We start from the raw sequence: 57,671 nt of genomic DNA, 5'->3' as shown, positions 1-57,671 counted from the left end.
TCTGTACCCTTAGGCACAGTTGGATAATTGATTGGCTGAACATAAATGCCAAAATCATGAAGCAAAGTATCGGATAAAGCCTTACAACGCTCAGGATCTGCCACCAACAAAGGAACGATATGTGTTTCTGATTCCATCAATGGCAGTTTTGCATCTTTAAATTTTTGCTTGAGCATGGCCGCAGCCGCTTGGTGACGATTGCGTAAATTACGACCTTCTTCAGAACGTAGTTTACGAATTGAAGTAAGCGCACCAGCAGCAAGCACTGGACATGTAGATGTTGTAAAAATGAACCCTGGAGCCATTGAACGAATAGCATCAATCACCGCAGTTTTGCCGGTGATATAGCCACCCATCACGCCAAACCCTTTGGCTAGCGTACCTTCAATAATATCAATACGGCTGGCTAGGTCATCACGTTCAGAAACACCGCCGCCCTGCTCGCCATATAAGCCAACTGCGTGAACTTCATCGATATATGTCAGAGCTTCGAACTCATCGGCAATATCACAAATTTCTTCTATCGGTGCGATATCACCATCCATTGAATAGACGCTCTCAAAAGCAATAAGCTTTGGTGCATCTGCGGGGTCATTCGCCATCAATGCACGCAAATGATCCATGTCATTATGACGAAAAACACGACGCGCACAGGATGAGCGACGAATACCTTCAATCATGGAAGCATGGTTTAGTGCATCTGAATAAATAATAACGTCCGGTAAAATCTTGGCGATGGTTGATAATGTCGCTTCATTGGACACATAACCAGATGTAAAGAGTAAAGCGCCTTCTTTACCGTGCAAATCGGCTAGCTCTTTTTCAAGATCAACATGATAACGCGTTGTTCCAGATATATTGCGTGTTCCACCAGAACCTGCACCAAAGCTATCAATCGCTTCATGCATCCCATCTAGAACATCGGAATCTTGTCCCATGCCTAGATAGTCATTTGAACACCAAACAATGACATCCTGCTCGCGGCCATCTTCATAACGTGCAGATGCGCGGGGAAATTCACCACGGTGACGTTTCAAATCGATAAAGACCCGGTAGCGGCCTTCAGATCTGATTGAATTTAGCGCATCCTCAAAGGCTTGCAGGTGTCTCATTTTTCTGCGCTCCCAGCTTGGTGCAGCATATTCAAAGGACGCACTTTCATCCAGAGCGAATTCATCCGGGTGCGTTGTTATAGTGAAGGATTAATCCGATTTATAAAAAAAGGAAACTGCGCAATCGTCGCAGCCCAACAATATATCCATATAGATATGCCAATATCTCTTCGCAAGGATTAACAAATAGATACGGCGACGTGTCAAAGACAATCACCAGCATACCATATAAGAAAAGCGCAATACCTAATGATATTGCGCTCTTCTTTACAGGTGCCCCTCAAAACCAGTTAAACAACTGATTTAACGCCCGTTTTAACTTTAATTTTGTCTAAATATTAGAGACGGTAGCGGATCTGATCAGACCAGAAACGCTCTAGACGTGAAATTGTTTTGTTCATGTGCTGCAAATCATCGTTGCGAACAGATGCTGTTGGCTCAAGTGCTTGTGCTTGACGATCAAACAATGAAGCAACTTTACTGCGAACATCCAGACCACTTTCGGTCAATTTCAACAAGACTGTGCGACGGTCATCGTCAGAACGTGTCTGAACAAGATATCCACCTTCTTGCAATTTCTTCACATTATAGGACATTGATGTACCTGCGAATGCACCACGAGCACGCAATGTGCTTGCAGGTGTTTCACCTTCACCAATTTCATAAAGAAGAAGCGCTTGCACGCCTGTCAAATAGCGCTCACCAGAACGCTCTAAATTGTCTTTCACGACATCATGTAAACGTCTGTGCGCTTGCTCTAAAAGAGACAAAGAACTCAAGAAAGAATATTCAATCGTATCATTCGCATCCATTTTAGATGCGCTAGCTTCAATCATCATCACCATCACCACTATACATTTTGTTATTATTGGCTGGTTTTGAAGCTAAACGAATGATTCTAACAAAATGCTAATGCTAAAGAACGAATCGAAACTTTCTAGCAATTTTTGTCAAATTAATTCCATAAAAATCGCAGAATATTTTATAGAAACATGTGATTTATTGAAAACCATCACATTCTTAAAACCTTATATGAAGGTTAGATCCCCACTTTTCAAAGGCGCAAACATTTCATCAAGTTCAATCTCATCAACATCAGCAAGTGTTGCAGGATTCCATTGAGGCGCATTGTCTTTATCAATAACGACCGCCCTTACACCTTCTGCAAAATCAGCCCGGCGCACAGCACGATTTGCTAACCGGAATTCCATCAGCATAGTTTCGCGGAAACTAGCCAGTTTTTCACCTTCGATCATCTGGCGTAAAGTCACCTTCAATGAGAAAGGGCATTTTGTCTTCATAATGGATAATTGTTTGAGTGCCCATTCGCTGCCATCTTCTTCCAACGCTGCAAACACGTCTTCAACAGTTTCTTTGTCAAAACACTTTGTGATGGTTTCTAGCTGTTTGACAAAAGATCCATAAGCTTCCCACTCCATCGCCTCGAGTGTTTCAATATCACCCAACATCACCATGTCTTTGACTGCTGCAAGCACTTTTTCTTCAACATAGTGTGTGGCAATGCCTGCAGCGGCAACATCAGCACCTTTTAAACGTGCTCCCGTCAATCCGAGCCACTGACCTAATCCGCCCCCTAAACGCGGCAAGAACCAGCCGCCGCCCACGTCTGGAAACAAACCAATACCTGTTTCTGGCATAGCAAAAACTGTGTTTTCAGTTGCAATAGAATGACTGCCATGAACGCTTAAGCCAACACCGCCACCCATTGTTATGCCGTCGATAAAGGTGACAATGGGTTTTGGATATTCAAATAACTGCACATTCATCCGATATTCCGTTTCGAAGAACACCCGAACATCCACGCCGTCCCCTTGGCCAGACTCGGCCATCGGCTTAATATCGCCGCCAGCACAAAAGCCACGCGTACCTTCTGCATGATCAATAACAATGAGCTTAACCTCATTGTTTATTTTCCAATCTGAAAGCGCGTTTGAAATCTGAGCGCACATCATCGTATTTAAAGCATGCAATGCTTGAGGACGGTTCAGGGTAATGTGGCCAACAGGTCCGCTCTGACGAATAATGACATCTTGATTGTTCATATTCTCTCGCTAACTGGTCAGTTCAAGCATCTTGAACAGCCTGTACAAATTATGTTTCCAGCTGTTGTAAAGATTAATTTGCTCTAATCGTCAAATATGGATCGACGTGCAGGCCGAAGCAAGATGAATGCGGAACAGCCCACAAAAATGAAAAACATCGCGTCAAATGCACTTATCCAAACCGGCACAACATACTCAGAAACTGACAATGAATACATCTCGGTTATAAACTGAAGCAAATAGAGACCAACAATCCATTGAGATCTTTTGGTGAGCATAAAGCCACCTGCAATCACGCAGAATAAAAATGACACCAAGCGAATAGCATCAAATACAATTTGCGTTTGTCCTGTATCACCCGGAAGAACACCAGAACCTAGTGCAGTAGAAACGAAGACCGCGCCCCCCGAAAAGGCGAGAAGTATGCCGTATAAAAGAAAGCCACGAAGTTGACGGGACAATAACAACATCAAGGCCGAAATTACCATTGCGACCAATACACCAATCAAACCACCGAAAATCATAAGTGAATCAGTGTTATCAAAACCTATTTTAAATTCAATAAGCACCTGACTACTCAACTTTCCAATCACGCGACTTCAACCACTCACATACACAGCTTTTCAAGGGATGGGAGTCTCAAGTCATTACGCAAAAGCCAATTTACTATACTTTTTAGACCGGATGCCTAATATCATGTCATCTCGCCTACATTTCTCATACAGAAAAGCAAATACTTTTCAACTCTTACAGCCAAACCTTAATGTTGATAATGCCTACTCAAACACTAAAATTCATAGCTTGATAATAATTTTATATCCTTCTTTCGTACATGAAAAACTCCTCACTTCCTTCACAAAGCATTTACCGCATTCGATATGCACGATCTGACGAAGTCACAGACCTTCAACAGATAGACTTGAAATCATGTGAATTATTTGAAGGAACCGGCCTGATAGACTTTGGACCTAATATCAAGCGCGCCCCACTTATCCCGGAGGAAAACTTGAGAAGAGGGCTTGGAGACAGACTGCTTTGGGTAGCAACTGACATCAAAGACACACCTATTGGATTTGCGTTGTGTTCACACAAACCTGGTTCCTTATATTTGGATCAAGTATCAGTTCTTCCTCAATACGGGCAGCGAGGCATTGGTCGGGAACTTGTAAACAAGACAATTCAGGCAGCCAGAGAGCACAATTATAAATCACTCTCCCTCTCAACATTTAGGGACGTTGCGTGGAATGGAAAATTCTACAGAGGCCTGGGCTTTAAAGAAATTCCACGCAAAAAACTAACCCCATGGCAATTGGAACTTGAACAGCTACAAACTGCCACAATGGACATTTCCAAACGTTGCTTCATGCATAAGTCTGTGAAACGACTATTTTTCTAAGTTTCATGCCGTAAAATCTGTCTCATACCTGAAAAGAAAAGGTCCCATTCATGGCCTTCCCAGCTACACGTCTTCGCCGCACCCGCCAAGCTGATTGGGTACGCCGCCTCACCAGAGAAACCCGCCCAACAGTGGATGATCTTGTCTGGTCGATGATTGTTCATGACGGAGATACACCTCGCATTCCTATCACTGCAATGCCCGGCGTAGAGAGACTAAATATTGAGGAAGCCGCAAAGGCTGCACGACGTGCACAAGATCTTGGTATTCCTGCAATTGCTATGTTCCCCAATATTGATCCTAGCAAAAAAGACGAAACAGGCAGCGAAGCGCTAAACCCAAAAGGCTTAATACCTGAAGCAATACGCGCGATGAAAGCAGCTGCGCCAGACGTTGGTATTATCTGTGATGTCGCGCTGGATCCTTTTACATCGCACGGTCATGACGGCCTGATAGATGAAACTGGCTATGTCTTAAATGACGAAACAACAGAACTTCTGGTCAAACAAGCCATCGTTCAGGCCGAAGCAGGTGCAGATGTGGTTGCCCCGTCTGACATGATGGATGGGCGCATTGGTGCTATCCGCAAAGGTCTGGAAGCTGCAGGGCACACAAACACACTTATTCTATCTTATGCTGCCAAATATGCATCTGCTTTTTATGGTCCCTATCGAGAAGCTGTGGGTTCAGCGACTGTTTTAAAGAGCGATAAAAAAACATATCAGATGGATTTTGGTAATTCCGATGAAGCCATTCGTGAAGTCGCGATGGATATTGAGGAAGGCGCTGATATGGTCATGGTCAAACCCGGCCTACCTTATCTTGATATCGTTCAGCGTATTTCCAAAGAACTACATGTACCTACGCTTGTTTTCCATGTGTCTGGAGAATACGCAGCCATTCAAGCATCGGCGCAGCGCGGTTGGATAGATGAAGATCGCGCAATTGTTGAAATTACGTCAGCATTCAAACGTGCAGGTGCATCTGGAATAATCACATACAACGCTGATAAACTAGCACAAATGCTTAAATAAGCTTTCATCCCCAAAAGCGACACCCAGATAATTGGTACATTTGTAAAAATATTTCAACGACTGATCAGAGGTTTCTGATCGGTCATTTTTACACTTACCGCAGATAATTTTTATTCATACTAATCAATACATTACATACATATACACAAAATCAAAACAGCAGATTGCTTTCAAAAATCATACTGTCTTGGCGGCCAAAATTGGATTTTTCACCTCAAAACCTAACCTCGCGACACGCTGTTTAATGCTTGCAGACATGCTATTAGGCACCTAACTCTGTTTTATACCTAAAACCTATGAGGACTGCCTGTGTTTACCATCCACCATCTAAATAATTCCAGATCACAGCGCGTCTTGTGGCTGATGGAAGAACTTCAATTTACATATCAGATCAAATTCTATCAGCGCGATGAAATAACTATGCTGGCACCGGCAGACCTAAAATCGGTCCACCCTCTCGGCAAATCACCCATTCTTGAACATGAAGGTCGCAAAATCGCAGAAACAGGCGCGATTTTTGACTATCTATTACACATATATGGCAAAGGCCCATTAAACCCGAGCATGGACACATCCGAAGGGCGTTCGATGAATCATTGGATTCATTATGCCGAAGGCTCTGCCATGCCGCCTTTGCTGATGAAGCTTGTATTTGACCGCCTACCCTTAAACGTAAATCCACTTATGAGACCGCTTGTGCGCATGGTCAGCAATAAAGCCATAAAAAGCTATGTGACACCGCAAATTGCAAATCATGTCGGATACTGGTCGCAGGCCCTGACCAAAAACCAATGGTTTGCTGGCTCTGAGTTTACAGCTGCCGACATCATGATGAGTTTCCCACTCGAAGCGCTGACTTCACGCTCACCGCAAGCTATTCCACAAGTTATACAAGACTTCGTCGCGAAAATTCACGCGCGCCCTGCCTACCAAGCCGCACTCAAAAAAGGCGGCGAGTACGCCTACGCAAAAGCACAATAAATATAATAGCACCCGATGAGGTGCAGCAATCAAGCCAAACATGGGGAGTAATCATGTCACTACCATCTAACTATCTTCAAATGCGTTCAACAGTTACAGCTGACGGCGAGCTTAAGATGAACCTCGTTGAAAAAGAAATGCCGACCCCAAAAGATAATCAGGTCGTTATTCGCATTGAAGCCACACCGATCAACCCTTCTGATATAGCAGTGATGCTTGGCCTGTCTGATAGTTCAAAAGCAAGTTCAACGGGCGATGGAGCAGACCGCGTGCTAACAGCACCAATCGCGCCGCAAATCATGCCAGCTCTCAAAGCCCGTATTGATCAGGCGCTGCCAATCGGAAATGAAGGCGCGGGCGTTGTCGTCGCTGCGGGAGCAAGCGATTATGCGCAAAGCCTGATGGGCAAGACAGTCGCCGCAATGGGCGGCGGCATGTATGCGCAATATCAAATCGTTGACGCCATGAACTGCTTACCCCTTCTTGAAGGCAATACAGCCAAAGAAGGCGCATCAAGCTTTGTAAATCCGCTCACCGCCCTGTCCATGGTTGAGACCATGCGTATGGAAGGCCACACAGCTTTGGTTCACACAGCCGCCGCATCAAACCTTGGGCAAATGCTAAACCGCATCTGTCAGGCGGATGGTGTCGAACTCGTCAATATTGTGCGCAAGGATGAGCAAGAGCAAATCCTGCGTGATCTAGGCGCAAAATACATCATCAATTCCAGCAAAGATACTTTCATGAAAGATCTTGTGGATGCGATTCACGAAACGGGCGCAACACTGGCTTTTGATGCGACAGGCGGCGGACATCTTGCCTCCAACATCCTATCAGCAATGGAAGCTGCCGCCGCCCGCACACCGGGCGCTTACAGCATTTACGGGTCAGTAAAGCATAAGCAAGTTTACCTTTATGGCGGCCTAGACACATCCCAAACCACATTATCACGCGGATACGGCATGGCATGGGGCGTGGGCGGCTGGTTATTGCCAAACTTCCTTGCTAAAGCCGGCATGGAGGTTGCTGTACGTTTACGTTCTCGCGTGGCCAAAGAACTGACAACTACATTTGCAAGTTCATATACGGATGAACTCTCGCTGACAGATATGCTAGATGCCGACACTGTGCGCCGCTATGACGCCAAAAAAACAGGCGAGAAATTCCTCGTTTGCCCGCAAATGCCAATCTAGCTTCAGCGCTAAAGCGTAACAATTTAAGGCCGCTGCACATATGTGTTGCGGCCTTTTCTTTGGCTACAAAAATATCCCCGCCATGCGCTGCATGCGAAGGTATAAAGGATTGCTTTGCCGATAACGGCGCGAGGCGCACATTCTGGCAGCTAAAGTGTGCTGACCCAAGCTGGTCAGCTGATAATGCGGCCCGAAAGCACGCCTCGTAGAGTGATTTTCGTCTATTCCAAGACTGCTAGGAGAGGCAGGCATAGCCTCGTGGACTTCATGGTCCTCTCTCCGGCCCCGCCACCTATATCTTTACACCCCTGCAAAGACTGGTTTGGCAAGTTCACTCCTCCACCCCGACACTAGGTCGCGCGCCGCCCTCATGAGATGGATAGCAAGGATTATGAAGGGCTTTGTGTGGGATGGGATAAGATTGAAAAGAAACCGCTTTTAAACAGTTCGGTTTACTCTTGCCTTTTCCGTGTGATCTGGAGTTGTCACCCCGCATTTATTGCGGGGCCTATCCATCAACATTCCTATTGCTGAAACATGGGTTCCGGTCTTCTCGACAAGTCTCGAAACCGGAATGACAGTGGAGAAGCTTGCAAGCTAAACAAGCACTATACTGGCAGGAACAAAAAGCAAAACCATATCCGTGGAAGGTCCGCTCAGGAATGCCCAATAGAGTCAAACAAATCCTGCCAATGGGGATTATTGCGTTCGATCAAATTAATTTTCCAATCACGCTTCCACTTTTTCATGCGTTTTTCCTGTGCGATGGCTGTTTCGATGTTATCGAACATTTCAAACCACACGAAAGTTTTGATATTGTGTTTGGCCGTGAACGTGCAGCCAATGCCTTGTTTATGTTCCCAAATACGCCGCTGCAAAGAATTGGTAACACCAATATAGAGCGTTCCATATGGCTTAGATGCCATAATATACAGCGCGTATGTCATACTTCCCCCCTATGCATACTCCCTTAGCAGAGGAGCGCCACTCTCTACCCCATCGCATCTTCTGGTTCTAACTCATACATTTCCATGATTTTGCCGTCGGGGTCGACTTCTTTGAGGGAGACGGGATAGCCCCAGAGGTTGGCGAGGTGTCGCAAGACGCGCCATGTGTCATTCTCATCCAAGAGGACGCCTTCAGAGACATAATGGGTGAGGTTTAGACAGCGATCGCCGGCGAGGTCTACGTCTGAGACTTGGATATTGGCGTCTGATCGCGAGACATCATAATCACGCGAGAGCGCCCTGCGCACTTTTAGATAGCCGCGCTCATCATGGATGGCCGCAACTTCAATTTCCTCTTCATCACTATCATCGACGATATGAAATAGGCCCATTTTTCGGATAAGGTGGGGCGATAAAAATTGCAGCACAAAGCTTTCATCGCGGAAATTGGCCCAGATATCTTTGAGCACATCCATATGATTGCCCTTGCCGGCAATATCGGGAAACCATTCCAAATCTTCTTGGCTTGGTTCATTACATATGCGCTCAATATCCTCACACATGGCAAAGCCCAGCGCATAAGGATTGATGCCGTTAAAGCGGCGATCGTCAAAGTCGGGCTGCATCACCACGCCGGAATGCGAATGCAGAAATTCCATAAACTGACCGTCTGAGATTTGCCCTTTTTCGTGAAGGCGCGTCATGATGCGATGATGGGTATAGGTGGCGCAGCCCTCATTCATCATTTTGGTCTGGCGTTGGGGATAGAAATACTGCGCGATGAGGCGAACAATGCGGATGATTTCGCGCTGCCAAGGGGCAAGTTTGGGCGCTGTTTTTTCCAAGAAATACAATATGTTTTCTTCGGGTAAGCCAAGGATTTCACGCTGTTTGGCGAGCATTGCCTCATCGGGGCTGACCTTCTTTTCTTCGCCTTCGGGGACTGTGCGCCATAAATCATTGAACAGGGCTTCGCCATGCTCGCGGCGCACGCGCTCACGGTCGGCTTCTTCGGCCAGGCTAGCTTGGCGTTTTTTGGGATAGCGATGAATGCCATGTGATTGCAGGGCATGGGCGGCATCAATCATCCGCTCGACGGCATCAGGTCCGTATTTATCTTCGCATTTGGCAATATAGGCTTTGGCAAAGGCCAGATAATCAATAATGCCGCTTGCATCCGTCCATTGCTGGAAGACATAATTATTCTTGAAGAAATGCGAATGCCCAAAGGCTGCGTGCGCGATCACCAATGTCTGCATGGTGGCGGAGTTTTCTTCCATAATATAGCACACACACGGATCGGAATTGATCACGATTTCATAAGCTAAGCCCTGAAAACCTTTGCGATACATGCTCTCATTATAGGCGTATTGCTTGCCAAAGCTCCAATGATGATAAAATAACGGCATGCCTGTGGAGGCATAGGCATCGAGCATTTGCTCAGATGTGATGACTTCGATCTGGCTGGGATAGGGATCAAGCTTCATCTCGCCAATCGCGATGTCTTCGATGGCATTATAAACTTTATCGATCAGCGGGGCATCCCAGTCTGCACCCGTAAACAGCAGGTTTTCACCCGCGATAGGTTGGGGTTTTTGTTTCTTCTTTTTTGTCTTTGTTTGTGTGGTCATGTCATGCCTCACACTTTCTGGTTTTCATTAATTTACGCGGATGCTTTGGCCGTTTCACGTTTTTTAAATAGCTCGGCGAATACAGGGAAAATCTCCCGCCTATGCTTTACTTTTCGCATCTCGACCGCGCCGCCCGATTCAACGAGATGATGATATGCGCGCCATAAGCCCGTCTCATCATCACCCGACATACGAAAGCGTTGTTGATCCTCATTGCCAACTTCCAGATAGGCGTAATATTGGCAGAGCGGCAGAATTGTATCTTGCAACATGGTGATTGTTTTCAGGTTATCCGACGGCAGATTATCACCATCAGATGCCTGTGCTGCATAGATATTCCATTGATCGGCAGGATAGCGCTCACGGATGATGTCAAACATCTGATCTAAAGCTGTAGAGACGATCGTGCCGCCGCTTTCTCGGCTATAGAAGAATGTCTGCTCGTCGACTTCTTTTGCTTCATGCGTATGACGGATAAACACCACTTCCACGCGGCTATAGCGTGTTTTCAGGAATAGATAGAGCAGGCTGTAAAAACGCTTGGCTAAATCTTTCATGTGGTCATCCATAGACCCAGACACATCCATCAAACAGAACATCACAGCGCGCGCGACAGGCTGAGGAACCCCTTCAAACCTGCGATATTTCACATCCAAAGGATCAATGAAGGGAATAAATTTACGGCGCCGATTTAGCGTGGCGAGTTTTTCCTCAGCTGTTTTGATTTTAGCGGCGGGCGCTTCATCAGTGATCAGTTTTGCAATTGCTGATTGGGCAGCCTCGATCTCCTCATCACGTGGGCGGCGCAACGCCACCCGCCGCGACATGGAATTGCGCATTGTCCGGCCAATCGCAATGGCTGAAGGTGAGCCAGCAGATTGAAATCCAGCGCGTTCAGGGATCACATCTTCAACACCCATTACCTGACGCTTTGCCAAATCTGGCAATTCAAGGTCTTCTAGGAAAAGCTCCATAAATTCTTCGCTGGACAGGTTGAATGTGTAGTCATCCTCGCCCTCACCTGAATCAGATGCTTTATTGCCCCGTCCTTGCCCATCTTCAGGGCGTTCAATGCGGTCACCTTCGAGAAATTCCTTATTTCCCGGCATGACACGTTCGCGCCGACCGCCTTCTCGTCCTTTGCGCAAAGACGGTTCGTGGACGCCGTCAGCGGGGATAATAATATCCCCGCCCTTGCCTGCATCTTTGATAGAGCGCCCACTGGAGGCATCTTTTACTGCTTTTTTTACAAGCGCTTTTGAACGCTTTAAAAACCGTTGTCGGTTGGTAAGGCTTTTGCCCCCTTCACGTCGTCGGTCAATAATGTGCATGTGCGACTACCCCGCCTGTCTGACGCGCATATACCATTCGACAAGTCGTCTAACCTGACGTCCTGTATATCCGCGCTCGATCATGCGATCGACAAACTCGTCGTGCTTTTTCTCGCTGTCAGAGTCTTTTTTGGAACCAAAAGAAATAACCGGAAGCAATTCTTCAACCTGCGCAAACATACGCCGCTCGATCACTTCTCGGATTTTCTCATAGGAGGTCCAGCTTGGGTTCTCGCCTGAATTATTCGCACGTGTCCGCAATGAGAATTTCACCACTTCATTTCTGAAGTCTTTCGGGTTGGCAATTCCGGCTGGTTTCTCAATTTTAGAAAGCTCTTGGTTGAGTGATTCGCGATCTAATAATTGACCGGTATCAGGGTCTTTAAAGTCCTGATCTTCAATCCATGCATCTGCGTAATCGACATAGCGATCAAACAGGTTTTGCCCATAATCATGATAGCTTTCAAGATAGGCTTTTTGGATTTCATGGCCGATAAATTCGGCATAACGCGGCGCTAGCTCACCTTTGATATAGCTTAGATATGCGCTCTCGACTTCTTCGGGAAATTGCTCTCGTTTTATGGATTGTTCCAGCACATACATAAGGTGGACGGGATCAGCCGCCACTTCTTCTGTGTCATGGTTGAAGGTCGCTGATAGAGCCTTGAAAGCAAACCGTGTGGAGATGCCATTCATCCCCTCGTCAACACCGGCAACATCCTTATATTCTTGCATGGTGCGCGCTTTAGGGTCGACATCTTTTAAGCTATCGCCGTCATAAACGCGCATTTTTGCATATGGCGTTGAATTTTCGTGAGATTTCAAACGCGAAAGCACGGAACACTGCGCCAGCATTTCAAGCGTTCCGGGTGCACATGGCGCTTCGGAAAGTTCGGAACTGGCCACAAGTTTTTCGTAGATTTTCACCTCTTCTTCAACGCGCAAACAATAAGGCACTTTGATCACATAGATACGGTCGATAAAGGCTTCATTGGTTTTGTTGTTTTTAAAGGATTTCCACTCGCTTTCATTGGAGTGCGCCATCACAATACCGGTATAGGGTATCGCGCCGATATTTTCAGACCCCACATAATTGCTTTCTTGGGTGGCAGTCAGCAAAGGGTGCAGCATTTTGATGGGTGCTTTAAACATCTCAACAAATTCAAGCACACCTTGATTGGCGCGGTTCAAACCACCTGAATATGAATATGCATCTGGGTCATCTTGTGAGTGGAACTCCAGCTGGCGAATATCCACCTTTCCGACCAAGGAAGACACATCTTGGTTGTTTTCATCACCCGGCTCAGTTTTAGCGATCGCCACCTGACGCAAACGCGATGGCATTAGCTTAGCGACTTTAAATTTGGTGATATCACCGCCAAATTCATCGAGGCGTTTTAAAGCCCAAGGGCTCATCAAGCCATTTAAACGACGTTTGGGAATATTGTATTCTTTTTCAAGCTGTTCGCCATAGGTATCGGCTTCGAAAAGTCCAAGCGGACTTTCAAAAATCGGTGACACATCATCGCCTGCTTTCAACACGTAAACTGGATTTTCTTCCATCAATGATTTTACGCGTTCAGCCAATGAGGATTTACCACCCCCCACAGGGCCAAGGAGATAAAGGATCTGTTTGCGTTCTTCTAAACCCTGCGCACCTTGGCGGAAAAACGCCACAATGCGTTCAATGGTTTCTTCCATGCCGTAAAATTCTTTAAAGGCTGGGTAAACGCGGATAGTTCTATTCATAAATATTCGACCCAAACGCGGGTCTTTGGAAGTATCCACCATTTCTGGCTCACCAATGGCCGCCAGTAATCTCTCATGTGGTCCGGCATACATTAATGGGTCGCTTTTGCAGCCCTCCAGATAGTCTTGGAGGCTCATAACTGTTTCGCGACGGGCTTCAAAGGCGCGTGTGTAAGAGTCAAAAAGTTCGCTCATGCTGTTCGCTCCGTCATTAGAGTTAGATTTTGAATTTGGGTTGTATGGTAACGAGACCGTCGCCCTCTAAGGCGGGTAATGTTTCGACCAGACCCAAAAGGCCCGGAAGTTCCAACCTGAAGCACTTTCGGCATGACGCCTCCTGTTCAGACAAAACTCGTTACGTCTGAATCATGAGGGCAAAATGCAAATTTCCAAAGCGAAAAAAGCATATGTTACAAGGTTGTGATCAGGGGGATAGGTCGCGATAGACGTGCGAAATCGTCCGGACACTAGAGCCAGATTTTAAGACAAAACTTCCACCACACTGTATGAAAGTGTGGGATAGTTTCGTTAAATATGGAATAAATTAATGCAGTTTTGATGCCAAATTTGCGGCAAATGCGTGATAAATGACACGCATCTGCTCGCTATTTGGTCATTGGAACTAAGCAGCCCAAAGCACGATGAGGCGGTCACCAGCAGCTTTTTGTAGGGTTTTTATCGGAAGGGATTGATCATCACTTTCAAAGACTTCGCGTTTATCAGCGCCTGTCATCATCAAAATAACGGTGCTGGATTGCGCGATGGCTTTATAGGTCAGTGTCATGCGTTCTAGCTCATCACCCGTCACTTTTGAGCGATTGGCCATAACAGCAGCAATAAGCGATTCATTATCTGGATCTGTCGCCTCAGCAAGACCGTCTGCATTGGGAAACCAAGACAATGAATGACCATCTGGCCCCATCCCCAAGATAACCACATCCAATGGCAGCGAGATTGTCGCAAATTCTTCACCGCGCTGGTCTACGGCCTCTTTTGCGCTTTTACCTTCAACATACATAGGAAAAAAACGCGCCGCAGCCCCTGCATTCTTCAATAGCGTATTGCGAAGCAATTTCTCATTGGAACGATCATGATCTGGCGCAACCCATCGATCATCCACGAGACCAACATTGATGTTTGACCAATCCAAGTCTGAGCTTGAAAGCTGCTCATACAATGGACCGGGTGTAGATCCGCCCGAACACATCAAACTTGCGCTTCCATTCTGAGCGAGACCGACATCAAGTGCTTCATAAACGATTTCATAAGCACGTTCGACAAGGTCTATTTTGTTTTCAAAAATTTCGAAGCTCATTATTTGTCCTTTATGATATCGCTATCAGTATTGAGACGCGTCAATAGACTGGAGCTATCCCAACGTCCACCACCCTTTTTCTGCACATCAGAATAAAATTGATCAATCACAGCCGTGACAGGCAAGCTCGCACCCGATTTACGAGCAGCATCCAACGCAATACGAAGATCTTTGCGCAACCAATCCACGGCGAATCCAAATTCATATTCGCCGGCAACCATTGTCTTGCCGCGATTTTCCATCTGCCAAGACTGAGCTGATCCACCTGAAACCGCTTTAAGAACTTGATCTGTATCAAGGTCATGCTTCATGGCAAAGTGCAGCCCTTCGGCCAAGCCTTGCAGCACACCTGCAATACAAATCTGATTGACTGATTTTGCTAGCTGACCAGTGCCAACCTCGCCAATGCGCGTAATCGTAGCGGCATAGGCTTGCATCACTGGAACGACTTTTTCAAACACAGCTTGATCAGCGCCTGCCATAACCGTCAGCTTTCCATTCACCGCGCCTGCTTCACCGCCAGAAACTGGACCATCAATAAAATGAGCGCCTTTAGCTGAACATTTATCGGATATCCTCTTTGCAAGGTCTGCGGATGTTGTTGTGTGATCAATCACAATCATGCCCGGCTTGATGCCGGTTTCGATTTGCTCAAACACCGCGTCCACATCAGGGTCATCTCCCAGACACATCATGACAAACTCTGCATCCTGAATTGCATCTAGCGGTGTTGCACAAGCAAGGCCTTTATATTTTAACGCCCACGCATCTGCTTTGGTGATGGATCTATTCCAGACGGTCACAGAATGACCTTTTGTGGCGAGCCATCCCGCCATAGGTCCACCCATGACGCCTAACCCCAAAAATGCACACTTTGTCATCACATAACCTCCAATAAATCAGCACTATTTCGACAGTATATCATGACAAGTTCAGCATTTTTACCAGAGCTAGGCTCAATGGAGTCGATAGTATTTTGATACTATTTCTCACTATTTTTTGTCTATTCCACCTAATTCATGCACTTCGCCTTAACCATAATTGCCTAATTTCCCTAAATACACGCATTTTGACGAGGTGAGAGACAAAACGCATGGCTGACAACAGACCCATCGTTATCAAGAAGGTCAAAAAAGTTTCAGGTGGCGGCCATCATGGTGGTGCCTGGAAAGTGGCCTATGCTGACTTCGTGACAGCGATGATGGCGTTTTTCCTGCTCATGTGGCTGATCAACACCACATCACCGGACCAGAAACGCGGTATTGCTGACTATTTCGCGCCTGCAAGCGTTTCAAAATCACGGCAAGGATCTGACGGTATGCTGGGCGGGACAAGCTTTCAGGATGATGGAGCGCGTTCGGGTGGAACCAATCGTCCAATGCCAGAGAGCAAGCAAACAGCTTCCAAACGCCGAACCTCGACAAAAAATGCTGGAACACCGTCAAACGAAACAAATAAAAGCAAAGAAGTTTCTCAAAGTGCGATGAGCAAAGCCATTGCCATGCGTGAACAAGCAGAATTTGAGCGCGCCGAACAGAGCTTAAGACAAGCTATGCAAGACATGCCTGACCTTGCTGCGCTTTCCAAACACCTCGTGATTGACCAAACACCTGAAGGCATGCGCATTCAGATCGTCGATCAAGAAGGCCGCGCCATGTTTGCTGCTGCATCAGCAAAACCACTGCCCCGCGCAGAAAAAATTCTGGCAGCCGTGTCTCAAGTGATTATGAAATTGCCAAATCGTGTATCAATTTCTGGTCACACAGGCGACCTTCCCACAGGCGTAGAGGGTTATTCTAATTGGCAATTATCTTCTGATCGCGCCAATTCAGCCCGCAGTATTCTAGAAAGTTCAGGTCTAGATGCTGATCGCATTTATCAAGTCTCGGGAAAGGCTGGCTCAGAGCCTCTTTATCCAGACGACCCTGACTTGCCAGGAAATCGTCGAATTTCAATCGTCCTATTGAGAGAATCTCCTGTGCTTCCAAGCAACCATTCTCTATAATAAGCCTCACGACTTACTAGACATTTATTTTGTAGAGGCTTTTAGTGTCCTGCGAGCTATTGATCTGCTCGAGAGGCAATTGGGATAAATATGCTCCTAACTCAGATTACATCTGCCTTAACCATGTGGATAAGCCTTGGTGTCGTGGTTCTAGCCATAGGTTTCTATATGTATGAACGCATTTCGATGGAGCTTGTCTCTGTTGGAATCGTCACGGGTTTGCTCTTTTTGTTTGCAATGCCATTTGCCGTTGGAGCAGATGGGAAACCAATCCCACCTGAATTGCTCCTAAATGGATTTGGAAATGCTGCTCTTGTAACAATCATGGCTTTGCTAGTTGTCGGGCAAGGTATGTTTCAGACCGGGGCCTTAGATGGCCCCTCGCAACGATTGTTAAAATCATATGCCGTTGCCCCCAGATTAACGCTGGTCGCGGCATTTATGGCTGTTTTTGTTACATCCGCTTTCGTCAACAACACGCCCGTCGTTGTGATGTTTCTGCCGATTATGAGCGCCATTGCTGGACGCACTGGAGCAGCCCCTTCCAAACTTCTCATTCCATTAAGCTTTGTCTCCGTTCTTGCAGGTATGACCACACTTATTGGATCTTCGACCAACCTCCTTGCAGCCGAGAGCCTATTACGTCTGGAAGGACGCGAATTAGGCTTTTTTGAACTCACCCCTGTCGGGCTAATGTTGGCGGCTGTTGGTCTTACCTACATAATAATTTTCGCCCCTATTTTGCTCCCGAGTAGAGAAGCAGAGGGAGAAAGCTCCAACAAAGGTACGGGTAAGCAATTTATCGCGCAGATAGAAGTTACTCATGATCACCCGATGGAAGGCAAACAATCTGTCGCCGGCATGTTCCCAGATCTGCCCAATATGACAGTGCGCATGGTCCAACGCGGTCAAGACACTATTCTACCCCCTTTTGAGGACCTTACGTTAAAGCCAGGGGATTTGATCATTGTCGCAGCGACTCGCAAATCTCTAACAGAGGTTTTATCAAGAAGACCCAAACTTCTACGGTCTATATGGCGCAGTGGTTTTGAGAAATATGATGAAGCCTCAGGTAATCCACCGCCGCTTTCATTGTCAGAAGCTGTCGTATCACCAGGGTCTCGTCTGATATCCAGAACAATTGATCAAATGGGATATGCTAATCGCAGCGATGCTGTGGTTATGGGTGTTCAACGTCGTTCAAGAATGATTCGCGCACGCCTTGGTGAAATTAGACTGGAGTCGGGTGACACATTATTACTATGTGGCACGCGACAAGCCTTTGACGAAATGCGTACGGACCGCGATCTACTCCTTTTGGATTGGTCTCGCACAGACCTTCCAGACCTGACAAAAGCTATTTATGCGCGTTTAATCGCTCTTGCCGTCGTTATCTTTGCAGCAACAGGTCTTCTCAACATATTGCACGCCTCATTATTGGGAGCTGTCGCAATGATAAGTTTTGGTTGTTTAAATGTTCGCCAAGCTGCGCGGGCTTTAGATTTACGCATATTCCTACTTATTGGAGCAGCTCTCGCTATGGGTGCCTCTCTAGAGGCCACTGGAGCAGCCGATTTCGTTGCTCAAAAAGCAGTAGACATTGCAGCGCCGTACGGCCCCCTCGCCATATTATCGATTTTGTTCATTACTATCGCGCTCGTCACGAACCTACTCTCAAATTCAGCGACCGCGATTATCTTTACGCCGATAGCCATTGCAACAGCACGCCAGCTCAATCTCGATCCGACACCTTTTGTGCTCACCGTTATTTATGCATCCAATTGTGCATTTGCGACTCCGATTGCCTATCAGACAAATTTATTGGTGATGGGACCGGGCCATTATCGCTTTGGAGATTATGTCAAGTTCGGAACGCCGCTTGTTTTATTAATTTGGATTGTATTTACCTTTATTGCGGGCTGGCAATTTGACTTAAGCGGAGCATAATGGGCTCCAAATGAAAGAACACGATAACACCTTTTTTATTCCGCCAGACGTGGCGCGCAGCGTGCGATTTCATATTACGACTTCGCAGCCTTGCCCGTATCTGCCTGACAGAAAAGAACGGAAGATTTTTGCTAATTTAACTGGGACAAATTCAGTTGAATTGAATGACTCTCTAACGCGTGTTGGTTTTCGTCGATCTCAGATTATCGCCTATCGACCAGCTTGTGTGGCCTGTCAGCAGTGTAAATCTGTACGTATTGATGTGCGTCAATTTAAATGGTCCAAACGCTGGCGGCGTGTCTTATCAAAAAATGATGACCTTGCCAGAACGCCATGTCCCAAAACAGCAAGTAATGAGCAATTTAGGTTGATGAAAAGATATCTAAATTCGCGTCATGACAATGGCGGCATGAATGATATGAGCATGCGTGACTATATCGGAATGGTCGATGCCAGCCCTGTCAGAACTGTTGTTTTTGAATACAGACAGCCCGCTATGTATGCTTCCGATGATGGCATTCTAACAGGGACATCCCTTTCTGATGTTCTTAGAGACGGCCTTTCCATGGTTTACTCTTTTTATTCCCCAGATGAAAAAGCACGTGGACTTGGTACATTTATGGTGCTCGACCATATTCGCCTCGCCCAAGAACTGGATTTACCATATGTCTATCTGGGGTATTGGGTCAAAAACTCCGAAAAAATGGGATATAAAAGCAATTACAAACCTTTAGAGGTCTGTGAAGGCGATGTTTGGCGTCCACTGCTTGACGATGAATGCTAGCACGTATTCATTGATATAAAACGGGAGGAATCGCATGACTGATTCAACAAAGACTACAGAAAACAATAATGTAGCAAATGCAAATAGCTCAGCAATGGCGTCAACACGGCGCGGCATTCTTGGCGGAGTTGGATTCGGCCTTGCTGCCACTGCACTCGCCGCATGTGGAGAAAGCAATAACGCCGCCGCTAAAGATGATGTGCAAGCACCGGCAGTTGTTAGAAAAAAACGCACACTTACAATGGTCACAACATGGCCCAAAGGATTACCCGGCTTGTTTACTGCGGCTCAACGTCTCGCCGCACGGACAAAAGAACTCACTGAGGGCGAATTAGATATTAAAGTGTATGGAGCAGGCGAATTGTCTCCCGCACTTCAAGCTTTTGACGATGTCGCTTCCGGCGCAGCCGACATGTATCACGGTGCTGAATATTATTGGCAATCTAAATCCAAAGCATTCAACTTTTTCACAGCTGTCCCAATGGGCATGACCGCAAATGAAATTATGGGTTGGATTGATTTTGGTGGCGGTCAAGAATTATGGGAAGAATTGTCCGGCCAATACGGCGTTATTGCATTTCAAGGCGCAAATACTGGACAGCAAATGGGCGGATGGTTTCGCAAGGAAGTCAACACGCTTGAGGACTTTAAAGGCCTTAAAATGCGTATTCCCGGCCTTGGCGGTCAAGTTATTCGCGAATTGGGCGGAGCTGCTGAAACACTTGCTGGCGGTGAAATTTATCAAGCGCTTCAAACAGGTCAAATAGACGCGACAGAATGGATTGGCCCTTGGAATGATCTTGCTTTGGGCTTCTATCAACAGGCCGAATATTATTATGGCCCCGGCTTTCATGAGCCCGGCTCATCACTCTCATGTGGTATGAACCGTAAAGTATGGGACAGCCTCACACCGAGGCAGCAACAGGCAGTTAGAGTTGCATGTAATGAAGCTAACCATTTGTCATTAGGTGAATTTACATACAATAATTCCATAAGCCTACAGACACTCACGCAAGAGCATAATGTAAAGCTACGCACATTCTCTCCTGAAGTTCTCAACCGCATAGACGAAATCTCCAAAGACGTGCGTGCGCAAGCCGGTAGCGGCGGCGGTCTTGAGAAAAAAATCTATGAGAGCTTTGAAAAAGCACTTTCTGCAAATGCCTTATGGGGCAGTGTCGCAGATGGTCCTTTCTTAAACTCACGCTCCAAAGGATAATGAGCTAACGCTCAGAATTAATTCGTGTCCGATACCGCACTTCTCCTTGGGAAAGGCCTACATTATGTAGGCCTTGTTCTGTCACCAGTCCTGCTGGTTCCATTGCTTTTGCTGGCTTTTCCTCACTTTGGAGACAAGTTTAAAGGTATGGTTCAGCTTATTGATGGACTGAGCAAAGCCATGCTGAACATTGCGGGTTGGGCAGGCTTTATCATGGCCGCTGGCATGCTGACCGCCGTCTTGATGCGCTATGTTTTCGGCCTGAGTTTCAGTTGGCTAAAAGATATATGGATATATGCGTTTGCCACTTGTTTCATGTTTGCATCGGCTGGCGCGCTCAATTCTGGCGGTCATGTACGCGTTGACATTTTTTACGCAAACTTCACTAAAAAACAGCGGGCTATTGTAGATCTGGTAGGGACATATCTATTTTTATTTCCGCTTATGATTTTGATCCTAGATTCCTATGAGCCTCAGTTAGCCAGAGCATGGGGTGCCTTGTCTGGTCGAATGGAATTATCAACCGAACCCGATGGTTTACCGCTTCTTTTCCTCTTCAAGACTTTGGTGCCTGTTTTTGCCGTAACGATGACGCTGCAAGGGTGGGCGAATGCAACCAAAGCAGTTGGGATTCTAAAAGACATTCCAAGCCTTAAAACGACTGACACAGGAGATAATTAATGGCTGATTATCTTCACATACTCATGTTTGCGGCTGCTTTCATAGCATTGCTTGCCGGTTATCAGGTCGCTTTGACACTAGGGGGCATTGCACTCGCATTTGCCGCACTTGGCGTCGCCTTTGACGTGTTTGAACCACGTGCATTGATATTCTGGCCGAGCCGTATCCTTGGAAATATGAGTAATCAAGTGCTTGCTGCGGTGCCGCTCTTTGTGATTATGGGCGTAATCTTGGAAAAGTCCCGGGTCGCAGAAGATCTTCTCATTGCAACAGGGCGATTGCTCTCAGGAGTGCGCGGCGGACTTGGCTATGCTGTTGTAATAGTCGGCGCTTTGCTAGCCGCATCCACAGGGATTGTCGGCGCAACAGTGGTCACAATGACTTTGATCGCCCTGCCCAGCATGCTCAGGCAAGGCTATGACAAACGCATTGCAGCCGGCACGATTGCCGCTTCTGGGACGCTTGGTCAGATCATCCCGCCTTCTATTGTTTTGATTGTGCTAGCTGATACTGTATCGAATGCGAATGCCGAAGCTCGCCAAGCAATGGGGCAGCCGCCCTCACCTGTCAGTGCGGGTGATTTGTTCACCGGTGCGCTATTACCCGGAATGCTGCTTGTCGGACTTTATCTTGCCTATTTGGCGTTTATTGCCATTAAAAACCCGGCATCCATGCCAGCGCGCTCTCAAAACATAGATATTGATCAAGATCAGGACATCCCTTCTGTTGCACGCACGGCTTTTTCTTTCATCGCACCAATAACACTCATCATTGCAGTGCTTGGGTCTATTCTTGGTGGGTTCACCTCTCCCACAGAAGCCGCAGCTGTTGGCGCTATTGGAGCGATAATACTGGCCGGTATTCGTATCCGACTGGATGATGAAAAAACATCTCCATTTATGGTAATAAGTATAGCGGGGGCTTTTGCGCTTATTCTTCTCATTCTAACGGTTTGGGGATTAAAGCTTGGCTGGTTAGGAAACTTACCCGAAGATGCGCCACCAAGCCTGTTCTTCAGCAGCTCATTGTTGGGCAAGATTTACGCTGCCCTCATATGCGGTTTGATAGGCGCTGGAACATTTGCTTCTTTATTCACGCTGGGAAGCAGTCAAAAACTCCAGACCTCTTTTAATAGCGCCGCTCAGATTACCTCTATGATATTCCTCATACTCATATGTGCTGGCTTATTCTCTATCGTATTTCGCGGTCTTGGCGGTGATGAATTCATAGAGCATTTATTGATAAATATTCCAGGCGGTATGTGGGGTGCCCTCGCCGTGACAATGCTCGTCATGTTCCTCATGGGCTTCTTTCTGGATTTTCTTGAAATCACCTTCATTATCGTGCCGCTGGTTGCACCGCCCCTGATTATGCTAGGCGCGGACCCAGTCTGGTTGGCCATTCTTATGGCGATGAACTTGCAAACCAGTTTCCTAACGCCGCCATTTGGATTTGCGCTGTTTTATCTCAAAGGGGCAGCTCCGCCAGAAATAGACACGCCAGATATTTGGCGCGGCGCTATCCCATTTATCGGATTGCAAATTATTGCACTGCTAGCTGTGGTGTTTATTCCACAATTAGTGACCGCTTTAATATGAGGGATAGAAGCATTCCCAACTTTAGGAATGAGCCAACCCAAAATTCAATATTTAGCTTTCAATAATCGGATTTGAAACAATCGTCATATGATAGCCATCTGCATCAGCACCGCGGGTTGTTTGCGCATGCATTTTTGAAACGACAGCATTTATTAATTTCAAACCCAAGCCCTCAACCTTGCTGGTGGAGGTATTTTCATGGGCTGAACCGACGCCATCATCATGACATGCGAGCCGCCATCCGGCGACGCCGTCAATGTGAAGTGTAATTTTGATAACGCCTTCTCGATCATCGGGAAACGCATGTTTTATGGAATTGGCAACAAACTCACTAACAATCATCGCGATTCCGGATGCATCCTCGGACTTCATTTCCAATGCATCACCCGCAAACTCAACTGTCACATTCGCAGGTGCTGACTTTTGAAGTAAATCAACAACCTTTTGAATAAAGCGCTTCATCGGCACCATTTCATTGCTGGTTGTTTGATGTAATTCTTCATGCAGAAGAGAGATCGCCTCTACTTTGCGTGCTACCGCATCAAATGCTTCCGCACTTTCTGGATGGCCTTTTGATTTATAGAGCCTGACAAGCGAAGCCACTGTTTGAAGAGAGTTTTTAACGCGATGATCCATCTCACGTCGTAAAACTTCTTGTTCTTCCAATGCCATACGCAATTCGAGTTCACGCATGACTTGCTTGGCCAATGTATTGAGTGTCTTTTTCTGGAAATCATTCAATCGACGCGGCTCATGGTCAAGGACGCACAAAGTGCCGATTGGTAATCCTTCAGATGTTTTGAGCAATGCGCCTGCATAAAATCGCAATCCTTGATCGCTTAGGCATAAGGGGTTGTCGCCTGTTCGATTATCTTTGAGCGTATCTGGAATTTCGACGAAATCATCTTCAAGGATAATATGGGAACAAATTGATGTTTCCAAAGGCGTTTCCCGGACACCCAAACCGACCTCAGCTTTAAACCATTGCCGATCAGCATCAATCAAATTAACCACTGAGATAGCAGTTTCACAAACGGTAGACGCGAGTTCAACAATATCGTCAAAGTCAGCTTCCCGCGGGGTATCCAGAATACCGTAACTTCTTAGCGCAACAAGGCGTTCAGCCTGTTTTGGATGCGAGTCTGCAATCATTCATGTCTTCCGGAAATAAGTACGCAATACGTTTGGCATTGATATATTTGAGAGTAGCCAACCAATTTCGATGCGGCAATCCCTTATTTTATCTCAGCTTTCGTTAACACTTGAGCGCCCCTGATGCCTTATATGCCATCAAGCCTTGATGCTAAATTGAGATATAAACACGCAGCCCCAGCCTATCATAAGGCACAAGCCACCTAGCGGCGTTATTGGACCAACCCAAGCGGGTATGTCGATGATTTGGTTACATGCCAGCAAATAGAGTGAACCAGAGAACAATATAATACCGCCGCTTAGAAAATAACTAGCATAACCCAGCCATTTTACGCCCTGATTTAAGGTGATCAGAAAACCTATGATAAACAGTCCAACAGCATGATAAAACTGATAGCGCACGCCTGTTTCAAACGTGGCCAAATGGCGCTCGTCCAGCAAACCACGCAATCCATGCGCACCAAACGCTCCTAGCATCACAGCAAGGAACGCGAATAAAGCAGCGACTTTAAAGCATGTGTATCGGCTCATATTTTTCCAAGCAAGATCAACTTGCTCGCCTCTCTTATAATATAATGCGGAGAAGATTTGTGGCCGAAAACTTCACTTTTATATTCTTAATTTCTACAAACTAGAATTTCACTTCAGGGACGACTGAAAGGTCTGCGCGTGTTTCTTCGCCTAGGTCGAAGAATTCACGTTTACTAAAGCCCCACCCACCAGCAAGCATAACAGCAGGAAATTGCTCTATCGCTGTGTTGAAATCACCAACCGCAGAGTTGTAGAAACGGCGCGCTGCAGCGATTTTGTCTTCAATTTGAGATAGCTCGTTTTGAAGCTGAAGGAAGTTTGTATTGGCTTTTAAGTCTGGATAAGCTTCAGATAATGCAAACAATTTCCCCAAAGCGCCACTTAGCATACCTTCAGCAGCGCTGGCTTCGGCTGGACCATTTGCGGCGATCGCAGAGTTTCTTGCTGAAATAACCTGATCAAGTGTTTCCTGCTCGTGGGAAGCATAACCCTTCACAGTGTCAACAAGGTTTGGCACGAGGTTTTGGCGCAATTTCAACTGCACATCTATGCCAGAAAAGGACTCATTGCATTGCTGGCGCTTAGCGACAAGACCGTTGTAAAGCGCGATCAGATATATGACGATCAGCGCAATTACGCCCAAGGCGATATATAATGGCATCATCGTGTTTTCCCCTCAGATATGAAACACTTATTCATTAGGGAAAACTCTAAACACAAATTGCAAACAGTGCAAAAGCCTAACTGAATTTTCCAGTGCGGTTAAAGCCTTTAGGCGCTAATTTACCTGCTGCTGCGCGTTTTCCAAGCCAATCACGCCACTCATTGAGCGAGATATTGCGGCCACCTGTATCTTTCCAGAAGAAACCATCTTCAGAATCAAATGTGCAGATATCCATGAGTTGTTCATTGATAAGTCCGCTTTGTTTGTAATTTTGAAGCTTCACGCCTTTACCGCGCGCCATTTCTGGGAGTTCTTCAAGCGGGAAAAACAGGATTTTCTTATTGTCGCCAATAACGGCCACCATGTCGCCTTCAACACGCGGGCAGAACGCAAAAGTCGCGCCATCGGGTGGGTTTTGTATCACTTTGCCGCCGCGTTTTTGTGAGACGAGTTCTTCTTCATTCACGACAAAACCATAACCTGCTGTGGATGCAACAACACGTCTGTATCCAGTTTTTGGTGTGATAGTGGCGATTATCTCTTCATCTTCTGGTAAATCAATGGAGAGTCTGATCGGTTCACCATGACCGCGCCCGCTTGGCAATTTATCTGCCGCGAATGTGAATGCTTTACCGCCCGATGCCAACAACACAACTTTATCTGTCGTCTGACATTCCAACGTGAATGCGAGTTCATCTCCGTCTTTGAATTTGAGTTTATCCATCGCCTGATTGTGCCCTTTAAGCGCACGTATCCAACCCATTTTGGAGAGGATAACTGTGATCGGCTCTTTAGGGATCATGGCCTCAAGCGCCGCGTCGGCATCAATCTCAACGGCAACGCCAAATTTGGAGCGGCGGCGACCAAGGTCAGACTCTGGATCAAACACCTCACGCGCGATTTTTAACTGGCGTTTCACTTCCGTCCATTGGCGCGCTTCAGAACCGATAAGCTGCACGAGCTTGTCGCGCTCTTGAGTCAGCTTGTCGTGCTCGCCTTGGATTTCGATTTCTTCAAGTTTGCGCAATGCCCGCAAACGCATATTGAGGATAGCATCAGTTTGAATTTCAGAGAGCTTGAACGCCTTCATCAATTCTTCTTTTGGGTGATCTTCATAACGGATGATGCGGATCACTTCATCAATGTTGAGATAGGCTTTTAAATACCCTTCAAGAATGTGCAGACGCGCTTCGATTTTATCGAGGCGGTGCTGGGCGCGGCGCACAATCACTTCCTGACGGTGAGCCAAATAACATTGAAGCACCTGCTTCAAGCCCATCACGCGCGGCACATTATGGTCCAGCACATTCATGTTGAGCGAGAAGCGCGATTCTAGGTCTGACATTTTATACAAGCTGGCCATCAAAACATCTGGATCAACCAGCTTGTTGCGCGGCACAAGCACAACGCGAATGTCTTCGGCGCTTTCATCCATCACATCATCAAGAAGCGGTGCTTTTTTGGTCTCGATTAGTTCAGCAAGACGTTCGATGAGTTTGGATTTTTGCACCTGATAAGGAATTTCGGTGACAACGATCTGCCAAAGGCCGCGAGGCAAATCTTCTTTTTCCCATTTACAGCGCATACGGAAACCGCCGCGCCCTGTTTCATAGGCTTTGAGAATGCTGTCTTCGTCCTCAACGATTTCACCGCCCGTTGGAAAATCTGGACCCGGCATGATTTTAACAAGGTCAGCAGTTGTCGCGCTTTTGTTTTCGATCAAATGGATACATGCATCAATGGTTTCAGCTGCATTGTGTGGCGGAATGCTGGTCGCCATCCCCACAGCAATACCAGATGAACCATTACACAATAAATTTGGGAAACCAGACGCCAAGACAACCGGCTCTTTATCGCCGCCATCATAAGTCTCTTTAAAATCTACCGCGTTTTCATCCAGCCCTTCAAGCAATAGCTGGGCGGCAGGTGTTAGACGCGATTCTGTATAACGCATGGCGGCTGCGCTATCGCCGTCAATATTCCCAAAATTGCCCTGCCCATCCACAAGCGGATAACGCACGTTGAAATCTTGAGCCAAACGCACAAGCGCATCATAAATGGAAGCATCACCGTGGGGGTGGTATTTACCAATCACATCCCCAACCACACGCGCAGACTTTTTAAACGCCAATTCTGGGTTTAGCTTCAGCAAGCGCATGGCATACATCAAACGGCGGTGAACAGGCTTTAGCCCATCGCGCACATCCGGCAAGGCACGAGACGTGATGGTTGACAAAGCATAAGCAAGGTAGCGCTTGGAAAGCGCATCTGACATGGGTTCTTCGATTATACCATTGTCTTGGTCATCAGTCTTGAATTCATCGCTCATGGAGGATCTTACGCTTGTCTTCTGATTTGATTTGGGTGTTTTGATTCTTAACCATATTGTCTAAGACGAATTGTTCCAACCGCCAAGAGTGGTTAAGGGTGGATGTTGTGAGTGGATGGATGCAACAAAATCCCATTTACGAAGCGCTGAGTAAATATGAGTGGCGAAATTGTTTCTCAATCTATCGAAACCACCGCTGACCATCAAGGACAAGCGGCAAAGGTTCTGGATAACCATTCTTCCATTTTAAATAGGCAGCATTGATACTTGTGGAACAGCAAAAGTCTACAATTTTTTCTCTTGTTTGCCCCTCACACTTTGAGCCGAGAACAACATATTTAAGTGCATCAAAGAATGGAACGAAAATCGGATCTTTCGATTGTCCATACAGCATGATCCGGTACTCATTTTCATCCCGCCAATCGAGATGTTTTGTAAACAGTAGTTCTCGATAATGTTTCTCAACATGATATTGAGCATAGTCATAGCGCGACAAATTTCTATATTCTGTGCCGTCAATAGTGAAAGCATTCTGTCGCGCTATATTACCATTAGGTTTTCGATTGGCATACTCAACTTTACCATCGATCAACCTTAAATTTTGTTTGACACCAAAAGCCTTAAAGTTCCTCAACAATTTTTGTGTATCGAACACCAAACATACACCGGAATGGTCTCCTCCGTATTGAGCCCACATACGAGGCCTAGAAAACCCACGTTTGTAGGTAACATCAAAATGGTCTAGCTCTCCATCTGACAGAGAATGAAGTTCATCTCGGCAAAATGAAGTTAACCTTGAATAAGTCCGTATATCATCGTTCAGGCGCGCACTACCTTTCAAAAACTCATCGTTTATCGGGTTCAACCAATCAAATTCCCAAGTTGTGCTCTCCCTCGGATCATTCATTTTATCTAAGGAGTTCATTTTTAACTTCATGCTTGGAGCAATGAAGTCATTAAATATTTCAGCTTTGGTGTAATGATAAAGAAGACTAAGCTCTTTTTTAGCACCAAATAACAGGTTGTCGGTGTGCAAAGGTTTCATCTTTAGCAAATCATCCCCCTACTTCCGATTCATAGGCTGTCTTATATGGCGGCCGACCTTTTTGTGTTCGGGCACATTGGGTTTGGCACCCATATAATTACCTTGGGCTGTCGCAGTTGGTTTTGGGGCTGTTTGTACTTGTTCTTTTGTGTGTAAAATTCGGCCTGATTTTTCCAAGCGTTCCAGCATGAGATAGCGCGCTTCGGGTGCGTCGCGGTTGATGTCTGCAAAGAGGCGGCGCGTGAGGAAATAGCCGGTTAGTTTAAATCCTGCGCCAATATCATAAGGGCTTGGCGGTGCTTTTGCATCTGTCAGAAAGGCCGGCAATGAGAGGAGCTTGTCTATATATTCTTCAGCTTCTGATCCGCGCACGGCGCAACCTGATTTGGGGCTAACATGGGTGAGCCCGTCATTGGCACCAGAGATAACGCATGTCTCTAGATTAAGCCCATAGCCCATTTGCTGTAGAAACCCCAATTCCCATTTGATGAAAATAGCTGGCCAAATATCCGGCTCGCCCATGACATCGAGGAGTGTTTCTGTGGCTTCGTACAGCCCATCTTTGGCCTCACCTTCTGGCAAGCCATCGCGTAAAATGGATGTGACCGCAGATAGACCAGCCAGCGCCAAAGGGTCTATCATGCAGCGGGCGGCGCGTTGATTTATGGCATCAGCCACAGAAAAATGACCAAGGCTGGATTCGGTTTTGGCTTTCCATTGCACATCTATAGTGTTGCCCGCTTCAATCATTGGACGTTTTTTTTGCGAGATACCGCCATAGACAAGCCCGCGCGTGCGACCACGGCTGGGCGTGAACACATCAAGGATCACATCTGTTTCACCAAATGTGCGTGCACCAAGAGATATTGCTGTATCGGACCATTCTGCCATATGGATATGGTTAAGCTGCATTGCGGATTTCGCAAGGTCGTTTTGCAAAGGATTGATGAAGTTTGTCGATTTGGATTGCTTTTTATAGCCCTATCCGCATAGGTTTTTCGCAAACATTCAAATTGGTTTTAAGGTCAGCTCATGCGTTTACTTATTTCAGCCGCCATCTCCGCTTGTATTGCTGCAAGCTCATTCAGCCTTCCGGCACATGCATGGGGCAAATTGGGCCACCGCGTGACGGGTGAGATTGCGGAAGGTTATCTTAGCGATCAGGCAAAAGTTGCTGTGGAAGCGATTCTCGGTGTTGAAGACATGGCTGAAGTGTCAACTTGGCCTGATTATATGCGCTCCAGTGATGATGAATTTTTCAAGCGCGAAGCCTTTCCGCTTCATTTTGTGACTGTACCAGACGAACAAACATATGCAGAAGCCGGCGCCCCAAAACAGGGCGATGCATTTACGGGTCTTGAGCGCTTTAAAGCTGTTCTGCAAAATAACGAATCTAGCGCTGAAGAATTGCGCCTTGCCCTGATCATGGTGATCCACATTGTCAGTGATCTACACCAACCTCTGCATGTCGGCAAAGGAGATGACTGGGGCGGCAATAAAGTGGAAATCATGTTTAAGGGTGAAGCATCAAACCTGCATGAAATCTGGGATGAAAAACTCGTTCAAGATGAAGAACTTTCTTATACAGAAATGGCGCACTGGTTAGACCGTAAAATGACACCTGAATTGGCGCAAGAATGGTATAATGCAGATCCGTCTGTATGGATTGCTGAGAGCAAGGAAATTCGCCCTAGCATCTATCCTAAAGACGGCGAAACTGATTTGTCTTGGCAATATATATATGACCACCGCCCTGTCATGCGCCAACGTTTGAGCCAATCAGGCGTACGTCTTGCGGCATATCTCAACGAAATTTTCGGAGAGTAAAACAACAATCACCAAAGGAAAAAGAGACTGTGCTTTTAGTAAGTCTCTTTTTTTACGGGTGGTTTGCAGCCTGTTGTCACGCAGTCTGAAATCAACTGGGCATATCTTGCATATCCAGCTTCATTCAAATGCAGAGAATCATCTGAATATTCTGTGATCATGACGCCATTGCCATCGTCAAACCCGTGATAAATATCTAGATATTTCACGTCTTTGTATTGAAGCATATCTTCAATGGCTGCGTTGGCGGCCTTAACTTCATTGGCTAGCCCAACGCCGCGCGGCAATATGGACAGCACGAAAATTTCTGTCTGCGGAAGATGCCAATATGTCTGATCGACAATCAACCCGATATTCTCAGCAATATGCTGACTATCATGGCCGAAATACAAATCATTTGTGCCTATTTTTATGAATAAACGGTCGGGTTTGTTTTTCCATATCTGAGATGTGCGCAGTAAAACACCGTCAGTAACATCCCAGCTTACACCATAATTGATGGTTTCAACTTCGGGGAATAATACGTCCAATGGTGCTAATTCAGTGATGCTATCGCCAAGGAATAATACACCCGAATTTGCCGGCGCGAGTTTGTCTATTTCTTTGAGGCGCCGCGCAACATGCTTTTTGCCATCACTGGGGAAACCTTCCCATACTTCAATGCCAGCACTTTCAACGGGAAGAATTTCAACTTTTTTCTCTACGACAATCTGACTTGTTTTTTGCGGAGTCGGGCTTTCCAGCGTTTCCCTTGTACATGAAACACCGCCTAGCATCATAAATATAGCTATAGCTATTTGACTATTTCTTTTAACCAACTCAACCTTCCCTCTAGATCGCGTTCAGTTTCATACTTTACTGATACTAAACAATCTAGTTGCCTCTTCTCACCTTGATGCCTACACGCTCTGTTATTAAATTGACAGAGTCACAATTTCATTCCTTCTGCAGGAGCCTGCATTCATGCCTATTCACACCAATATCGTCGATGCCATTGGCAACACACCGCTCATCAAGCTTCGCAAAGCATCTGAATTGACCGGTTGCACGATATTAGGAAAGGCAGAATTTTTAAATCCGGGCCAGTCCGTGAAAGATCGTGCAGCACTTTCAATTATCCGTGCAGCCGAAGCAGATGGATCTCTTAAGCCCGGCGGGACCATTATTGAAGGCACAGCGGGAAATACAGGTATTGGTTTAACTCTTGTCGCTAACGCATTGGGTTATAAAACAAAAATTGTAATGCCACGCACACAAAGTCAAGAAAAAAAGGATGCTATCCGCCTCCTTGGTGCTCAATTGGTTGAAGTGGATGCGGTGCCCTACAAAAATCCAAACAACTATATCCACTATTCTCGTCGACTTGCTGAAGAAGAAGCGAGCAAATCTGACAAGAGCGTTATCTGGGCCAACCAATTTGATAATATCGCTAACCGCCAAGCTCACATAGACACTACCGGCCCTGAAATCTGGCAACAGACTGAAGGTCAAGTTGACGGATTTATCTGTGCAGCCGGTTCGGGTGGAACAATTGCTGGTGTCGCTATGGCCTTAAAGGATCGCAATAAAGACATCCAATGTGCCCTAGCTGATCCAGGCGGTGCAGCCCTTTATGGTTACTATAAAAATGGTGAACTCAAATCTGAAGGCACATCCATTACCGAAGGTATTGGACAAGGACGGATCACGGCAAACCTAGAAGGTCTTGAACTCGATGACGCTTTTCGCATCACGGATGAAGTGGCGCTGGAAATTCTTTATGATCTTACGATAAATGAAGGCATGTGTCTGGGTGGTTCTGCAGGTATCAATATAGCCGGTGCTATCGAGCTAGCAAAAAGCATGGGACCGGGAAAAACCATCGTGACAATGCTATGTGACTATGGAAATCGCTATCAGTCAAAAATGTACAATCCTGTGTTTTTGAAAGAAAAAGGCCTACCAACTCCACCTTGGATGTAGAGTGGATTTCTAAGGGATTTTACAATGACCGAAATACACTTTGACTCACCGCTTGTATCTGCCCAATGGCTCAAAACCAACTGGGGGCGTAAAGGCCTTAAAATAGTGGATGCAACATATATGCTTCCATTCCTGAATCCTGAAAAATCGGGTGAGCAATTATTTGAAGACTGCCATATTCCTGATGCTGTGTTTTTCTCACTGGATGAAATCGCAGATGGAAGCAGTGACCTGCCCCATATGTTGCCCAATCCCATTCATTTTAGTGCCGAGATGTCTGCGCTTGGCATTTCCAATGATGATGCGGTTATTGTGTATGACCAAAATAATTGGATCGCCTCAGCGCGTGTATGGTGGACCTTTCGCGCAATGGGTCACACAAATGTCGCTGTCCTTAATGGTGGTTTGCAAGCATGGAAAGACGTGAATGGCGGCTTTGAACAAGGCCCTATACGCAAACCGCATTCAGGTGTGTATCAAGCAAACTTAAACGCTTCCCTCGTCGCAAATCTTGAAGAGATGCGCGCCCATGTGACGAAACAAAACAAGCAAATCATTGATGCCCGCAATTCAGCGCGTTTTCTTGGCGAAGCAGCTGAGCCTCGCGCCGGTTTAAAATCTGGGCATATGCCCGGCGCTTTTAATTTGCCGCATTCAGCATTGCTGCGCGATGACGGACATTTTCAGGATAGCGAAACCATAATTGATGTCCTAACTGAAATTGGTTTGGACTTGAATCAGCCCATCGTCACGACCTGTGGGTCAGGTGTCACTGCATCAATTCTAGCACTTGGTCTTGCGGTTATCGGACGAGAAGAAGTCGCTGTTTATGACGGATCATGGTCCGAGTGGGGCGGAACAGAATACTGCCCAGTCCACACAAAAGCTGATCTGGAAAGCTAGGTTTTATGAGTAAGAATAAAGACCACGCCCTATCCACCCGTATGATTCATAGTGGCCGTGATCCAGCCAAGCAATTGGGGGCAGTTAGCCCACCAATTCACCGCGCTTCAACCATCATCATCGAAAAAGCCGAAGACCTGTATGCGGACAATATCCGCACATATGGGATTGGCGGTATGCAAGTTCATGATGAGCTTAAAAACGCCTTGTGCGCGCTAGAAGATGCCGAGCATTGTTTGCTGACCGAGTCAGGTCTTCTTGCTTGCACGCTTCCTATCTTTGCACTTGTGGGTGCAGGTGAGCATATTTTGGTTCCAGATAATGTTTACAGCCCGACACGGCGCTATTGTAATCGCTCGTTAAAACGCACTGGCGGCAGCGTCACATATTATGACCCACTTATCGGCGCTGGTATTGCCGACCTTATCCAAGATAATACGCGGCTGATTATGATAGAAAGCCCCGGCTCTCTGACATTTGAACTACCCGATATTCGCGCGATTGTTGCAGCGGCTAAAGCGCGTGGTGTCGCAACAGCATTGGATAATTGCTGGGGATCTGGTGTTTATCTTCGCCCGCTCGATCTTGGCGTCGATATCTCAATTCTGGCGACGACAAAATACGCTGGTGGACATTCGGATTCGCTGTCTGGTGCTATTTTGATGAATGATGCAAAGATAGCGACCAAACTGCAAGAAGCATCCGCCGACCTTGGTCTTTGCACTTCTCCTGAGGACGCAAATATCGTGCTTCGCGGACTGCGGACAATGACCACGCGGTTAAAAGTGCATGAAGCCGCCGGATTGGAAATTGCAACATGGCTTCAAACCCGCGATGAAGTGAAAGCTGTCCTTCATCCAGCACTGCCTGAAAATCCATTCCATGCCATATGGAAACGGGATTTCACTGGTTCAGCCGGTCTATTTGCATTTGAACTTAAGCCTTGCTCGCAGCAGGATGTCATTAATTTCCTTAATGCATTTGAGATATTCGGGCTTGGTTTCTCCTATGGCGGATTTGAAAGTCTCGTTGTCAATTGTGATCCGCAATTATCCTTTAGGGGTAACAAAAAAAGCCAATTTGAAGGCCCGCTTATTCGGCTCGCCATCGGACTTGAGGATATCAATGATCTCAAGGCCGATCTTGAAAATGCGTTTGCGGTTCTAAATTATTAGAGCTGCAAAGCGGTATTTATTGAGCCGTTGGAATCGCGCAGATATCATCTTTTGTCGGCGGCACATAAACAGGACTATTTTTACACACATCACCCAAAATATTACGCAACCACATGGCACCAGGGTCTGAATTCAAGCGACGGCTCCAATACAGGCGCAAATGAAAGTGTGGAAACTCAACAGGTGGCTGAACAGCTATTAACCCACCGCGATGCACATAGCGATGTGCAAGGCGCGATGGCGATAATGCCACCATATCAGTATCTCTCACTGTTTCTGCGATAGATGTGTGATGAGAAGATGTTAGCGCCACTCTGCGGCGTAGGCCATTTTCTGCCAGCAAATCATCAATGCGTGTATGACTATCCCCACGTGTTGAGAAGACAATATGCGTGAGATCAGCATAGGCATCCAACGTCATTTCCTGACACATTTTAGGATGGTTGGCACGCATGATCAGCACAAACTTCTCTTCTAGCATAGGTGAGAAATTGATACGTTTGGGTGGCTCGGTGCCGCTGAAGAACAAAAAGTCGAGATCACCAGAATCCAGTGCATCATAGGTCTCGCCCAATTTTACCGGAGAAATTCTCAAATCAACGCGCGGTGCTTTTTTACGCAGGTCTTCCATAAGAGGTGGCAAGACGACATGATCAAAATAGTCCATCGCCCCGATACGGAAAGTACGCTCGGACACTGTTGGATCAAAACTATCATGTGACGCCAATGTCCGCTCAACATGGCGAAGGGCTTCGCGCACATCAATGGCGATTTCAGAACAGCGTTCTGTTGGGTCAACACCAGAAGGCGTGCGAATGAATAATTCATCGCCGAAAGTTTCACGCAATCGGGAAAGTGCATTTGAAACGGCAGGTTGGGTCACATTTAAACGGCGCGCTGCTCGTGTTACATTTCTCTCTCGCCACAAAGCATCGAATGTATTGAGAAGATTTAGATCGAATTTCTTATCCATAATATATTCCAGCGCCCTTTAATGCCTTTGATAAGGCATGTTCGCACATGGATTATGAATCACATGCACATGCATTATCATCAACAATGATAACGCCGGCGCGATATTTCACAATACCAAAGTAAATTTAGGGAAAGCTCAAAAGGCAGTGGAGACGTTTAGGTAACGATAAAATCGACTTGATCTTCAAACAATCGCACGGCTGTTAGCTTGCTGGTCATGTAAGCACCCGTATCAATACTGATACGACGAAAATCACGATGCGGTGCATTTATGGGCGTGTGTCCGTGAACCACGACCTTATCAAATGCCTCTTTGTGATAGAGAAAATCATCACGTATCCACATCAAATCTTTTTCTGACTGCTCTTCCAGTTTTTTCCCGGGACGCAGACCAGCGTGAACAAAGACATAATCTCCCAAGACGAGACACACTTCTAAACTCTCTAAGAAGCTGCGGTGGTTGAGAGGCATATTGTCGATAAGATCCTGACGCGCTTTCGCCCATCCATCAAAATTGTCGCGTCCGCGTGGAGGTTGGACATTATAAGAAACGAGCGTTTCAACCCCTCCATACTGAGCCCATCTTTCTCCGATACCAGAATTGGACAGAAAATCGAGGAAGGTTTCTTCATGGTTTCCACGCAAGAAGCGCAAATCAAACTCAGAATATTCTTCACTCACAAGCAAATCTATAACTTGCTTGGACTGAAAGCCCCTATCCACATAATCACCAAGAAAGACAATCGCATTGCGGGTTTCAGGGTCATTGCTCTGAGCAACATCCTCACGGATTTTTTCCATGAGCTTCCTGAGCAAATCGGCGCGTCCATGAATATCTCCAACTGCATAGACGCGCGTACCTTCCGGTACTCGCGTTTCACGCAATGGAATATTTAGAGCTTCTTCAGTGGATAGACTATTTGGATCTTTTTTAGCCAATTTTTTATCGGAAAAGACATTTCTCCATAACTGATAGGATCGCGCAACGGCATCGCGTCGGCGTTCTAAAAACCAGTCATTTAAATCTTCCCAATTTGGCATCGACCTGCGTCTAAGCTCCTTAAACTTCAATTACTCATTCAATCCCGAACTCAAACAAAGAGTTATGGTTGATAATCATAGAGCAAAAACCACGCCAACCATTATGTCTTTTATACAGATCAGTCTACTGAACTTGGAATACGCCCATTTATTGACGAATACAGCCCCAATTTATGTCACAGAAGATATATTTCAACGATCAGACATAATCTGACTTAAGCCCTTTCTAACGCATATAGCTCAATAAAAATTAAATGGATTTAATTAAAATAGTGAGGTCTCTGCAAAAGAAAATACAATTATACAGTTATTTAAAGGGTTTTTTTTGGGTAAATCTAAGATACATGTTAATCAGTGGCATAGACATTAACATGCCATAGTTTTTGCTTACTAAGGGTAGCACACCCTATGTTCAAGAAGGTCTTATTTTATGATCCGCTTTATTCTTATTATTCTTGCCATTTTTGCGGTTCTTATTGGTGGTCTCGTTGCTGCCGTTCATTTCATTCCTTCTTCCGCCTACAAAGACAAAATAGAAACAGTCGCCGAGTCTGCGCTAGGACGTGATGTCACCATTAACGGAGATATCAAACTTAGACTTTTCCCTAAAATTACCGCGTCTGCCGGTCAAACAGTGATCGCCAACCCTAAAGGGTTTGGAGATAGTGATTTTGCATCAATGACTGAGCTGCGCGCTGCGGTTAAAATCCTTCCATTGCTATCGCAGAAAGTGGAAATCGACGAGTTTATACTTGTTGACCCGAAACTTTCACTTGTGAAATTGGAAAATGGCGAAAACAACTGGACTTTCTCGTCAACATCAACTGACTCACCTGCTCCAGAAGATGAGACTCCAACCAATCCAGACGCTGTGCAAGCTCGCCTTGGTGATGTCCGCCTCGTCAATGGTGATTTGTCTTATGATGACAGGCAGGCAGGGCAAACACATACACTCACTAAATTGAATATCCTTATCAAGCTGCCAGAAATAAACGGCCCATTGGGTGTGGATGGTGATGGTATTCTCGATGAATTGCCGTTCGAGTTGAACGCTGATGTTGAAAATTTACAAAAGCTTTTAGAGGGTGTCTCCACACCCGTGAATGCTGATCTAAAAACAGACCTTGCAACAACAGGCTTTAATGGAAATATCGTTCTTGGCGATGTAATCGGACTTGATTTAACAGCCAACGCCGAAGTTCCCGACCTTCAAGCCTTCGCTGATTTCATGAAAATAGAAATACCCGGTGCTAAAGCGCTGGGCAAAGCCAATGTAAAAGCCAAAGTCGACGGTCAAGTTGGTGCACTCATTCTTAGTGATGTCATCTTAAAACACTCTAGTGATTTGCTGAAAATTGATTTCACAGGCGGTGCCAATGTCGGTGAGAAAATAGCATTCAAAGGTGACCTTGATTTCAACGCCCCGAACCTAAGAGCCCTTGCCCAGACTGCTGATGTTGTTTTGCCAGAAGGTGACATTTATCGCAGCTTTTCTTTAGACGGTCAGACACAAGGCTCGCTCGACTCAGTGTCGCTATCAAACGCAACACTCAAGTTTGATGATATCGTCGGCACGGGAAACATGCTGCTTAACCTCTCAGGCGCTAAACCAAAGCTGACAGGTAATTTGAAAACCAACACAATTAATGCCACAAATTATGCGGCAGCCTCTGGCGCAACCGAAAAGCCTAAATCCACAAACAAAACGGATGGGTGGCAAGACATTCCTCTTGACCTATCTCCTCTAAAATCCGTCGATGTTGATCTTAAAATCGAGGCCGAAGGTCTGAAATTCCAAGGCATAGATATTGGCAAGACTTTGCTTAATACCACAATCATAAACGGTAAGCTTGTCGCCGACCTGACAGAAACATCCCTATATGGTGGTAAAGGGACAGCCAAAATCGTTGCAGATGCATCAGCAGCGACGCCAAAAGTTGAGATGATAGCGAGTTTGAATGCATTAAACGCAGCGCCCTTCCTTGGGGCTGTCGCTGATTTTGACAAAGTTGAAGGTGTTGGTGGTTTCAACATTTCGATAAATGGAACTGGCGCTTCAATGTCCAGCATTATGAGTTCACTCTCAGGTGCGGGTGCATTCAAGTTTGATGATGGTGCCATAAAGGGACTGAATGCGGCTCAGCTCATGCGGTCAGCCACAGAGTTTCTAAATACAGGCACAATCCCTAGCGCGTTATCTGAAGAACAAGAAACAGATTTCACAGAGTTTGCGGCTGATTTCAATATTAATAAAGGTGTGGCTTCAACCAACGCTTTCAACTTTGTAACCCCAGGCTTAGAGATCCCAGGCCAAGGTCAACTCGACCTTGGAAACCGTACACTTTCATTGAGCATGTTCCCAAAATCAGGTGATAAATCACTCGGGATAAACGGATTTGCACCGCCCATTAAAATATCCGGTAGTTGGAATAAATTGTCAGTTGGTCTGGATCAAGACTGGTTAAAGGAACAACTGACTCAACAGCTCAAAAATGAAGCGCAAAACCTTATTCAAAAGGAATTGGGACTAGATAAAGCTCTTGGTGGTAATACAGGCAATATTCTAGGCAGCGGCAAAGAAGCAGATGATGCTCGCAAAGAAGCCATTGGCAATGCGCTTGGAAATGCGTTGGGCATTAAGAAGCCAGCGGCTACACCGGCTCCGACAGCAACACCTTCTCCGACTGCAACAGCAGATTCAGCAACCAGCTCGACTGAAACAGTTGGACCTGAAGAAGAGATCGATGAAGAGGAAAAGTCCATAGAAGAGCAATTAGAAGAAGAAGCGAAGAAAAAGCTTCGCGATCTTTTCAAATAGAGCTCATTTTCTGAATCGACCGACTCAATAAGGACTGCTACCAAAGATGTTATGAAAATTGCGTCTTGGAATGTAAACTCGGTGAATGCACGCTTACCGACCGTGCTTGAGGTTTTGAAAAACCTTGAGCTTGATGTTGTGTGCTTTCAGGAAATTAAATGTATTGATGACAATTTCCCGCGCCTCGAAATTGAGGACATGGGATATAACATCATCACACATGGTCAAAAAAGCTATAATGGCGTGGCGATCCTCTCAAAACACCCGATTGAGGATGTTCAAATTGGATTGCCGGGGGATGATGAGGATGATCAAGCCCGCTATATAGAAGCTCTTATTATGGGCGAAACGCCTGTGCGTGTTGCCTCGATATACCTGCCCAATGGCAACCCTTTCCCCGGCCCTAAGTTTGACTACAAACTCGCTTGGATGGACCGCCTGAATGCACGCGCAAAAGAATTGCTCTCCTATGAAGAAGCGGTCGTTTTGGCTGGAGATTACAATTGTATTCCTCGTGATGAGGATTGTTACGATCCTGCCGCATGGGTAGATGATGCGCTTGCCCAGCCTGAAACGCGCGGCAAGTTTCGTGAACTTCAATGGATGGGATATACTGAAGGCTTTGCCGCACGTGATAATCGCGGCCACCAATATACATTCTGGGATTATCAGGCCGGTGCTTGGCAAAAAGACAATGGTATCAGAATTGACCATTTGCTTTGCAGTCCGCAAGCTGCGGACAAATTAAAATCAGTATCCATTTATAAAGATGCGCGCGGCATGACAAAACCATCAGACCATGTGCCAATTATAGGTGAATTCGAGCTATGACGGCCCTGCCTGAACCCATTGATGTCACAAACAGCCCAGATACGATGTGGCAAGCTATCAAGCGTACAATAAAGGGTTGTTGCCCCAATTGCGGGCAAGGAAAATTATGGGCAAAATACATCAAACAAGTTGAGCATTGCGACAATTGCAGCGCTCACTTAGGCGCGGTGCGCGCAGATGATGGCCCAGCATGGCTGACCATCTTGATCGTTGGGCATATCTGGTCACCTATTCTGGTTCTTGTGACACGGTACGACATTCCTATGTGGTTTCTGTTTCCTGCACTTATGTTCAGTGCACTTGCTTCATGTTTGGTGGTTTTACCATTCGCCAAAGCGATATTCATCGGTGCAATCTGGAAATCGCAAGCTGGTGATCAAGCACACGACTGATCATTTTGCGCAGCTAGATGATGTAACCTCACACAATTAAAATGTTTGATTTAAAGCTTTTTGGAAGCGATCAAAATCTTCAATATGTGGAAGGTGACCAAGATCATCTAATTCAATCACATGAATGCTTGGATTGCGCGCTTTAACTTGATCGCCCAATTGATCATACCGTCCTAATTCATAATCAATGCCGGATTTTTTCCAATTGCGCCCTGGGCCTGTGCGATCACGCGTACCCAAAATTAAAGTGACGGGCATTTTGAAATCATCAAATTCTTCAATCACTGGACCGCTAAAAATCATATCATATGTGCGTGCGCTCACCTGCGCTAAGAGCGACCAATCTGGACCATTCACCCAGCCGACGAGCGGAATGGTGAGGGCTTCATATTCCTCATTCCAAGCGCCATCGTAATAGTTTTTCTGCTGATAAGCGGCAATTTTCTCTGGCTTTTGACCAAGCTCATTTTGATAGAAAAAATCAACGTCTTTATATTCGACATAGTGCAAGTAATTTTCTAATCCGATCGGATTTACCAGCGTCAATTTCTCTGTTGCCTCAGGGTATTGCAAAGCAAATCGAGACGCCAACATCCCTCCCATAGAATGACCAATAATGTGAGATGATTGAATATCTAAATGATTTAACAGCGCTTTTGTATTATTCGCTAATGCTGGAAAACTATATTGGTAATTGATTGGTTTAGACGATTTTCCAAACCCAATCTGATCCGGCATTAAAACACCATAGCCTAATCCATGCAGATATGCCGCCGTTTGCTGCCAGTAAGCGCCATTAAAGTTTTTCCCATGCAATAGCGTGATAATGCCTTTAGATTCTTCTACCGCAGGCAAATACATATAGGCCATTTCCAGATTTTGGCCTTGAGAAGAGAATTGAAATGTTTGTACCTCAAACGGATATGGGTATTTTTCTAGCGACTTCCCATAAGAGATTTTAGCGTCCGACACTTTAGGCTCAGCTATAACAGACGAAGTCAGACACGCAGTTAAAGCGAAACAAGTGCAAAATGCCCTCAGCATTGAAAGATGTTTATTTCGTCTCATAACGCCTGCTCTTTTCATCTCTGACTATATCCGTTTTCACAAAAAACTCGCCAAACATATAGCTCAGCGAGTGATTGATAAATCTAGTAATTTTCTAATTTAGCCAATGCATTTGGTGTTAAATGCTGTTGTCTTTTCATTATAAGCTTCAGCTTTTTCCATCAGCGACACATTCATCAATTCAAGTTTGCTTTTTGCCTCTTCAGCTTGAGCGTGATGCTCTTCTACACTAGCTTCATATCCGGCTTTTTCGTCTTTCGTCATCTTGATAACACCAGTCTCAAGATTGGCCAATTCAGCCTTCGCCGCAGCGCGTTCATTATTGTGCAATTCAAACGTTGCGACAATCTCTTCACGGTCAGCTTGCATGCCGACAATCTCATTACCAACATTGACTAATTCTTTTTGCATGGACGAACATGATCCAGCATGAGCAGTTCCAGCAAGTGCAAGAGCAGAGACACTGACGATGAAAAATTTAGATGCGTTGCGCAATTGAAAAGTCATATGTATCTCCGTTCAAAATTGTATTTCTCTAGGCTAAACTTATAAAGTCTCACCTGAATATGAAATGAAGTTATCGAGGTGATGTGGCCACTTCTGGGCGAAAACATGCCGATCACCCAACATTAAATTCTTTTAAATTATTGTTTTAGCACAGATATATTTAAGTCCATGGACCGTTTTCGCCCCCATCCGACTGGGTATTGTCTTCATCAGGCTTGGCTGCAGGCGCACGTCCTGCACGATCTGACACACTATCAATCAATTGGAAAACCGCGACAAAATCTTCCATCAACTCGCGTATGCGATCAGGATTATCGAGCGGAGTAAACATAGAACCCGGTTCGAATAAATCACCGCCTTCTACACACACAAATAACTCACCGCCCGAAAATGCACAGCGCAATTTGCCGCCTTGGAAAATGCGCTCAAGTTCGAGCAGCCTTTCCATAAAGTCTGGCGTTAACAGAAAGCGAGATTCAATCTGATCATTAGAGAAAACTTCAAACGCTTTTTCAAATTTTGGATCTTCTAAACGCACGCGTTCCAAATTTTGGCCGGATAATTTATTCCCGATTTTATTGAAAACATTGAGAACACCCAAATCACGAAACACTTTTGTCAGTCCATTGAATGGCTTGTGAAAATTCATCACCAAACATTGGCCTTTAAAAACCGTGACCCATTCAGTTCGCGTACGCCCTTTTCCATCTGATCGCGTGCGTTTATCTTCTAAATGCGCCTCGAAAAATTCAAAATTCGTACTGCCGCGTGATCCTAAAAGCTGGTCTTCAAAACTTTCCCTATCCCAACTCGGGATCAATCCAAGATTACGAAAACGACTAAGCACAAGGGGAGAAGCTGGCTCGGGATTATATTGCAGATCAAATCCATTTGCAGCAGTTTCAACGATGAGCAATTTAGCTTCACGTTTTAAGTAATTGAGACCATGGCGCCCATATGAAAACAATCCCATTCCGGCAATTCCACCGAGAAACAAAGCAAAAGGCGAACGCATCAAAGCAAGTCCAATTAAAGCAATTGCTCCGCCAATAGCGACACCTAGCCTTGTATATGTGCGTGCTTTTTCGGCGGCGGCTATTCTGTCACCTTCGCGTGCTTGCAAGGAAGGTAATATCTCATCGCGATAGACTTGTTTGAATGCATCAAACTCAGGCGGCAGCGTTTTAAACGCAGCTTCGACATCTGTTTCAGAATGATCTGTCATGAAATCCCCTTCCAGTAATTCTCATTCTGCACAGTTTGGCTAAACCCTCAATAATCCATCCAGATTAAGGCGCGTCCCCATAAATACGTGTTTCAATTGTTCCATCAGCTGTCACAATACCGCGAAACATTCCCGGCGTGTTGAATACAAACGCAGAAGCCCCAGTTTTTGAAATAACGATCACGCCGCCATCACCGCCAAGGTCAGCCACTTTATCAAGCGCCACCTTACCAGCATCTTCAGGTGCCTCGTCTAGCAATTCAATCCGTGAACAAACCGTCTTAGCAACGGCTGTTCGAATGAAATATTCACCATGTCCCGTGGCAGAGACACCGCATCCATTATTGTCCGCATACACACCCGCACCCACAATGGGGGCATCCCCAACGCGGCCAGGTGCTTTGGCTGTCATGCCGCCTGTTGAAGTTGCGGCTGCTATATTGCCGCGCACATCAATCGCCACAGCACCGACTGTGCCGCGCTTATCAGCCTTCTCAGCACGCGTTTTTAACACACGCTCAAGCGCAGCTTTACGCGCCTCTGTTGTGAAATAGGTATTTTCAACACGCTCAACGCCATGACTGTGTGCAAATTCAGACGCAGCCTCACCTGCAAACATTACATGTTCGGATTTTTCCATCACAGCACGCGCCGCGAGCACAGGATTTTTAACAGTCTTCACGCCAGCAACTGCACCTGCATTCGTGTTGCGGCCATCCATAATGGATGCATCTAATTCATGATCACCAGCAGCCGTCAAAACAGCGCCATGTCCTGCATTAAAAGCTGGATTATCTTCTAGTAAAATCACCGCTGCTTCCACAGCATCAAGCGCTTCACCACCATTTGCAAGAACCGTTTGGCCAGCAAGCAAGGCCTCTTCTAATCCTTTATGATAGGCTAGTTCTCTTTCTGCCGTCATATGCCGGCGTTCAATCACACCGGCTCCGCCGTGAATTACCAATGTCCATTCTTGGGCCTCAACACTTTCCATTGTGGTGTGGAGGCCGCTGGTTTGAACCTTATCGCCTGTTTGCGCGCTCGATGGCAGAGCAAAGCATGAAAAGACAACCCCACAGCTGACCAACAATACCCGACGAGAAAGATTCAGCATATCAGCGCCCTATTTGAAGATTGCTTCCAGTGTCGCAAATGCTTCTTTGAGTTTTTCGATAGACTGCGTCAATTCAGAACGTCGATCCTGTTTCTCGGCCACAACATGCGCCGGCGCACGCGACACGAAATTCTCATTAGAAAGTTGCTTATCAATGATTTCCATTTCCGCATTCAGCTTGCCGATTTCACGGTCCAAACGCTCTTTCTCTGCACCCAGATCAATGACATCAGACACTTCAAGCGCGAAAGTTGCCTCTTCAACAACAATTGACACAGTGCCACTTGGTGCATTCTTGGAAACGTTCAGATCTTCCAAACGCGCAAGGCGTTCGATAATGCCTTTATAGTCTCTCACTCTTTGCTTAGTGAGGTCATTTGCATTCAATACACTCACAGGCAGTTTGGCACCTGCTGGTATATTAAGGTCAGCACGCGCAGAGCGAATATCTGTGATTGTGTTAATCACCCAGTCAATCTCAGCCTCAGCTTCCATTGATGCCGCTTCAGGACCAAAAGAAGGCCATGCTTGGTTGCAAAGAAGTGCTGTTTTATCTGCACGAAACTCTGCTTGGTCCGCCCACAACGCTTCAGTAATGAATGGCATGAATGGGTGAAGCAAGTGAATAATCTGATTCAGTGTCCACGCAGCTGTTTTACGCGTCTCTGCTTTTGCTGTTTCATCATCGCCATTAAGCAATGGTTTCATCAGCTCCAAATACCAGTCACAGAAGACATGCCATGTGAATTTATAGGCAGCTGAGGCAGCATCGTTGAAACGGTATTCATCAATGTTTTTCGTGATATCTGCCGTTGCTTTGGCAACTTCAGACACGATCCATTTATTTAGCGTATGCTCAACTTTTAGCGGGTCAAACTCATGTTGTTCCCACAAAGCGCATTCGTTCATTTCACAAAAACGCGCCGCATTCCAAAGCTTTGTTCCAAAGTTACGATAGCCCACTACACGATCAATCGAGAGACGAATATCGCGCCCCTGAGCTGCTTGGGATGCTAGAGTAAAGCGAAGCGCATCCGTACCACACGCGGGAATACCATCTGGAAATTGCTGTTTGGTTTTGTTGGTAATGGCTTTTTCAGCGGCTTTGTCTTTTTTCTCATTACCCGTTTTTTTGATGTCTCTCACGCGTTTGGCGATCAATGTATCAAAATCACAGCCATCAATAATATCGATCGGATCGATCACATTCCCGATAGATTTAGACATTTTCTTACCGTCTTCATCCAAAACAAGCGCGTGGATATAAACATCCTTAAACGGCACTTCTTTCATGAAATGGATACCCTGCATCATCATGCGGGCCACCCAGAAGAAGATAATATCAAAGCCTGTTACCAGCGTGGCAGTTGGGTAAAATTTATCCAATTCAGGCGTCTTGTCTGGCCAACCCATAGTCGAGAATGGCCAAAGCGCTGATGAGAACCATGTATCGAGTACGTCTTCGTCTTGATATACCAAATTGGAACTAATTAGCCCCTCATGAATTTCCAAATACTCATCAAGAGTATCTTGAGTCATTACTCCTCGTTTAACGATATTCTCTCTAGCTAATTTTTCAGCTTTCTCTTCATTTTCAGCAACTGCTAATAATTCACCGTCAATAAACCATGCCGGTATACGGTGTCCCCACCAGAGCTGGCGTGAGATACACCAAGGCTCAATCTCGTCCATCCAGTTATAATATGTTTTAGACCAATTTTCGGGCACAAAGCGTGTTTTGCCCTCTTTCACTGCATCCACAGCAGGACCAGCAAGTTTAGCTGCATCCACATACCATTGATCCGTCAGCATGGGCTCAATCACCACGCCTGAACGGTCACCAAATGGTTGCATAATTTTTTTGTTTTCAACGTAAGGGACAGTTTCGGTAACTTCTATTTTGTTACCGTCTTCATCCTTGGTCTTACGGGTCGCAGTGGTCATCACCGCAAGCCCTTCATCTGTGATCGCTTGCACAACTTTTTTACGCGCTTCAAAACGATCAAGGCCGCGATACTCATCCGGCACCAAATTAATCGCGTCAATTTCTGAAGACGTAAATTCACCAGACGCCAAGATTTCACGCGCTTTTGCAGCTGATGCAGCATAAGGCTCACCATCATCACGCATGGACGCTTTCACATCCATAAGGCGATACATCGGGATATTGTTACGCTGGGCAACGCCATAGTCGTTGGCGTCATGCGCACCGGTAATCTTCACCGCACCAGACCCAAATTCTGGATCAGGGTATAGGTCTGTAATGATCGGGATCAAACGGCGATCACCCTTAGGGCCAACCGGTATCTCACACAATTTACCCACGATAGGCTTATAGCGCTCATCGCTTGGGTGAACTGCCACAGCTCCATCTCCGAGCATAGTCTCAGGACGTGTCGTCGCGATAGAAATATAATCGCGCTCCTCTTCCAGCGTGACATTACCATCTTCGTCTTTTTCAACGTAAGTATATGTCTCGCCGCCCTGCAATGGATATTTGAAGTGCCACATGTGGCCATCAACTTCCACATTATCCACTTCAAGGTCAGAAATAGCAGACTGAAAATGCGGGTCCCAGTTCACCAGACGCTTGTCGCGGTAAATCAGCTTTTGCTGGTGTAGTTCAACGAAAACTTTCGTAACTGCTTTGGACAGACCTTCATCAAGCGTAAAACGCTCGCGTGACCAATCACAACTGGCACCAAGACGCTTAAGCTGGTTGATAATTTGTCCGCCGGACTTTTCTTTCCATTCCCAAACACGCTCAATGAATTTGTCACGCCCAAGGCTCGCCGCGCTTTGATTGCCTTCAGCTGCCAATTGGCGCTCGACAACCATTTGCGTCGCAATACCGGCATGGTCAGTCCCCGGTTGCCATAAAACATCCTTGCCTTGCATACGTTGATAACGACACAACAAATCCTGCAATGTGTTGTTTAACGCATGCCCCATGTGCAGCACACCCGTGACATTGGGCGGCGGGATAACGATGGAATAAGCATCAGCTGCACCCTCCGTTTCCATTTTGGGTTTGAATGCGCCGGATTTTTCCCAGCTATCATAAATTTTCGGTTCGGAGACACTATGGTCGAAATGTGAGTCAAGCATGAGGTGTTGATACAATAATTATCACACGCCGCAACGAAAAAAGAGCACAGTTTAGCGCTGTACTCTTATGATCATTGATTTTTTTTGAATATCTTGGAGATACCCGCGTCTATCTCGCCATACGAGAAATACGTTGAAGCTCTTTTTGGACTTCCTGCTCAACAAGCTGCGGCAGATTCCCATCTAGCCATTCTTTAAGCATGGGTTTTAGCATTTCACGCACCAAGTCTTCAATCGTTGTGCCTTGGGATAGCATCATGGAGCCCATCAACTTGCCCAACTGACCTGCTGTCGCATCCGCTGTTGCGGCTGCAACCAAACCTTCGGATTCTGGTTCAGGAGCTGGTGCAGGCTTTGGCGCAGGTTCTGGTGCAGCCGCTACTGGTTCAGCAACTGGCTCAGGCTCTGGCTCTTCTTCAATTCCCCAATCCGCCATATCGACTTCGGGTTCATCTTCAGCCCATTCATCAGCATCAACAACCACAACATCACTTTGCGGTTCAACGTCTTCTGCCATTTCTTCCATGGCCGCTGCCATGTCGAATTCTTCTTCTGGTTCAGTTAAATCTAGATCAACTGGATCATCGTCAATCTGCTCAGCATCTGAGAGATCGAGCACATCAGCAGCACTCGCATCAGCTTCAGTTGGAGCTGGTTCGTCATCTTCAGAAATGATCTTGCGGATGGAAGCAAGAATTTCTTCCATGGTTGGTTCTGATGCGGCTTCTTCAGCTGACATGACGCGCCTCTAATACATAACTTTCGGCTTCATACATTCAGAAGCACTAGAATCACCTAAACATTAGGCAAAATGTAGTTAACAACGCCTTTCTAAGAAAGGACGTTGTTGGTTAGATATGCATTAAGTCTTAGACTTATAAGGAAAGATTAACACCAAGAGATTCAGGTGTCAGCGCTCCCATAGCCGCCAATAATTGGTGAACGGCAATGTAATGTGTGCGATTTGCTTGCACAAGTGCTAGCTGAGCATCCAGCAATTCTTGTTCTTGGTCCAACAAATCGAGTGTTGTTCTGAGCCCAACAGCCAATTCTTGTTCTGCCCCATCAAACGCTATCTGTGCAGCTTCCACTTGTTGTTGAGACGCTTCAATTGTGCGCTGAGATGCTAAAGCTGAATGCCAAGCCCGAGTAACCTGCACCAAAACAGATCTTTCAGCAGCACGATGCTGTAAACGCAATTGATCGCGCTCCAAAGCCGACGCCCGGATTTGTGATGAAATACGGCCACCTGTATATAAAGGCAGCGTCAACTGAGCCACAACAGACGCGTTCTCATTGTTAAACGTATCGTCTTGATAAGTCTGACTTAGGCCAGCCGCGCCCACAATAGAAATGTCAGGACGGTTTTGCCCTTTAGCTGAACGCAACCTTTGCTCGGAAGCCTTTACGCTTGCCTTTGAAGCCACTAAATCAGGATTATATTCCATCGCAGCATTTATTGCGTCATCTAGGCCCTCTGGATAATCAGGTGTGAAATTCACCGCTTCTAACTGAGTCGGCCACCGCCCAACCAATTCTTGGAACACTGCGCGATTAGCAACAAGATTAGCTTGCGCAGTAGAAAGTTGGGCTTTCGCACCAGAATAACGCGCCTGCGCTTGAGCCACATCAGTACGTGTCACTTCACCAACTTCAAATCTATCAGAAGCCGCTTCCACTTGGCGCACCAATACACTCACATTGTTTTTACGGATATCTACTTCAGCTTCACTAGCAAGGACATCCATATAGTTTGTAACGACGTTTAAGATCATATCTTGTTCAAACGCGAACAATTGACTTTCTGCCTGCGTGACGCCGGCCGCTGCCTCGCCTATTGCAGCATCATTACGGCCACCATTCCAAAGACTTTGACGAACCTCCAAACCAAAAGTGGTTTGAGGTGCCTCAAAATCAGCAAACGCAGTTCTACCATTGCGTGAAATTGCGTATCCAGCAGAAGAACTCACACTCACTTGAGGCCGTTTAAGTGCATGCGCCTGAGACAATCTCTCATCAGCAATCATACGAATTTTGCGCTGCGCAAGTATAGAAGGATTACGCTGGTAAGCAGCGCTAATTGAATCAGCAAGCGACTCAACTGTTAAATCAGGATCACTATCAGAAGAATTTAACTGCGCGTTGTCAGCATCAACTGACGAGACCACATCTTCTCCCTCTGCCCCTAACAAAATATCATCAGGAGAGGTCGCTGCATTGTCCTGAGCAAAAGAAATTCCACTGCTCAAGACAGCTGATGTAATTAAAACTGAAATCAATGTATTACGCACAACAATCCTCAACTATATAAATCCACAGCTGCTTTGAACAAACTCAAAACACAACCAAGAGTATATCGGGACAATATTAATCCACCCTGACGAAAATACATGAAGAGTGCGCCAATAAATTCATCCAAAGTAAATAGTACTAAAAAACGAAGGATTCAGCCTTCTCAAAGCCAGGTAATGCAGGTGGCGCAGCATCGAACACGCTCCGGCAAGCAAAAGAATCACCCGAACGAGTATATATTCTTGCTTGGCTTAATTTGCCTTCGCGTACGATCACAGCAAGACGACCATTTTGCTTGAGCTGATCTTTCCATTCTTGTGGAATGACTTCAACTGATCCATTCACAAAGATAACATCAAACGGGCCTTGAGATGCCAAACCTTTTGAAATGTCACCGGCAACAACGTCTGCATTGTCTATATCGAGGCTATCCAAACGTGCAGATGCAGCTTCAGCCAATGCTTCGTCTGTTTCAACACCCACAACAGCTGCTGCAAGTTTCGCAAGTATCGCTGCTGAATACCCACTACCAGAGGCAACATCCAAAACTTCATCATCTGCTTGAATTTTAGCGGCTTCAACTAATTTAGCAAAATCACGTGCGCGCCACATATAACGTCCCTGTGACGTTTCATGCTCAAATTCTGCATAGGCTAGAGAGTGGCGTGACTTTGGCAAGAAAACCTCGCGCGGCACATTTTGAAGTGCGGCGTGGATACGGCGGTCCGTAACATCGTTAGGGCGAACCTGAGTGTCGATCATGGTTTCGCGTGCGACAGCATCGTTCATTGCAGCTTCCCTGTATATCTGTTTGAGCTGGCTTAAATCTATTGCGCAACATGTTTAACAACATGTGGATAGTCGGCTATTAGCATAGGATGACAACTTGGCAATGCGACGAATAGTTTTATTCGCTTTTAGCCGCCCTTCCAAACGCAAATTAGAACAATAAACTATCTTTGTGCGTATGACATAAGCGATCAAATTCGAAAGAATTTCTGGAACAAGCGCGGCAACATGTTTTGAAACTTTAAAGGCGCATCTGTTACAGCCAGACACACACATGCACTATCCTGCATTGCGATAGGTTGGTGGGGCGCATCATGCCCAACAGTCTGCATATCCCCTAGATTAAACGCCTGATCACCGTCATAATATCCACCGGCAACAACTTGCGTAAGTTCTACGCCATTATGCCCATGTGATGCAGCAGCAACGCCAGCTGGTATATAAAGAAGGCGGGCTATCAAACCATCTTGTTCATGCAGAATTTTCTGTTTAACCCCGCCGCCCATAGTGGACCATTTAATATCCTTCAAATCACCCGCGAGCGAGCGCAAGGGTTCAGGAAAGACAGGAGTTTCATTTTCAAGCGTTGCGGAATGAGTCGGTTTAACGTCCGAATCCGAAATTTCAGCTTCATCCATATTATCCAAAAGATCCATCGCACTGAGAGACACGGTCTCAGTTGAATTTTCTTCCATGGATACGGCCAACACATCTTCAAACAACGCAACACGCTGACGGCAATGGCTACACATCGCTAAATGAGTCGCGACAGCAAGACTCCAGCTATAATCAAGATCTCCAGCAGCGTAGAGATACAAAAAATCGTCATTTACATGGTGAGAAATTTTCATATCGATCCCTCTCCTAAATCTTCATCTATCAAGGCGCGTAATTTGGATAGCGCTAACCTCATGCGTGATTTCACTGTTCCCAAAGGCGTCTTCAAACTTTCAGCAATTTCAATGTGAGTTTCGTCAGAAAAATAAGACCGTTGCAGCACTTCTTTTTGGCTTTGAGGTAATTTTTCCATTGCGCGCTGCACAGCCAAGGCGCGCTGCTTACCCGTAAGTACATCATCTCCAGTCAATATCGGATCGGGATGAAACGCCGGATCATTGACATCGGGTTCTGGTCGGTTCTGCCGCCGCAATAAATCTATACGCTTATTTCTCGCTATCGTAAAAATCCAAGTCGATACAGCAGCTTTATCCTCACTATATTGAGAGGCTTTGCGCCAAACGAGAACAAAAGTCTCCTGAACAATCTCTTCTGCCATCTCATTAGACGCGCCATATTTTAGCATTTGAGATTTCACACGCGGCGCAAAATGGTCAAATAATCTAGAAAAAGCGTCTCTATCTTTAGATTGTCCGACAAGCAGAAGGTCTGGAGACCAATTAACGGATAATTCGCGCTCTACCAAGATCTGCCTCTCTTGCTCCAAAACCAATTGGCTCTCACCTACTTCACGCACAACTTGCATTCGACCAGAGCGACGCGCAATGGCAGAATTGGCTGGTTTGCGTCGAATATGCAAGCGCCGGTGATCAGTCTTTTGGATTGGATTAAGAGTATTCATAATAGCTAATACGAGGGAGAGGCTGGGCCGGATCACTTCTTTTGTATTTGGATCACACAAAATTTCTCAGTGATCCAAACAACATTCCCTGCCGTATCAATTCTAGAAACAAACTTTAAAACCAGATTTTGGATGCGACATGGCTTACGACACAACAAAACCCCAAAAGCCGACAAGCTCAAAGAATATCGCTATTATTGGCGGCGGTATTTCTGGTTTGGGCGCTGCATGGAAACTTTCCCAAAATCACAATGTTACCCTGTTTGAAAGTGAAGCTGAATTGGGTGGCCACGCCCGCACCCGCATGGCCGGTCCAAATAGAGATATCCCGGTTGATACCGGATTTATGGTCTTTAATGACGCCACTTACCCAAATCTCATAGACCTATTTAAAACCCTCAACATTGCCAGCACGCAAACAAGCATGTCCTTTGCTGTTTCCTTGGATGATGGCGCTTTTGAATATGGTTTATCCAATCTTGGCCGTGTTTTTGCTGATCCTAAAAATGCAATAAGCCCTAAATTTATAGGTATGTTACGCGACATTCTAAAGTTCAACAAACAGGCGACAACCCAAACTTTAGATCCCAATCTGACACTGAAAGAATTGCTTGATAATGTTGGTGTAGGTGAATATTTCCGCCAGCGTTATCTTTATCCTCTGGCCGGTGCCATATGGAGCACTGCCCGTCAGGACATGGAATCCTTTCCGGCCCAGAGTTTTGTACGTTTCTTTGAAAACCATGGTTTATTATCGGCCCATAACGGACCCAAATGGCGCACAGTCATCGGCGGCAGCAAAACCTATGTTGATAAACTTCATGCCGCCTTAGAAGCTAATCAAGTTATTATAAAAACGCACACGCCTATCGCTGCGACAGGCCGTTCCCCTCAACCTTGGATCAAAACAGAATCTGGTGAAACCGAACGCTTTGATGAAATCGTGTTCGCTTGCCATTCCGATCAAGCTCTCAAAATAGCCTCAGATTCCACACAGCAAGAAAACAACATCCTATCTGCTCTGAGATACCGCCCCAACAAAGTCTATCTCCACGGCGACACATCCCAAATGCCACTTCGCAAATCTGCGTGGTCATGTTGGGTCTATCGCGGCGACACAAATGCAAACGAAACAAATGGATCTTTCACCTATTGGATGAACCAATTGCAGCACATTTCCGGCGAAACACCCGTATTTGTGACACTCAACCCCAAACAACCTATAAACGAAGACCTTATCTATGATGAAACAGAGCTGTGGCACCCGCAATTTGATGTGAAAGCTCTCAATGCTCAAAACCAGTTAGCCTCAATTCAAGGCACAAATAATTATTGGTTTTGCGGAGCCTATACGCGCTATGGTTTCCATGAGGATGGATTGATCAGCGGTTTGAATGTCGCTCAATCAATTCAGGCAGCTAGCGCCATTGAGGTGACATAGCTGTGCAAGTAGCCCCCAACATATCAGAAAGATCAGCAAAGCTTTTAAAGGCCAATGTTTTCCATAGTCGAAATGGAAAAGTCAAAAACGCTTTTAATTATAAAGCTGATTATGTCTTGTTTCCCATTTCAAAAGCAGAACCCAAACTCCCCTATGGACTGACACGCAACAAATTTGGGATATGGGCCATTAATGATGTGGATGTCGCAAATGCAAAATCCACACTTTATGATTATTCCCAATCACTCATCAAAACATGTTCCATTCCAGTAAAAGCTGCTGCAATCGTTGAACTTTTAACAATGCCCGCTTTTCTAGGGTATAGCTTTAATCCAATCAGTTTTTGGTTGTTTAAAGATAGCGAGAAAAACCTTCGCGCAATTGTTGTCGAAGTGACAAATGTCGGCCGCGACCGCCACTCCTATCTTTGCAAAATGCCGGATTTTGCACCCATAAAGTCCACCGATAAAATCACAACTGACAAACGCCTTCATGTCTCTCCCTTCCAGACTTTAGACGGCAATTATCGTTTTCATTTTGATGTCACATCGGATTATTTCAGTGTTCGAATTCAGTATGAAACACCCAATGAAGATGGTCTCACCGCCACACTCCAGGGTGAGTTTCTTGCGTTGAAAACCCGCACAATTTTATCTTCCTGCCTCCGCCTACCTTTAGGCGCTTTGCGAGTCATGAGTCTGATCCTTTGGCAGGCAATCAAACTAAAAATCAAAGGTGCGAAATTTCGCCGCCGCCCGTCTCCTCCAACACAGGAATTGTCTCAATGATTTTTTCTAAATCGAGTTCAGAGAAAAAGTTTTTCCAATTATTGGAGAACATCCATACCGGAACGCTAACAGTCGAAATGCCTGATGGCAAAACGCATATTTTCGGGCAAGGTCTTCCTGCCGTATATTGGCAGATAAAACATTGGGATGTGCTGCCTGCTTTAGCTCTACGCGGTGATGTTGGCCTTGGTGAAACATATGCGCAAGGTATGTGGGACACACCAGATCTTGAAGCGCTATCCACTTTGGCATTGCTCAATCATGATGTAATCAAAACACCTTTTGGCGGAGCCACATTCCAACGCCTTTTATTTATTGCAACTGACAGATTTGCACGCGCAAACTCCAAAGCTGGCTCTCGGCGCAATATTTCCGCGCATTATGACATATCAAACGATTTTTACAGCCGTTGGCTCGATCCCAGCATGACCTATTCTGCCGCGCTTTATACTGACGAAAACCAATCGCTTGAATCAGCTCAAAATGCCAAATACGACCGCCTCATAAACGCGGTCGCAAATTCGGGTGAAAATACATTGGAAATTGGCTGTGGTTGGGGCGGCTTTGCACAGCGATCACTTGAGACCAGTGATAATAAGCTAACCGCTGTTACCATTTCAAAAGAACAACATCGCTTTGCAAACGACCGCATAGCCAAGCATGGGCTGGAAAAACGCGCCAATATCCGCTTAGAAGACTATCGCGACATTAAAGGCAAATTTGATTCAATCGTGTCTATCGAAATGGTAGAAGCTGTTGGGCAACGCTATTGGCCCACCTATTTTAAAACCATAAAAGATAAACTCGCTGACAATGGTCGCGCTGCCTTGCAAGCGATAATTGTTGAAGACGACACATTCGATATTTACCGCACCCGCACCGATTTTATTCGCCAATACACATTCCCAGGCGGCATGCTGATTTCACCCGGTGAGATTAATCGTCAGGCAGAGCGCGTTGGCCTAAAAACAGAAAATCTCTTCCGTTTTGGAAAAGATTATGCACGCACGCTCAGAGAATGGCGTTCAAAATTTGAAGATTGCATTCCTGAACTTCAGTCAGAAGGCTACAAGCCTGAATTCCTCAGAGGATGGAAATATTATCTCGACACATGTGCAGCTGCTTTTGAGCAAGGAAACCGGACAAATGTTGTTCATGTGGAGCTGACACATGCTTAGTCTTTTTCCAATTATTCTAGCTTTGCTCATATCTGATCCAGCAATATCAAAACCAACAACTTCAGACATGAAACTTGTCGGCACGGCCAAATATTATTTTGGGCCTTTCAAACTCTATGACGCCGCTCTGTTGTCTGAAGATGGTCGCTATTCCAAAGAAAACCGTTTTGATCTGACTTTGACATATGCACGTGACATCTCAGCGACCAAACTTGCCAATGCATCCATTATCGAAATGGCCCGCCTGACCGGAAAAACAGAAGAAGAGCTGGAACACTTACGTTCTCCGCTAGAATCTTGTTTTGGCGACGTTGAAAAAGGCGTCGTCATAACGGGTCAAAAACTCTCGGCAGATAAAACCAATTTTTTCAAAAATGGCGAACTGACCTGCCAAATGCAGGAGTCAGATTTTAGCGATGCCTTCTTTGCTATCTGGCTCGATCCCAATGGCCGTTACCCATCTAAAACTTCAAGCCTAATCGGCAAATAGTTTTCAATAATTCAAAGGCTGCCCCATGACCTATTTTTCGACAATTGTTTTCATTATTGTATCCTTGTTTCTACTCTCTGGCTGTGTCTGGGGGTTTTCTCACCAAAAGCCCGCTGATTACGCAGAAGCAACACCTCTCTTTGATCCCAAGACAACACTCAAAGGAGACTATCTCTCCGAAGGTTTGATCTATGATTACACAGGAAAAGTCGTCTCTCGTTTCAAAGCACGCATGTCAGGTAATTTTGACGAAAATGGCGGCACATTAGCTGAGCACTTCATTTATGCATCTGGCAGAGAAGACAGACGCGAATGGACACTAAAATTTAAAGAAGACGGCGGCTTTACCGCAACAGCTCCAGATTTGGTTGGCGAAGGCGTTGGCATTGCTTCAGGCAATAGTTTGCAAATGAAGTATAAGCTGAAACTAGCAGAAGATGCTGGTGGACATGTCCTCAGCGTCACAGATTGGATGTATCTCACAGATGAAGGCACTATCATCAACCGATCTCAAATGCGAAAATTTGGTATCAAAGTGGCTGAACTTGTCGCTGTTTTTAAACACAGAGACATCGCCGAAGATTCGGTTTTCTACAATAAAGGGGATAATAATCTGGAGGCTGCTGAATGACACAATCAACCTCTTGGGAAGGCACACACTATTGGATAATTGGCGCAAGCGCAGGCCTTGGTGAAGCATTGGCAAAACTCTTATCAGCTGATGGCGCAATTCTCACCCTTTCCGCTCGCAATGAAGACGCCTTAGAAAAACTGGCGAATGAACTACCTTCACCTGCGAAAGCCGCGCCATGTGATGTCACTGATAGTAAAAGCATTGCATCGGCGTTTGAAACGGTGATCCAAAATGGAGACCTTGATGGCATTGTGTTTTGCGCAGGACAATATGCACCCATGACGGCGCAAACTTGGGATGTTGAAAATGCAGCATCAATCTGCGACGTCAATTTCACGGGTGCCATTCGCGTTCTCAGCCAATATCTGCCCTACATGAACAAACAAAACTCTGGTCACATTGTGATGATCGGTTCGCTTTCTGGCTTTAAGGGTATTCCAGCTAGCTCAGCCTATGGTGCCAGCAAAGCGGGTGTAATGCATTTAGCCCAAGGTTTAAGAGCTGACTTAGACCCAGATAAATTCAAAATACAGCTCATCAATCCTGGATTCATAAAAACCCGACTGACTGACAAAAACGAATTTAAAATGCCTTTTATAATGTCACCAGACGAAGCCGCCCAACGCACAAAATCTGCTATGGAATCGAATCGGTTCCAAACAAATTATCCCAAACGTTTTGCACTCATATTTCGTTTGCTAGGTCTGCTACCTAATTCATTGTATTTTCCGATTGTTCAGAAATTTTTTAAAACCAAATAGAGATTGTGATTACTCACACCCTTATCTGAAATACATCTGAACCAATTTTCGTCACCGTATTGCACC

At 45.9% G+C, this 57,671-nt stretch carries 52 protein-coding genes (1 of these 52 cut by a window edge); 23 read left to right on the top strand and 29 right to left on the bottom strand.

Annotated elements, in window-relative coordinates:
- From hemA to HBAL_RS06830, 4 genes are all read right to left on the bottom strand, one after another.
- Positions 1-1,112, bottom strand: partial view of a 5-aminolevulinate synthase gene (gene hemA, locus HBAL_RS06845; RefSeq protein WP_015827212.1) — the 5' portion only. 109 nt of this gene lie to the left of the window's left edge; 1,112 of the gene's 1,221 nt are visible here — the first part of the coding sequence; it begins with the start codon at positions 1,110-1,112; its stop codon lies beyond the left edge, outside the window.
- A gap of 338 nt (positions 1,113-1,450) precedes the next feature.
- Entirely contained in the window at positions 1,451-1,951 is a 501-nt protein-coding gene (locus HBAL_RS06840; protein WP_233356762.1) for a MarR family winged helix-turn-helix transcriptional regulator, read from the bottom strand.
- 189 nt (positions 1,952-2,140) lie between these two features.
- Entirely contained in the window at positions 2,141-3,175 is a 1,035-nt protein-coding gene (locus HBAL_RS06835) for an enoyl-CoA hydratase/isomerase family protein (protein ID WP_015827210.1), read from the bottom strand.
- Between the two features lie 83 nt (positions 3,176-3,258).
- Positions 3,259-3,768, bottom strand: a complete 510-nt coding sequence (locus HBAL_RS06830) for a hypothetical protein (protein ID WP_149037379.1) — start codon at positions 3,766-3,768, stop codon at positions 3,259-3,261.
- Positions 3,769-4,007: 239 nt separating this feature from the next.
- Between HBAL_RS06830 and HBAL_RS06825 the strand changes: the two genes are divergently transcribed.
- The 4 genes from HBAL_RS06825 to HBAL_RS06810 all read left to right on the top strand — a co-directional run bounded on the left by HBAL_RS06825 (position 4,008) and on the right by HBAL_RS06810 (position 7,779).
- Positions 4,008-4,571 carry a GNAT family N-acetyltransferase gene (locus HBAL_RS06825; RefSeq protein WP_015827208.1) on the top strand — a complete coding sequence of 188 codons (564 nt, stop codon included), beginning with the start codon at positions 4,008-4,010 and terminating at the stop codon, positions 4,569-4,571.
- Between the two features lie 50 nt (positions 4,572-4,621).
- Complete coding sequence (gene hemB / locus HBAL_RS06820; protein WP_015827207.1) at positions 4,622-5,605, top strand: porphobilinogen synthase; 984 nt, start codon at positions 4,622-4,624, stop codon at positions 5,603-5,605.
- Positions 5,606-5,914: 309 nt separating this feature from the next.
- On the top strand, positions 5,915-6,586 hold the full coding sequence (locus HBAL_RS06815) for a glutathione S-transferase (protein ID WP_015827206.1): 672 nt from the start codon (positions 5,915-5,917) through the stop codon (positions 6,584-6,586).
- Between the two features lie 53 nt (positions 6,587-6,639).
- Positions 6,640-7,779: a zinc-binding dehydrogenase gene (locus HBAL_RS06810; protein WP_015827205.1), complete on the top strand. Its 1,140-nt coding sequence runs from the start codon at positions 6,640-6,642 to the stop codon at positions 7,777-7,779.
- A gap of 656 nt (positions 7,780-8,435) precedes the next feature.
- Here HBAL_RS06810 and HBAL_RS06805 read toward each other — a convergent pair.
- The 6 genes from HBAL_RS06805 to HBAL_RS06780 form a co-directional block, all read right to left on the bottom strand.
- Complete coding sequence (locus HBAL_RS06805) at positions 8,436-8,726, bottom strand: GIY-YIG nuclease family protein (RefSeq protein ID WP_015827204.1); 291 nt, start codon at positions 8,724-8,726, stop codon at positions 8,436-8,438.
- Between the two features lie 44 nt (positions 8,727-8,770).
- Positions 8,771-10,357 carry a SpoVR family protein gene (locus HBAL_RS06800; protein WP_015827203.1) on the bottom strand — a complete coding sequence of 529 codons (1,587 nt, stop codon included), beginning with the start codon at positions 10,355-10,357 and terminating at the stop codon, positions 8,771-8,773.
- Positions 10,358-10,389: 32 nt separating this feature from the next.
- Positions 10,390-11,688, bottom strand: coding sequence for a YeaH/YhbH family protein (locus HBAL_RS06795; RefSeq protein WP_015827202.1), 1,299 nt, complete (start codon positions 11,686-11,688; stop codon positions 10,390-10,392).
- 6 nt (positions 11,689-11,694) lie between these two features.
- Positions 11,695-13,632 (bottom strand): PrkA family serine protein kinase, encoded by a 1,938-nt coding sequence (locus tag HBAL_RS06790; protein WP_015827201.1) that lies wholly within the window; start codon positions 13,630-13,632, stop codon positions 11,695-11,697.
- A 427-nt stretch (positions 13,633-14,059) separates the two neighbouring features.
- Entirely contained in the window at positions 14,060-14,752 is a 693-nt protein-coding gene (pgl, locus tag HBAL_RS06785) for a 6-phosphogluconolactonase (protein ID WP_015827199.1), read from the bottom strand.
- Positions 14,752-15,633, bottom strand: coding sequence for an NAD(P)-dependent oxidoreductase (locus HBAL_RS06780; protein WP_015827198.1), 882 nt, complete (start codon positions 15,631-15,633; stop codon positions 14,752-14,754). The genes pgl and HBAL_RS06780 overlap by 1 nt, the downstream gene beginning before the upstream one ends.
- A 212-nt stretch (positions 15,634-15,845) precedes the next feature.
- On the opposite strand from HBAL_RS06780, the gene HBAL_RS06775 reads away from it, so the two are divergent.
- The 6 genes from HBAL_RS06775 to HBAL_RS06750 all read left to right on the top strand — a co-directional run bounded on the left by HBAL_RS06775 (position 15,846) and on the right by HBAL_RS06750 (position 22,986).
- Positions 15,846-16,757 carry a flagellar motor protein MotB gene (locus HBAL_RS06775; RefSeq protein ID WP_015827197.1) on the top strand — a complete coding sequence of 304 codons (912 nt, stop codon included), beginning with the start codon at positions 15,846-15,848 and terminating at the stop codon, positions 16,755-16,757.
- A gap of 90 nt (positions 16,758-16,847) precedes the next feature.
- The gene (locus tag HBAL_RS06770; RefSeq protein WP_015827196.1) at positions 16,848-18,704 is read left to right on the top strand and encodes an SLC13 family permease; all 1,857 of its coding nucleotides are present in this window, start codon (positions 16,848-16,850) and stop codon (positions 18,702-18,704) included.
- Positions 18,705-18,714: 10 nt separating this feature from the next.
- The gene (locus HBAL_RS06765; RefSeq protein WP_015827195.1) at positions 18,715-19,488 is read left to right on the top strand and encodes an arginyltransferase; all 774 of its coding nucleotides are present in this window, start codon (positions 18,715-18,717) and stop codon (positions 19,486-19,488) included.
- Positions 19,489-19,522: 34 nt separating this feature from the next.
- Entirely contained in the window at positions 19,523-20,707 is a 1,185-nt protein-coding gene (locus tag HBAL_RS06760; RefSeq protein WP_015827194.1) for a TRAP transporter substrate-binding protein, read from the top strand.
- A 24-nt stretch (positions 20,708-20,731) separates the two neighbouring features.
- Positions 20,732-21,388, top strand: coding sequence for a TRAP transporter small permease subunit (locus HBAL_RS06755; RefSeq protein WP_015827193.1), 657 nt, complete (start codon positions 20,732-20,734; stop codon positions 21,386-21,388).
- The gene (locus HBAL_RS06750) at positions 21,388-22,986 is read left to right on the top strand and encodes a TRAP transporter large permease (protein ID WP_015827192.1); all 1,599 of its coding nucleotides are present in this window, start codon (positions 21,388-21,390) and stop codon (positions 22,984-22,986) included. The genes HBAL_RS06755 and HBAL_RS06750 overlap by 1 nt, the downstream gene beginning before the upstream one ends.
- Positions 22,987-23,037: 51 nt before the next feature.
- Here the strand turns inward: HBAL_RS06750 and HBAL_RS06745 are convergent, their stop codons facing one another.
- The 6 genes from HBAL_RS06745 to recO form a co-directional block, all read right to left on the bottom strand.
- Positions 23,038-24,138: a histidine kinase dimerization/phosphoacceptor domain -containing protein gene (locus HBAL_RS06745; RefSeq protein WP_015827191.1), complete on the bottom strand. Its 1,101-nt coding sequence runs from the start codon at positions 24,136-24,138 to the stop codon at positions 23,038-23,040.
- 138 nt (positions 24,139-24,276) lie between these two features.
- On the bottom strand, positions 24,277-24,669 hold the full coding sequence (locus HBAL_RS06740; protein WP_015827190.1) for a DUF423 domain-containing protein: 393 nt from the start codon (positions 24,667-24,669) through the stop codon (positions 24,277-24,279).
- A 100-nt stretch (positions 24,670-24,769) separates the two neighbouring features.
- On the bottom strand, positions 24,770-25,333 hold the full coding sequence (locus tag HBAL_RS06735) for a LemA family protein (RefSeq protein ID WP_015827189.1): 564 nt from the start codon (positions 25,331-25,333) through the stop codon (positions 24,770-24,772).
- Between the two features lie 76 nt (positions 25,334-25,409).
- The gene (gene parC / locus HBAL_RS06730) at positions 25,410-27,662 is read right to left on the bottom strand and encodes a DNA topoisomerase IV subunit A (RefSeq protein WP_015827188.1); all 2,253 of its coding nucleotides are present in this window, start codon (positions 27,660-27,662) and stop codon (positions 25,410-25,412) included.
- Positions 27,663-27,843: 181 nt separating this feature from the next.
- Positions 27,844-28,707: a DUF2971 domain-containing protein gene (locus tag HBAL_RS06725; RefSeq protein ID WP_015827187.1), complete on the bottom strand. Its 864-nt coding sequence runs from the start codon at positions 28,705-28,707 to the stop codon at positions 27,844-27,846.
- An 18-nt stretch (positions 28,708-28,725) separates the two neighbouring features.
- The gene (gene recO, locus HBAL_RS06720) at positions 28,726-29,619 is read right to left on the bottom strand and encodes a DNA repair protein RecO (protein ID WP_233356761.1); all 894 of its coding nucleotides are present in this window, start codon (positions 29,617-29,619) and stop codon (positions 28,726-28,728) included.
- 120 nt (positions 29,620-29,739) lie between these two features.
- Here recO and HBAL_RS06715 point away from each other — a divergent pair, with 120 nt between their 5' ends.
- Positions 29,740-30,534: a S1/P1 nuclease gene (locus HBAL_RS06715; RefSeq protein ID WP_015827185.1), complete on the top strand. Its 795-nt coding sequence runs from the start codon at positions 29,740-29,742 to the stop codon at positions 30,532-30,534.
- 35 nt (positions 30,535-30,569) lie between these two features.
- On the opposite strand, the gene HBAL_RS06710 is transcribed toward HBAL_RS06715, so the two are convergent.
- Positions 30,570-31,313 (bottom strand): GDSL-type esterase/lipase family protein, encoded by a 744-nt coding sequence (locus HBAL_RS06710; RefSeq protein WP_041301460.1) that lies wholly within the window; start codon positions 31,311-31,313, stop codon positions 30,570-30,572.
- A gap of 184 nt (positions 31,314-31,497) precedes the next feature.
- On the opposite strand from HBAL_RS06710, the gene HBAL_RS06705 reads away from it, so the two are divergent.
- From HBAL_RS06705 to metC, 3 genes are read left to right on the top strand one after another with little or no spacing between them, the layout of a single operon-like run.
- Entirely contained in the window at positions 31,498-32,496 is a 999-nt protein-coding gene (locus tag HBAL_RS06705) for a cysteine synthase A (protein WP_015827183.1), read from the top strand.
- A 24-nt stretch (positions 32,497-32,520) separates the two neighbouring features.
- The gene (locus tag HBAL_RS06700; protein ID WP_015827182.1) at positions 32,521-33,399 is read left to right on the top strand and encodes a sulfurtransferase; all 879 of its coding nucleotides are present in this window, start codon (positions 32,521-32,523) and stop codon (positions 33,397-33,399) included.
- Positions 33,400-33,404: 5 nt separating this feature from the next.
- On the top strand, positions 33,405-34,574 hold the full coding sequence (gene metC, locus HBAL_RS06695) for a cystathionine beta-lyase (protein WP_015827181.1): 1,170 nt from the start codon (positions 33,405-33,407) through the stop codon (positions 34,572-34,574).
- Between the two features lie 16 nt (positions 34,575-34,590).
- Here the strand turns inward: metC and HBAL_RS06690 are convergent, their stop codons facing one another.
- Together HBAL_RS06690 and HBAL_RS06685 are read right to left on the bottom strand one after the other, a co-directional pair.
- Entirely contained in the window at positions 34,591-35,547 is a 957-nt protein-coding gene (locus tag HBAL_RS06690; RefSeq protein WP_015827180.1) for a LysR family transcriptional regulator, read from the bottom strand.
- A gap of 158 nt (positions 35,548-35,705) precedes the next feature.
- Entirely contained in the window at positions 35,706-36,590 is an 885-nt protein-coding gene (locus HBAL_RS06685) for a metallophosphoesterase family protein (RefSeq protein ID WP_015827179.1), read from the bottom strand.
- 430 nt (positions 36,591-37,020) lie between these two features.
- On the opposite strand from HBAL_RS06685, the gene HBAL_RS06680 reads away from it, so the two are divergent.
- The 3 genes from HBAL_RS06680 to HBAL_RS06670 are packed head-to-tail and all read left to right on the top strand — an operon-like array spanning position 37,021 to position 40,631.
- Positions 37,021-39,408 carry an AsmA family protein gene (locus HBAL_RS06680; protein ID WP_015827178.1) on the top strand — a complete coding sequence of 796 codons (2,388 nt, stop codon included), beginning with the start codon at positions 37,021-37,023 and terminating at the stop codon, positions 39,406-39,408.
- 51 nt (positions 39,409-39,459) lie between these two features.
- Entirely contained in the window at positions 39,460-40,239 is a 780-nt protein-coding gene (gene xth, locus HBAL_RS06675) for an exodeoxyribonuclease III (RefSeq protein ID WP_015827177.1), read from the top strand.
- Positions 40,236-40,631 carry a DUF983 domain-containing protein gene (locus HBAL_RS06670; RefSeq protein WP_015827176.1) on the top strand — a complete coding sequence of 132 codons (396 nt, stop codon included), beginning with the start codon at positions 40,236-40,238 and terminating at the stop codon, positions 40,629-40,631. Before xth ends, HBAL_RS06670 begins: the two co-directional genes overlap by 4 nt.
- Positions 40,632-40,667: 36 nt before the next feature.
- Here HBAL_RS06670 and HBAL_RS06665 read toward each other — a convergent pair whose 3' ends face one another.
- From HBAL_RS06665 to HBAL_RS06620, 10 genes are all read right to left on the bottom strand, one after another.
- Positions 40,668-41,699, bottom strand: a complete 1,032-nt coding sequence (locus HBAL_RS06665) for an alpha/beta fold hydrolase (RefSeq protein WP_149037377.1) — start codon at positions 41,697-41,699, stop codon at positions 40,668-40,670.
- Between the two features lie 99 nt (positions 41,700-41,798).
- The gene (locus HBAL_RS06660; protein WP_015827174.1) at positions 41,799-42,206 is read right to left on the bottom strand and encodes a hypothetical protein; all 408 of its coding nucleotides are present in this window, start codon (positions 42,204-42,206) and stop codon (positions 41,799-41,801) included.
- 160 nt (positions 42,207-42,366) lie between these two features.
- Positions 42,367-43,431, bottom strand: a complete 1,065-nt coding sequence (locus tag HBAL_RS06655; RefSeq protein WP_015827173.1) for a DUF3137 domain-containing protein — start codon at positions 43,429-43,431, stop codon at positions 42,367-42,369.
- Between the two features lie 64 nt (positions 43,432-43,495).
- The gene (locus HBAL_RS06650) at positions 43,496-44,545 is read right to left on the bottom strand and encodes an isoaspartyl peptidase/L-asparaginase family protein (RefSeq protein ID WP_015827172.1); all 1,050 of its coding nucleotides are present in this window, start codon (positions 44,543-44,545) and stop codon (positions 43,496-43,498) included.
- A gap of 9 nt (positions 44,546-44,554) precedes the next feature.
- Positions 44,555-47,653, bottom strand: a complete 3,099-nt coding sequence (locus HBAL_RS06645; protein ID WP_015827171.1) for a valine--tRNA ligase — start codon at positions 47,651-47,653, stop codon at positions 44,555-44,557.
- Positions 47,654-47,762: 109 nt separating this feature from the next.
- Positions 47,763-48,392 (bottom strand): DUF2497 domain-containing protein, encoded by a 630-nt coding sequence (locus HBAL_RS06640; RefSeq protein WP_015827170.1) that lies wholly within the window; start codon positions 48,390-48,392, stop codon positions 47,763-47,765.
- A gap of 136 nt (positions 48,393-48,528) precedes the next feature.
- Positions 48,529-49,944: a TolC family outer membrane protein gene (locus tag HBAL_RS06635; protein WP_015827169.1), complete on the bottom strand. Its 1,416-nt coding sequence runs from the start codon at positions 49,942-49,944 to the stop codon at positions 48,529-48,531.
- 139 nt (positions 49,945-50,083) lie between these two features.
- Positions 50,084-50,734 carry a protein-L-isoaspartate O-methyltransferase family protein gene (locus tag HBAL_RS06630; RefSeq protein WP_015827168.1) on the bottom strand — a complete coding sequence of 217 codons (651 nt, stop codon included), beginning with the start codon at positions 50,732-50,734 and terminating at the stop codon, positions 50,084-50,086.
- Positions 50,735-50,925: 191 nt separating this feature from the next.
- Entirely contained in the window at positions 50,926-51,585 is a 660-nt protein-coding gene (locus tag HBAL_RS06625; protein ID WP_015827167.1) for a ChrR family anti-sigma-E factor, read from the bottom strand.
- Positions 51,582-52,313 (bottom strand): sigma-70 family RNA polymerase sigma factor, encoded by a 732-nt coding sequence (locus tag HBAL_RS06620; protein ID WP_233356760.1) that lies wholly within the window; start codon positions 52,311-52,313, stop codon positions 51,582-51,584. Before HBAL_RS06620 ends, HBAL_RS06625 begins: the two co-directional genes overlap by 4 nt.
- A gap of 139 nt (positions 52,314-52,452) precedes the next feature.
- Here HBAL_RS06620 and HBAL_RS06615 point away from each other — a divergent pair, with 139 nt between their 5' ends.
- Genes HBAL_RS06615 through HBAL_RS06590 form a run of 6 tightly spaced genes read left to right on the top strand, consistent with a single transcriptional unit; the run spans position 52,453 to position 57,605 of the window.
- Entirely contained in the window at positions 52,453-53,754 is a 1,302-nt protein-coding gene (locus HBAL_RS06615) for an NAD(P)/FAD-dependent oxidoreductase (RefSeq protein WP_015827165.1), read from the top strand.
- A gap of 2 nt (positions 53,755-53,756) precedes the next feature.
- Positions 53,757-54,542, top strand: coding sequence for a DUF1365 domain-containing protein (locus HBAL_RS06610; RefSeq protein ID WP_015827164.1), 786 nt, complete (start codon positions 53,757-53,759; stop codon positions 54,540-54,542).
- On the top strand, positions 54,539-55,720 hold the full coding sequence (locus HBAL_RS06605; protein WP_015827163.1) for an SAM-dependent methyltransferase: 1,182 nt from the start codon (positions 54,539-54,541) through the stop codon (positions 55,718-55,720). Before HBAL_RS06610 ends, HBAL_RS06605 begins: the two co-directional genes overlap by 4 nt.
- Positions 55,713-56,210 carry a chalcone isomerase family protein gene (locus tag HBAL_RS06600; protein WP_015827162.1) on the top strand — a complete coding sequence of 166 codons (498 nt, stop codon included), beginning with the start codon at positions 55,713-55,715 and terminating at the stop codon, positions 56,208-56,210. The genes HBAL_RS06605 and HBAL_RS06600 overlap by 8 nt, the downstream gene beginning before the upstream one ends.
- 25 nt (positions 56,211-56,235) lie before the next feature.
- Entirely contained in the window at positions 56,236-56,841 is a 606-nt protein-coding gene (locus HBAL_RS06595) for a DUF3833 domain-containing protein (protein WP_015827161.1), read from the top strand.
- Positions 56,838-57,605 carry an SDR family NAD(P)-dependent oxidoreductase gene (locus HBAL_RS06590; RefSeq protein ID WP_015827160.1) on the top strand — a complete coding sequence of 256 codons (768 nt, stop codon included), beginning with the start codon at positions 56,838-56,840 and terminating at the stop codon, positions 57,603-57,605. The genes HBAL_RS06595 and HBAL_RS06590 overlap by 4 nt, the downstream gene beginning before the upstream one ends.
- Positions 57,606-57,671 lie beyond the last annotated feature (66 nt).

The organism is Hirschia baltica ATCC 49814 (assembly GCF_000023785.1).
GTDB classification, from domain to species: Bacteria; Pseudomonadota; Alphaproteobacteria; order Caulobacterales; family Hyphomonadaceae; genus Hirschia; species Hirschia baltica.
Note: the sequence above shows the minus strand (reverse complement) of the source record. Positions and strands in the feature narration are given on the sequence as shown.

What these genes read in the sequence shown, in the direction of transcription:
- HBAL_RS06690 (WP_015827180.1), bottom strand. Translation starts at nt 35,547, where the DNA reads ATGGATAAGAAATTCGATCTAAATCTTCTCAATACATTCGATGCTTTG.
- metC (WP_015827181.1), top strand. Translation starts at nt 33,405, where the DNA reads ATGAGTAAGAATAAAGACCACGCCCTATCCACCCGTATGATTCATAGT.
- parC (WP_015827188.1), bottom strand. Translation starts at nt 27,662, where the DNA reads ATGAGCGATGAATTCAAGACTGATGACCAAGACAATGGTATAATCGAA.
- HBAL_RS06760 (WP_015827194.1), top strand. Translation starts at nt 19,523, where the DNA reads ATGACTGATTCAACAAAGACTACAGAAAACAATAATGTAGCAAATGCA.
- HBAL_RS06735 (WP_015827189.1), bottom strand. Translation starts at nt 25,333, where the DNA reads ATGATGCCATTATATATCGCCTTGGGCGTAATTGCGCTGATCGTCATA.
- HBAL_RS06715 (WP_015827185.1), top strand. Translation starts at nt 29,740, where the DNA reads ATGCGTTTACTTATTTCAGCCGCCATCTCCGCTTGTATTGCTGCAAGC.
- HBAL_RS06810 (WP_015827205.1), top strand. Translation starts at nt 6,640, where the DNA reads ATGTCACTACCATCTAACTATCTTCAAATGCGTTCAACAGTTACAGCT.
- xth (WP_015827177.1), top strand. Translation starts at nt 39,460, where the DNA reads ATGAAAATTGCGTCTTGGAATGTAAACTCGGTGAATGCACGCTTACCG.
- HBAL_RS06800 (WP_015827203.1), bottom strand. Translation starts at nt 10,357, where the DNA reads ATGACCACACAAACAAAGACAAAAAAGAAGAAACAAAAACCCCAACCT.
- pgl (WP_015827199.1), bottom strand. Translation starts at nt 14,752, where the DNA reads ATGAGCTTCGAAATTTTTGAAAACAAAATAGACCTTGTCGAACGTGCT.
- HBAL_RS06835 (WP_015827210.1), bottom strand. Translation starts at nt 3,175, where the DNA reads ATGAACAATCAAGATGTCATTATTCGTCAGAGCGGACCTGTTGGCCAC.
- HBAL_RS06665 (WP_149037377.1), bottom strand. Translation starts at nt 41,699, where the DNA reads ATGAGACGAAATAAACATCTTTCAATGCTGAGGGCATTTTGCACTTGT.
- recO (WP_233356761.1), bottom strand. Translation starts at nt 29,619, where the DNA reads ATGCAGCTTAACCATATCCATATGGCAGAATGGTCCGATACAGCAATA.
- HBAL_RS06765 (WP_015827195.1), top strand. Translation starts at nt 18,715, where the DNA reads ATGAAAGAACACGATAACACCTTTTTTATTCCGCCAGACGTGGCGCGC.
- HBAL_RS06805 (WP_015827204.1), bottom strand. Translation starts at nt 8,726, where the DNA reads ATGACATACGCGCTGTATATTATGGCATCTAAGCCATATGGAACGCTC.
- HBAL_RS06705 (WP_015827183.1), top strand. Translation starts at nt 31,498, where the DNA reads ATGCCTATTCACACCAATATCGTCGATGCCATTGGCAACACACCGCTC.
- HBAL_RS06670 (WP_015827176.1), top strand. Translation starts at nt 40,236, where the DNA reads ATGACGGCCCTGCCTGAACCCATTGATGTCACAAACAGCCCAGATACG.
- HBAL_RS06640 (WP_015827170.1), bottom strand. Translation starts at nt 48,392, where the DNA reads ATGTCAGCTGAAGAAGCCGCATCAGAACCAACCATGGAAGAAATTCTT.
- HBAL_RS06650 (WP_015827172.1), bottom strand. Translation starts at nt 44,545, where the DNA reads ATGCTGAATCTTTCTCGTCGGGTATTGTTGGTCAGCTGTGGGGTTGTC.
- hemB (WP_015827207.1), top strand. Translation starts at nt 4,622, where the DNA reads ATGGCCTTCCCAGCTACACGTCTTCGCCGCACCCGCCAAGCTGATTGG.
- HBAL_RS06590 (WP_015827160.1), top strand. Translation starts at nt 56,838, where the DNA reads ATGACACAATCAACCTCTTGGGAAGGCACACACTATTGGATAATTGGC.
- HBAL_RS06645 (WP_015827171.1), bottom strand. Translation starts at nt 47,653, where the DNA reads ATGCTTGACTCACATTTCGACCATAGTGTCTCCGAACCGAAAATTTAT.
- HBAL_RS06710 (WP_041301460.1), bottom strand. Translation starts at nt 31,313, where the DNA reads ATGATGCTAGGCGGTGTTTCATGTACAAGGGAAACGCTGGAAAGCCCG.
- HBAL_RS06790 (WP_015827201.1), bottom strand. Translation starts at nt 13,632, where the DNA reads ATGAGCGAACTTTTTGACTCTTACACACGCGCCTTTGAAGCCCGTCGC.
- HBAL_RS06770 (WP_015827196.1), top strand. Translation starts at nt 16,848, where the DNA reads ATGCTCCTAACTCAGATTACATCTGCCTTAACCATGTGGATAAGCCTT.
- HBAL_RS06700 (WP_015827182.1), top strand. Translation starts at nt 32,521, where the DNA reads ATGACCGAAATACACTTTGACTCACCGCTTGTATCTGCCCAATGGCTC.
- HBAL_RS06625 (WP_015827167.1), bottom strand. Translation starts at nt 51,585, where the DNA reads ATGAAAATTTCTCACCATGTAAATGACGATTTTTTGTATCTCTACGCT.
- HBAL_RS06600 (WP_015827162.1), top strand. Translation starts at nt 55,713, where the DNA reads ATGCTTAGTCTTTTTCCAATTATTCTAGCTTTGCTCATATCTGATCCA.
- HBAL_RS06825 (WP_015827208.1), top strand. Translation starts at nt 4,008, where the DNA reads ATGAAAAACTCCTCACTTCCTTCACAAAGCATTTACCGCATTCGATAT.
- HBAL_RS06780 (WP_015827198.1), bottom strand. Translation starts at nt 15,633, where the DNA reads ATGACAAAGTGTGCATTTTTGGGGTTAGGCGTCATGGGTGGACCTATG.
- HBAL_RS06795 (WP_015827202.1), bottom strand. Translation starts at nt 11,688, where the DNA reads ATGCACATTATTGACCGACGACGTGAAGGGGGCAAAAGCCTTACCAAC.
- HBAL_RS06655 (WP_015827173.1), bottom strand. Translation starts at nt 43,431, where the DNA reads ATGACAGATCATTCTGAAACAGATGTCGAAGCTGCGTTTAAAACGCTG.
- HBAL_RS06605 (WP_015827163.1), top strand. Translation starts at nt 54,539, where the DNA reads ATGATTTTTTCTAAATCGAGTTCAGAGAAAAAGTTTTTCCAATTATTG.
- HBAL_RS06620 (WP_233356760.1), bottom strand. Translation starts at nt 52,313, where the DNA reads ATGAATACTCTTAATCCAATCCAAAAGACTGATCACCGGCGCTTGCAT.
- HBAL_RS06840 (WP_233356762.1), bottom strand. Translation starts at nt 1,951, where the DNA reads ATGATGATTGAAGCTAGCGCATCTAAAATGGATGCGAATGATACGATT.
- HBAL_RS06660 (WP_015827174.1), bottom strand. Translation starts at nt 42,206, where the DNA reads ATGACTTTTCAATTGCGCAACGCATCTAAATTTTTCATCGTCAGTGTC.
- HBAL_RS06740 (WP_015827190.1), bottom strand. Translation starts at nt 24,669, where the DNA reads ATGAGCCGATACACATGCTTTAAAGTCGCTGCTTTATTCGCGTTCCTT.
- HBAL_RS06630 (WP_015827168.1), bottom strand. Translation starts at nt 50,734, where the DNA reads ATGAACGATGCTGTCGCACGCGAAACCATGATCGACACTCAGGTTCGC.
- HBAL_RS06750 (WP_015827192.1), top strand. Translation starts at nt 21,388, where the DNA reads ATGGCTGATTATCTTCACATACTCATGTTTGCGGCTGCTTTCATAGCA.
- HBAL_RS06595 (WP_015827161.1), top strand. Translation starts at nt 56,236, where the DNA reads ATGACCTATTTTTCGACAATTGTTTTCATTATTGTATCCTTGTTTCTA.
- HBAL_RS06775 (WP_015827197.1), top strand. Translation starts at nt 15,846, where the DNA reads ATGGCTGACAACAGACCCATCGTTATCAAGAAGGTCAAAAAAGTTTCA.
- HBAL_RS06725 (WP_015827187.1), bottom strand. Translation starts at nt 28,707, where the DNA reads ATGAAACCTTTGCACACCGACAACCTGTTATTTGGTGCTAAAAAAGAG.
- HBAL_RS06615 (WP_015827165.1), top strand. Translation starts at nt 52,453, where the DNA reads ATGGCTTACGACACAACAAAACCCCAAAAGCCGACAAGCTCAAAGAAT.
- HBAL_RS06685 (WP_015827179.1), bottom strand. Translation starts at nt 36,590, where the DNA reads ATGCCAAATTGGGAAGATTTAAATGACTGGTTTTTAGAACGCCGACGC.
- HBAL_RS06680 (WP_015827178.1), top strand. Translation starts at nt 37,021, where the DNA reads ATGATCCGCTTTATTCTTATTATTCTTGCCATTTTTGCGGTTCTTATT.
- HBAL_RS06745 (WP_015827191.1), bottom strand. Translation starts at nt 24,138, where the DNA reads ATGATTGCAGACTCGCATCCAAAACAGGCTGAACGCCTTGTTGCGCTA.